Source organism: Gottfriedia luciferensis (assembly GCF_002156865.1).
In the GTDB taxonomy this organism is placed as follows: Bacteria; Bacillota; Bacilli; order Bacillales; family Bacillaceae_G; genus Gottfriedia; species Gottfriedia luciferensis.
Map to the genome: position 1 here is coordinate 1 of NZ_NCTA01000007.1, position 57671 is coordinate 57671.

Genomic DNA, 57671 nt, shown 5'->3' on the forward strand with positions numbered 1-57671 from the left:
AGGCAGGAAAAGCAGATAGGAATTTAGGAATTCAATAAAATTCTCTAATGTCTTTTAATATCTTTTCCTTTCACTTTCCCCTGGATCCTGCATTTCCTTGTTCCTGCTCTTAAGCATGCATACTGTAGTGGAAATGAACATCACTCAAAAGATGTACTTCATGATTTGAGTTTGATGTTCACTTATTTACCTTTTTTATATTGACCGATATCTATTTCAACACTCTAAAAAGAGCTTACATTATTGTAAGCTCTTAGTGCTCTTTATTTATTAATTAATTCAAACTCTTTTTTATATAAACTTAGCATTTGATCTTTATGAACTTCTAACTGATTTGAGACTTGTGAAATTGAATATCCGATAAACAAAGGTGAAACAACAAATCTTGGAATAACTTTACAAATAATTTTACCAGCCCATTTGTAAAAGAATAAATTATAGCTATCCATGCCTTTATAAAAATGATTAAGTAAATAATGAGTAACGATATGTAGATAAATTGCCATTTGCGGAATATATTCTGTATCATCAATGATAATATTAAATTCCCTAAATCCCATAATTGGATGGGTAGAGATATTTAGTTGAGATCCAAAATGCGATGAAATCGTAATCCCTTTAAAATATTCCTCACTAATTTTTTTATTATAATCAATATTTTTTAACCCTACAATTTGCATATGTGGATGACTGATTGTTCCCCCTGAAAGCGGCCCATGATTTTTATAAAAGATAACAGATTTATACTCTCCAGTAGAGTCAAGTTCATCCCATTTTTTTATGGCAAATGTTAAAAGATTTGTTAAATGTTCGATCGTATATTTTGATGGGTCACCATCGCAATCGTCACTTTCGATTATGACAGTCTGAAAAGTATCTTCTAATGTAGGGAATTTATTTTTTAAATAAATGATCGAGTCAAGTGTATCTATAATATCTGTTAAATTTTCGCGATCACAAAAAGGACATTTTACTTCTTTATTTTTTATACTATCAGGTTTTTTTACGCCTATATTCATTTTAAATTGTAATACATCATTTTGAATATCCATATCTGTTTCCCCTTTTGAACAAAATATATTCGCCATTACTTTACGTAATTAATGATTTTAAGCATTTTCCTCTCATTAAATAAAAATCTAAATGATTTTTTAATCTAGCATCATTTAAATTTAATAATTTTGATGTGGTATTTAAAAATTTCCAATTTATACACCCCGATAACCATACTAAAGATGCGAGTCTTCCCAATTGCTGATTATCAATTTGAAAAACATTGTTGTATTTTGTTAAGAATTTATCTGCTAAAGACTTAGATACTTCCATTGCATTTAGATCATTCGTTCTAGCATACCATTTAATTAACCAGGCCAAACCCTCAATTCGATCGCCATATGTTATGGACTCAAAATCAATAATACCTTTTAAAGTTAAATCCTCGTTCCATAAGATATTTAGAGGATTTAAATCTGACTGTATTATAAATTCGAATTGCTCAGTCCGGGCATTACAAATATGCATTTTTGTTAACTCCAAATACTCCTTTAAAAAAGATTTATTTTCTAAGGAAACTTTTCCGTCGTTTAATTTATCCAAGAGTATGTTTACAAATCCATCATAAGCAATTAAGTGAGATTTTTTCGGAAAAAGATCACTTTCAAATTTCGATGCGATTAAATGAAATGTAGCAGATTTACTTCCCATTTCCTCTACTATTAAATCATTGAATTTTGTAAAATGAACTCCATTTATCCATTTAAATAATATAAAACGATAGATCTTGTTATCAATTAATACGCTCAAAAATCGTTCATTCTTTCTAGATTTTACAATTTCCATGAACGGAATACTATTTTTAATTAAATATTCAGTGAAGATAATCTGTTCTTCGATTATCTCGTCTGTAAGCTCACCAAAAAAATCATTCATTGATCGTTTTTGACCAATTAATCTTGCTGAATAAGCATTATGATTTACTAAAATTTTAAAGTGTTTATCATTATGCCAACTTTGCGTATTTAATTCTTTTTCTATTTCAAAAGATTTAATTGTCATTGGATATTGATTTAATATATCTCTTATTAACTTTTCCATTTATTGAATCCCTTCAATTTAAATTCATTCCGAACCTTAAAGAATTCAATATAATTTAAAAATTTCCTTTTTTTATTCGATTGACCTCATGCGAAAGCCTTTAAAATTTTCACCTAAATAATAACTGTAATTTAAGTTTTTCATAAGTATCATTTTTAAGTAAAAATCAAATACTAACTACGATATTCAATTGAATATCATTGATATCCTAAAAATCTAGAGGTGAATCAAATATGACGATTAAAAATCATTTAGATCCACATTCTCAGAAGTTTTACCACAATTGGACTAGACCAAAACATGCTAAATCGCAGGTTAATGGTCATACAATGATTTCTCAAAATACAATCATTTTAAAAAGTAACGCAAAGGCTCATAGGTGGTAAAAAGGATAATCAAAAGAAAGAAGGCAATTTAATTGCCTTCTTTCAATTATATGGACTCCTTTTCTAAGCATTTCATATCAATCACATAGATTACATATGAAAAGCCATGACAATTGCCATGGCTTCATTACATTTTATTTATTTGTTCCATGTTGTTTAGTTGGTAATTTTTCATTTGGTGTTCCATTACCTTGATGTTCTCTATTTTTTTGGTCTTTCTTTTGTCTTTCATGTAATTTTTCAACAAATTGATGAGTATCTTCCACTTTTACTCCTCCTTAGAAATGAATCTAAGTGTTACTTTAACCAAACAAGCCAAAAAAAATGCATTTATAATGAAAAGGATTAGACTAGTAAATTTGTCAAATAAACTACAGAGCGTACAATCAAGATCGATTGTGCAATTCCAAATAATAACCCTGTAATGAAGCGGTAAACATTATTACTTTCTCTCCATTTCCATTTCTGAGTATAGCCGTCAATGAGTAGTGGAAGCATTAAAATAGGAATATACCACCAAGAAAGATACGACGATATTATAAAAATAATTGGAAGTGAGAAATAACCAATTAAAATGGCAGAACATCTTGCACATAATGGAAATGTATAGGAACCAATTTGAATCGTCCGTTCCAGTTTTCTATGGCATGGAATCCATTTAAAAATCAACATTAATCCCTCCATCAACTTGGACAATCAGGACTGCAATCACAATCTGGAGTGCACTCAGGTGTATGATTATGACAATTTATAAAATCACAATCTGGTATGCTAAAAAAACCAAAATCAGGACAGTCACACCATTCAAATTTCAATTTTCTTTTTCTCCTGCGTTCGTAAAAAATAATCATAACGATTAGAAAAATTAAACTACAACTAACGATTAGAAATCCTTTCAATAAGAGCCCTTTTATTAAGAAAGAAATTCCTAGAATAAATAGAATAAAGAAACCGCTAATTAAGAAAAAAACCAACTTGATCCCTCTTTTTTTAAAAAATACAGTGTGTAGACAAAGTCCTATTTACCTGATTTCCAGACTGATTGAAAACGTTTGTCTTTCGAGGAGCGGAGTTACCATTAAACGGTAATGAGCACCGCAGACAGGCGAAGTAACGAAGAAAGCGAGCGTTTGTCAACAGTCTGGAAGGTACATTTAGTACCTTCTTTTTATGTTAATGGTTTGCCAATACTTTTAATTTTTTCTCCTACAGTACATTTATTAATACAAAAGGATTGAGCGAATTTTTGACTATGTTCCTTTCTAAAATGTTTATATACAAAGCAACCTTCACAATAGTTTTTTAATAAATAATCAATTTCTTCTAAGATCGCTTTTCGTTCCATGTATTTTTTCACCTCTTTACGTTACTTCTATTGTACTGATTATCTTATTCCCTTTAAGTGCTTGGGTTGCAAGATTATGAGCTTCTTTATTATCATTGCGTCTAATTAGCTCAAATTGTAAGGTTAATTTTAACTCTTTACATTTTTTTTCAATTCGATTAATGAATCTTTCATGTTGTTCCTCAAAACATGGCCAACTTCCATTTAATTGATTAATGACTACTTGTGAATCACCATTTATTACAACTGTCTGACCAGTAATATTCATTTCTTCTATTAATAAAATAGCATTTTCTAATGCCGCAAATTCAGCTTCGTTATTTGTCATTAATCCTTCTAATTTCTCATTATACCGTTTTCGATATTCTTTACCGTTTTGACTAAAATATATGCAAACACCTACTCCTGAAATAGATGTTGCTAAATCATATCCTCCATCAAAGAATACTGTAATATTATGTGGTTCTTCTTCTAATTCTTTTAAATATTTTATAACTTGTTTTTTAGTCCATTGAGAATCAAATTGATCCAAAAAAATAATTTCTTTTGTTCTTCCAGTGCTCTCAAAGTCTTCAGCTAATAAAAGAGCTTCTTTTGTTTCCAACCAGTCTGTTTCTAATGTAATTTGATACTTCTTTTTAGTTTGATATTTCCAAACAATCTTCAATTTCATCCTATACACCTTTTCTTTTTTTGTATTTTACTTAGAAAGGATTGTTCTTCAATTAAATCGCAAAATCAAGCTTTATCATATTTTTTAAGTTTTCATTTTTTTGAATATATACTAAAATGGTACATATATAACACTTGGAGGTTAACTATGATTGAAGTATATATTGATGGAGCTTCCAAAGGGAATCCTGGTCCATCTGGTGCTGGCATTTTTATAAAAGGAATTAAAGAGCCTGTTTTTTTAAGTATTCCATTAGATTCAATGTCTAATCATGAGGCAGAATTTCACGCGTTACTAATTGCACTTGAATACTGTGTAAAAAATGATTTAACTATTGTTTCTTTTAGAACAGATTCTAAAATAGTTGAAGAAAGTATTGATAAGAAATATTCTAAAAATGATTTGTTTATTCCTTTATTAGAGAAATCACTTTATTTAATTAATCAACTTGATCTTTTTTTTATAAAGTGGATTCCATCTAACTTGAATAAAGTTGCAGATGAACTCGCTCGTAAAGCTATTAAATAAAAAGGAATGAGCGTTATGAAAAATAAATTAATTGCTTTTTCTTCTCTACTTATTATATCCGCTGTTTGGGGATCATCACTTTTCACTGTTAAAGAAACTCTTCAATTAGTCCAGCCGTTTACATTCAACGCAATAAGATTTGTTGTTGCAGCAATTGTGTTATTTTTCGTGCAAACATTATTAAATCGAAAAAGTGATAAGAAATACTATGGAAAAGCTGGATATATTTATCCTGGAATAATGATTGGATTATTTTTATTTTTAGGTTTCATCTTTCAAACTTTTGGACTACGTTATACATCCATTTCTAAGTCCGGTTTTATCATTGGCATAAGTGTGGCAATTGTTCCAATTCTGTTATTTTTCAAATATAAGAAAAAACCTTCTGTTAGAGAAAATATTTGCGCAATTATTGCATTTATTGGATTACTTTTATTATCTTTTTCAACAAATTCAAAATTCAATTCTGGTGACATTTTATCCTTCTTTAGCGCAATCGCATTTGCTCTTCATATCATTTATTCAACAATTTATTCACCTAGTTATAATTCATTAAAACTTGCAACAGTCCAAATCATTTTAGTTGCACTGGCATCTTGGACATTTGCGTTAATTTTTGAAGACTGGCAGATCATCTTCCATCAAGAACTATGGACAAATAAGTTTTTTATATTTTCTATTTTATATACTGCAATTATTTGTACTGCTGCAGCTTACTTTATCCAAATGTTTGCACAATGTACAATAAGTGCAACGGAAGTAGGGATTATCCTTGCTACAGAACCAATATTTGCAGCTATAACAGGTTATTATTATGCAGGTGAAAGACTGCAAGAAATTGGTTTGATTGGATGCTGTTTCATTCTTGTTTCTACGATTGTAACTCAAATTAGAAAGAGTAAAAGCAAAAATAATATGATAAGCGAAGAAAAAACCATTCACAAAATGTGAATGGTTTTTTTTCCCGCAAATGCCGTTATTCCTTTTATGTCTAAGTAAACCGAAACTCCAAGGTGGATGTCCTCACAAGTAACGTTCATCCTCCTATAAATAGGCACGACGTTGTTACTTAAATATCGGTCTTCCTGCATACAATCATTGGTTTAAGACATAAACTGACAACGCACACAGCAGGTTTTATTTAATTTGTATTCTCATTCTATACTAAGAGATACGATTTTGCAACTTATAATTCGATCTTTTTTACTTCATTTTCTTCATAAGAAATCCAATCACTAAAACTTCCAGGATATAACTTAATATTTGAATATCCAGCTTCAATTAATCCTAGAAAATTAACACATCCAGTTACTCCAGAACCGCAATAAACAATTGTTTCATTGTCTAAATTAAATTGGCTGAAGTTTTTCAATAATTCTTCCTTGGTTTTAAATTCTCCATTTTCATTTAGAACATTTTTCCAAAAAGAATTTTTTGCCCCTGGTATATGACCTGCAATTCTGTCGATCGGCTCGAAATCACCTTTATATCGTGAGTATTCTCTAGAGTCAATTAGATTGATCCTTTCATGTTGACCTCTATTTCGGACATCTAACATAGAACTTATCAAATTTTCTTCAATTTTTAGTTCAAATTTCTTTGGTATGATTTTTACAGTTTCATTGGTCACTTCAAACCCATTATTTAACCAATTTTTATAACCGCCATTTAATACAAATGTAAATTTGTGCCCAACTAAATGACATAAAAACCAGCATCTCGCTGCATATTCATTTGTTCCATCATCATAACAAATGACAATTGTGTCATGATCTATTCCAAGTTCACCTAATAATTTCCCAAATTCATCTAAATCTGGTAATGGATGTCTGCCACCATGTTCCATTACTGAACTTGATAGATCCTTATTTAAATCAACAAATCTTGAAAATGGGATATGATTTTTTTGATATTCTTTATATCCATAAGCTGGATCAGATAATTGAAAACGACAATCTAAGAAAACAATATTTTTATTTAATCGCAATTTATTCGCTATGTTTACATCAATTATATTTTTCAAATTAAATTGTCCACCTTTATTTTAAATTAGTTTTTTGAATAGATTTAACACGTTTTCATCGACAACTGCTTCATTCATGTTTTCAGTTGCTTCAATTGTTTGACGAACGTCATTTTCAAATTGTTGCATACATTTATTTAATACAGAGTTAAGTGTATTAAAATATTGTTGCTCATAGTGTTCAGCAAATAATTTATCCATTTGCGCTAAATATTCTTTTAAAGGCGTTCTCATTTGTTGAATACATTCATCAATCATGTTTTCTTTCATGTTTTCAACAAAAAAGCTTTTTGGATTCTTAAAATATGACTTTAAATTTTCGAAATGATCTACATTTACAAATTGATCTGGTTTACTAATTGTAATCGTTTCAACCTCATTGATCTCACTTTTTTGAACAATAAATTCAGATTGAATTGTATGGATTTCATCGATTACTCGACTTTGCGCCGATTGAATTTCATTAATTAAAAATTTCTCTAATCTGAATCCCGTTACTCTTAATTCTTTTACGACTTCTTCTAAAACTTCATAAATAAATTCTCGAATTTTTGTAACGAATAATTGTTTGCTATTTTTTGTATTCGTATTGAAAATACTTGGATTAAAGAAGTATGGGAATAAGTCTCTCATTCTTAATTCAATTCGTTTTTCAATAAAGAATATTAATTGTTCATTCTCTTTCATGAATGCTCTTGGTAAACTAGTTGGTTTTGCATTTTTAATACTTTCTTTAACTTTATCTTGAATTAGCTTAAGCTCGGCAAAGAATTGATCTTTTTCATTTTTAATTCTTTCAAAACGTTTTATCGTATCAATTAAAATCTTTTCAATTGTAAACAGATCATTCATAAACGTTTTAAATACTTCATTCGCAATTTCATATTGGAAGAAATTCTGTATTTTAGTATTTAATTGTTTATAATTGTTTTGAATTGCAAGATTAAGCTCAGATGTCCCATAGCCCTTCATTTGTAACATACTAGAAATAGCAAATACGGACGGAAAGCGCACACCAAGCTTTGTTAATTGATTGACAAAGAAATTCTGTACAATTTCAATTTCGCTTTGATCTTTCGCTAAATCAGATGCATTTAAGACAAAGTAAACTTTATCGCTATCAAAACTTTCTCTCATACGTCCAATCTGCATTAAGAATGATTCATCTTGACGTGTAAATGCATGTTGGTAATGTGCAACGTATAAAATTAAATCTGCTTTTTTTAAGTAATCGAAAGCTAATTCAGTATGTCTTGAATGAATACTGTTTCCACCAGGAGTATCGACTAGTACAACACCACTTAACGTAATCTCACAATCATAGTAAACCGTACTTTCTTTTACAAAACATGCTCTATTTTCTTCACTGATAACACGAACATAATCACTTAGATCATATCGCTTCGTTGTTCCGAGTAAACTACTCATTTCCTCATAATTTAGACAAACACTTTCTGCATATACAAAAGCATCAGTTGGAATTTTATCTTTTTGCTTCTTTATTAAGTGTTGTAATGTACTAAACCACTCTTTTTCATTTACTTCGACGCCCCATTTTTTAAAGAAATCTAAAAACTCTTCTTTTAATGACGCTTCAGATTTGTAACTTACATCCGCTTTTTTATTTCCAGAGTCAATCGTAGAACGCTTTATTTTACAGATTGCCGCTGTTGTTGGATGTGGAGATACTGGTAAAACGCGTTCACCTAATAGAGTGTTAATATAAGATGTTTTACCAGAACTAAATGCACCAAATAAAGCAATTGTATATTCATTTGATTTAATTTGATCACGTTTTTCTAAAAGAAGTCCAATTTTGCTGTTTATAAATTTGTTGGACTTTAATTCATTTAATATTGAGTCTGCAATTTCATATTTTGCTTGAATTTCTTCATTTGAATGCTTTTTACTATTTTGATCAATTTCAGGTACAAAATCTTCTACGATCTCAGGAGCTTGAATGGATAATATATTTTTATTTATTAACTCGCTTACTGTTATCGCAATTGGTTTAATTTCAGGTAGTTCAGAAATAGTTTCTTGAATTGTATTTAGAATTGTATTAATTTCTGAAACCATTTGTGCGATTTTTTGATTATTAAATTCAATTTTATTTAACTCTCCAATTTCCTTTTGTAATTCAGTTTTTCTACTATTTAATTTTTGAATTACTTTCTCATTTTGAAGTTTTAATTCTTTTGAAATTGTATAAATAAATTCTGAAATGCTTTTACGATAAACAGCTTTAATTCCTTCACTTACTTCTTTTGTATATTGTAATAAATAATTTCCACCTGTATCGATTAGATGAGATGGTTTAGGACATACAATTTCTACATTCAGTTTCGGTTCAAGGATTTGATCAAATTCACTGCTATCTATTTGGTTATTTTCAATTTGTTTAACAGCGCGAATTGCAGCTTCTTTAACGAAATACTCAATTTGTTTATTAGTTAATTCTAATACCTTGTTAACAAATTGTTGCTTAGCTTCGGTTAAAGCATTTTCTAATTTCTTCCTTGATTGGAACAAACCTTTATTTTGCAATGCCTTTTCAGCTTCTAAATATTTTGAAGCTAATTCCCTCATTTCAAAAGGCGTTATGTTTGAATTGTTCAGTACGTGTTGAGTTGTTTGTAAACAATTTTCCTCGAATGACGAAACAGAATTTTTAAGTGTATCGATTTCATTGGAAAGTTCATTAAATTCTAACCTAATTTCTGTCGCGTTTTCATCAACTTCAATGTAATCGTTCTCAAGTTGTTGTACTTGTTCATTCATTATTGTTAAAAAGCTTGTATAATCATTTTCAAGTTGAACAACCTCTTGATTTCGATATAAATCATTTAAAAAATTGATAAATGAATTGTATTCGTTGTTTTTTAATGATTTATCTCTAGCAGAAATATAAAAAATTTGTAAGTTATTTAACCCTTGTTTTTTTAAATTTCCAACCACTCCATTTTTGAATTCTTCAAATGTTAATTCAGATTCATCATGCTTATCAATACATGTAATGACTAAACAAACTTTATTGTTCTTTTCAACTAGACTATTGATAAAATCAATATTTGTCTTTGAATGTACATGCTGATAGTCCATTAAATAAAATATACTATCTGCAAGATGGATGACTGAGTTCGTTGCTTCTAAATGATCCATATCCGTTGAATCAATCCCAGGAGTATCAATTAATACAGTACCTGTTGGAATTTTAAATACTTCTTGAGACCATTCTAATTCAATTATTGAAGCACTATCAGATGCAAGTCGTTTTAATTCATCCACCTGAATATCATCTTGGATTTGGTACATTTCTCCGTCTTTCAGCGTAATTAACATATTACTTGCGCCGCTTTTTAATTTAACGACATTTGCACTTGTAGGAATTGGACTTGTCGGTAGCTTTTCAACTTGTAATAAATCATTTAATAGTGATGATTTACCAGCTGAAAAATGACCACAAAATACATAATAGCTTTCTTTGTTTTGAATTTTATAAGCTAATTTTTTTAATTGAAATAATTCCTTCGAATTTTGTTGTTCAGAAAGTAATTCGATTCCTGAAGAAACCTTATTTAATAATTCCCCTCTGTTTATCTTTGTGTTTTGCAACGTGATTTCCCCATTTCATTTCAAACTCATATCATTTCCCTAAAATTATTTTATCCCCATATATATTAATTTGGAAGAAGAATGTATAGGCATTTGCATATAAAATAAAAAAAACTAGGTTACATCACCTAGTTTTGAACTTGTTTAAGTACATATTTCGTTAATAAAAAGTATAAAAGAATTGTAGCAGACACAAATCCAAGAACCATTGACGCACAACCTTTCGAAGTTGATAATGATTTTCATTCTTCATTAATCATAATCAGTAATGGATCTTTTGTCAATCATTAATCGATTGATTGTAAAAGCGCTTTATTTTCTTCTCGGATTCTTACTTTTAATAACATCAAATTGCAAAATGAAAAGATAACGGAAGTAATATATGCATGAAACATAATCGGTATGATGAATAATTCAATCATAACAATTATGTAATTTGGGTGTTTTATATATTTGTAAAGACCTTTCTTTACTAATCTTTCATTAGGTAAAATAATAATTTTCGTATTCCATCTTTCTCCTAAAGTTGAAATGACCCATACTCTTGCTAATTGTAATATGATAAAAATGATAAATAGAGTTGTAAAAAATCCTAATTCGACGTAATGAACAAAGTAACGTTCTATAAAGATTGATAAGAAAAACATGCTATGTAAAATAATGAAATATTTATAATGATCTTGTCCATATTCAACAGCTCCACGTTTTTTTAATTTCTTCTCATTTCTTTTTGCAATTCCAAGTTCGATAACTCTTTGAAGAATAATAAACAAAAATAGTATTTTGATCATTCACATTCAACCCACTTTAACAAAGATAACTCCGAACTAAACCCAGGTCCTAAGGCACAAAGTAATCCATATTCATTTGTTTTACCTATTTTCATAAATTCACTTAACACAAATAAAACTGTGCAAGATGACATATTCCCGAATGATTTTAAAACATTTAAAGAAATGGATATTTTTTCCACAGACAAATCTAATGACTCTACATATGCATCTAATACTTTTTTACCGCCAGGATGTGCTATAAAATGTTGTAAATCATTTATTGTAAGTTTATTCTCCAATAAGAATTCCGAAACAACCGGTTGCAACCATGTCTTAACAATCGATGGTATATCTCTTGAAAAAATAACAAACAGACCGTCATTTCGAACATCCCAACCCATCACTTCTAATGAATTAGGCATTAAAGTCGAATGAGTCTGTTCTATTGATGGTAAGGATTGATGAATCGTACGCTCTTTTAACTGACTTTCATCACCAATAACCAAAACGGCAGCTGCCCCATCAGCAAATAATGAAGTTCCAATAATATTGCTTTTTGATAGATCTTCTTTTTGAAATGTTAAACTACATAATTCAACTGCTACCAATAATATATTTGAACTTGGGTGTGCTTTACAAAAGTCGTATGCCCTAGAAAGACCACTAGCACCACCTGCACAACCTAAGCCCCAAATTGGTATTCTTTTGATTGTAGGATTAAATGGTAGAATATTTGCTATATGAGCATCGATCGTTGGAGTTGATATACCTGTTGAAGATACAAATATGATACCGTCAATTTCATCATATGGAATTTCTGAAGATAAAAACTCATCATTATTTAAACAATTCTTTATTGCTTCGATTGATAACTCAATTGAAATTTCAGTATAAGTTTGATTTTTTTGTTCAAAGGTGTGATCCTCACTGTACCAAGAAAGTTCCTTAGATAAATATCGACTTTGAATTTCTCCATTTTGAAATACAGATAATAATCGATCAATCGATGGATACTTTTTTAAGAATAGTTCTCTGACAAACGGAATTACATTCTCTTGATTGATTTTATGTTTTGGTACAGCTTTTCCTACAGATAAGATTAAAGGCATAATTTCCCACTCCTTATAAAGATTACCATTTGTATTAATCTGGAAAATTATTCTTTAATCTTTTATAAAATACAATTTGAAAGAAAAAATACTCGCCGATTGGCGAACTTTAGGCGAAAGACAGAGGCTAAGATGCATTTTCTAACCGCTGCTAATTTATACTTTCCTTTTGCATAAAAAAAGACAATTCAATAATTGTTCATTATGACATGAACAAATAAATGAATTGTCTAAGCGTTTCAAAGGAGTATTTTGAGTTTTTTCTGTTGTGCAGTTTTAGTATATCTCATTTTATCTAAACGTACATTCGCAATTATTTCCATTAAGATATTGTTTAAACTCTGCAAACTTTAATGATTTATTTCTTCTAATTCATACAGCTTTGTATATTTACTTTCTAAATAATGAATGTAGTGCATTACATTTAACTCTTCACCCGTAACATCTTTTAATATTTGTTGTGGATCCTTTGCCGCGCCAAATTGATGAATATTGATTTTTAACCAATCGAGAATTGTTTGAAGATCATTTGTTTCAATTAGTTCATTCATATTCGGTAAATCTTTTTCCATTGTCGCTTTTATCTGTGCTGCATACATTGCACCAAGTGCATATGTTGGAAAGTAGCCAAAATGCCCCATTGACCAATGAACATCTTGTAATACGCCTTCACGATCTGTTGGTGGAATAATACCGAGGTAATCTTCCATTTTTTTATTCCAAATAGTTGGCAATTCTTTAACTTGAATATTGCCATCTAATAGTTCTTTTTCAATCTCATAACGAATCATCACATGTAGTGGATATGTCAATTCATCTGCTTCAATTCGGATAAAAGATGGCTTACTACTATTCACTACTTTATAAAACTCATCTAACGAAATTGTATCTAAAAGCCCATTTAATTGTGATTTTAATTTTGGGTAATAATTTTTCCAGAATTCATAACTTTGACCAATCATTTTTTCATATAAAAGTGACTGAGATTCATGAATTCCTAATGATGCACCTTGTGCAATCGGTAATCCCTCAAAGTCTTTCGAAATATTTTGCTCATATAATGCGTGACCACATTCATGGATTGTACTAAATAATGCCTTTTCAAAGTTATTTTCATGGTATTTAGTTGTTACCCGCACATCACCTAAATTTAATGTTGTCGCAAATGGATGTGGAGTTGCATCTAATCTACCCGAATCAAAGTTATATCCGAGAGTAGTTAATAATTGCTCACATATTTCTTTTTGTTTATGCTTTGGTACGAATGCTTTCATTTCTTCTCTTTCAAAGTTTTTTCCGCTCATCGATATAGCCTTTACAATTGGGACTATTTTTTCACGCACTTCTGAAAACACTTCATCAAGCTTTTCAACCGTCATGCCAGGCTCATATTGGTCTAAATATGTATCATATTTACAATTTTCATAGCCTAAATATTCAACAAATTTGCGTTTGTATTCAATTATTTCCGTTAAATATGGTTCAAATTTCGCAAAATTATTTTCTTCTTTTGCTTCCGCCCAAATACTTTCTGAAATAGCTTGGCATTTTATATAGGCCTCGTATTCATTAAGAGGAATTTTTGTATTTCGATCAAACTGTTTTCTTAAAACTTCTACGGTTTTCTCAATTTCTATTGAACACATCCCCGCACTAATTGCTTCTTCTAATGTGATTAAATAATGTTCCATTTCCTTCGAAGTGCTCATTTTATAGACATCTGATGCTAGTTGACTAATTACAATCGATCGTTGACTAATTGCATTTTTAGGTGCACCTGTTCGAAGATCCCAATACAAAACACTAATTGCTTCTTGAATGTTTAACATTTTTCTAACATACTCCAAAAACGAAGCCTCGTATTCTTTAAAGCTCATCAAAACACCCACCTTTTAAATTAAATTTTACAATCATCTAAATAGTAGCACAAAATTTTTTCGTATTTAGGAGAATCATCATATGTAATAATCAATATTTCTCGACATTTATGAATAGTCCTTTTTATAAATGTTTATACTACTCTAGTCTTTTACATACCCTCCTACTTACATCACCCTTAGAAAATTAAATCTAGAATATTCCTTGACAGGAATATTCCTTTTGAGGTATATTCAATTTATGAATACGACTTTAATTGCTCTTGCAGAGCCCAACCGGTTACAGATTGTCGAACTCTTACGTGACGGTCCTCTATCAGTTGGTGAAATTGCTGAAAGTCTTGGACTTAAACAACCACAAGTTTCAAAACATTTACGCGTTCTAAGTGAAGCTGGGCTTGTCGAAGTTCAACCAATCGCCAATAAAAGAATTTACAAACTCAGACCTCAGCCGCTTAAAGAAATGGATTCGTGGATAAAGTCTTTCCGCCACGTCTGGGAACAGAGATTCGATCAATTGGACGATTATTTAAAAAAATTACAAGGTAAATAATCGTAGTTTATACAATGCAACTATCATAGCTGTTTCTAATTTTCTTATTTAGATAGGAGAGTTTAGGAGGCACTAAATATGGGTTAATAGAAAAAAGTGCCCTAGAACAATTCGATCCTGTTGCTTTCGGAAGAACAAGACGGTAAAACATCACTTACGATGTTCGAATATGCTTCAGCAAAAATACGCAATAATGTAGTTGAAGAATACGGCACAATCGAAAGTGGTAAATAACCATTAACCGTTTAGAAAATCAGTAAAAGAAAACTTGCCGATTGGCGAGCTTTTACACCGCTGCCAATTTAGACAAAAAAACAAAACGGAGGAAATAATAATGAGTGAAAATACATTTAAAGTTGATGAACAAGGTTTAGTTTTAACGAGAGTTTTAGATGCACCACGTGAGTTAGTATTTAAAGTATGGTCAGAAGCTGAACATTTAAAAAACTGGTGGGGTCCAAAAGGCTTTACGATGGAAGTCATGAATTTAGATTTCAGCCCAGGCGGTAAATTCCATTATAAAATGCAATCTCCTGATGGATTCGAAATGTGGGGATTATTTATTTTCGGTGAAATCGTTGAGCCTGAAAAAATTGAATTTGTTAATGCTTTCTCTGATAAAGACGGAAACATGGTCCGTGCCCCATTCTTTGAAGTATGGCCATTAGAAATTCAAAATGTATTAACTTTCGAAGAACATGATGGTAAAACGACTCTTACAATGAAAGGTTACCCTATTAACGCTACTGAAGAAGAAGTCGCAGCTTTTAATGCAAATAAAGACTCTATGAGACAAGGATTTGCAGGTACGTTTGAACAATTAGATGAGTATTTAGCTAAATCTTCATTATAAGATATCCAATAAAAAATCCCTCTAAAGCTAGCAAATAGCCTTTGAGGGATTTTTTATTGGAAATATTCCTTTAAAAATGGCTCCGTTAAAAAAGAATGTTGGTTTTGTGTAATATCAAATTAACACTTACAGAGCCTTAATAATAAACAACTTTAGTTTTTGCAATACGATCATGTAATGTTTTACGATCTTTACGAAAGATAAAAAATAGATCTACTAGAATTAAAATACCCATTGCATCAATAAATATTGGAAGATTTACTTGACTACCTAAATCAAAAACTGACCGTAACGTCATCGTTTTTAAATCCACTAAGTCTTCTGAGTCTTTAACAACCATAATGCTGAGTAATCTTTTTCCAATAGTTTGACCGCTCCATATATAAGTAGGTACGATGACATAAAGTAAGAAAATAAAAACAATTGACCAAATTGAATAAAGAAACAATTGCTTACTACTATACATATACAAATTTAAAAATTCCTTGTTTTCTAAGCCTAGAATTAATAAACCTAGTTTAGAAAATAAAAGACTTAATATACCATCAATCCATGCAGCAAAAAACCTTCTTGTACGACTTGCCAATTCGTAATCCATTTAAAAAAACCTCATTCCACAAATTTATTAACTAATGGATTTAATTAGATAGTATCTATTATACTTAAGAAGTTTTATTTTTGATTAGTCATTTTTAATGAAAATTTGTATTTTTTTGGCAAAGGTTTATTTTTTGTTTAAAAAAGTCTGTTTAAAAAGAATATTGATGATTTCCGTTACAGGATGCACGCTTTCCATGGGGCGTGAGCTGAGCCTCCTCGGCAAGCCTGCGGGGTCTCACCCTTCCCGCTACTCCCATAGGAATCTCCCACCTTCCACTCCAATCAATGTCTTTAAAGCTATAAAACTTTTTTCGATAATCTCTTTTGGAAAATATCAACAATTAACATTAATAGTGCCTTCTTAAAAAATATTTCGTGCTATTGTCAGTAAAAAAGCAACAGCATGCAGAAATAGCCTTAAAGGAACTATTTCTGCATGCTGTTGCAAAACTTTTATTTTCTCATTGTAATGAATATGTCATTAAGTATAGGACTTAATTGAATTCCACTCCAGGGTGCTCATTTTTCCGTGCCACTTTGCCGATCGATTTGTATTTTAAGTACAACGTCTATTTTAATTATTTATATCAAACAGGCTTTATATTATATTTAGATTGTTTTCCAACAATTACTTTTAATAAATTCTGTAGTTCTTTTAAATCCGTGTCCAACTGACGACGAATCTTAACGATTTCAATATTGTTATCATTATTTTGTTTCTGGGCTTCTTGTAACTTAATTCGTTTTTCTTCGATATTCTTTTGTAAAGATCTTGCCGTCCTAAAAAACACTTAAATTACCTCCTTTTTTCAGTTTTTTTGAATACGCTTTCATACTTCTACTATACTATGTAAACGCTTAAATTCGAATCTTTAAAAGTGTCTATTTTTTGAACAAATTTGAGGTTACATTCTTTTTATTTGATTTGAAGCCTAAAAAAGGATTGTGGGGAGGTTTTTTATCCACTCCCCACAATCCTTTTTATTTAAGCTAAATTATATAATTTTGAGTATTTCTCTTCCAAGTACTCAATAAAATATTTCACATTTAAATCTTCGCCTGTAACATCAACTAAGATTTCTTTTGGTTCTTTTAATTTACCATATTGATGTATATTTAAAGTTAACCAATTTACAATTTGATGTATTTCTCCACTTTTTAAAATACTTTCATAATTAGGTATATCTTGTTTCATTTTTTGTTTGAACTGTGCTGCGTACATTGCACCTAATGCATAAGAAGGGAAATACCCAAAATCTCCTCCAGCCCAATGGACATCTTGTAGCACACCTTCTCGGTCATTTGTAGGGATAACCCCTAAATATTTTTCCATTTTTTCATTCCATACTTTTGGTAAATCCTTTACTTGTAAATCTCCGTCAAACAACTCTTTTTCTATTTCATAACGAACCATAATATGTAAAGGGTATGTACATTCGTCAGCTTCAATGCGAATAAGTGAAGGCTCACTATGGTTTATTGCTTTATAAAATTCGTCAATTGATAAGTTTTTAAAGAATTCACCTGTTTTAGCGATTAAATTGTCATACTGAGTTTCCCAAAATTCTTTACTTCTCCCAATCATATTTTCAAAGAAAAGTGATTGGGATTCATGAATACCCATAGATGCACCTTCGCATAGTGGTGTACCGATTAAATTTGAAGATAAGTTTTGTTCATAAAGTGCATGACCACATTCGTGAATCGTACCAAATAATGCACTCATAAAATTATCTTCAATATACTTAGTTGTAACGCGAACATCACCAGGATTTAAAGTAATCTGAAATGGATGTACCGTTTCATCTAATCTACCAGAATTAAAGTTGTAACCTAATCTGACTAGTACATCTTTACTTATTTCTTTTTGAAGATCAATTGAGATTGGTTGTTTTAATTCTTCTCTTTGTAAATTAATACGAGATTTCGAAATGTTAGCTACTAATGGTACTAAACTCTCTCTTACTTCACCAAAAACTTCATCCAATTTTTTTGTCGTCATTCCCGGCTCATAAAAATTTAATAACGTATCATACTTCTTATCCTTATAGCCCCAATATTCAATAAATTGTTTTTTCATTGCTACAATTTTCTCTAAATAAGGTTGGAATTTACTGAAGTCACCTTCGTTTTTTGCTTCCTCCCATGCATTTTCACTTAATGAACATAATTTTACATACTCTGCATATTCCTTTTTAGGAATTTTACAGTTTAAATCATAATTTTTACGACACTCTTTTACTGCTTTTTCAATGATCTCATCTAAATTCCCAGTACCGATTTCTTTTTCCAGTAAGTTTAAATAATTGTCCATTTTATCCGAGGTTGTCATTTCGAATACTTCTGATGAAAGTTGGCTGATAACATTTGACCTTTGCTCTGCTCCGTTTTTAGGAGCACCAGTACGTAAATCCCAATACATTACATTAATTGCTTCATTATAATTTTCTATCTTCTTTAAATAGTCAATAAATTCTTCTTGTACGTTATTAATTTCCATTTTTCTCCCTCATTTCCATTTAGTTGGATAACATTACCATTCTATCATACTATTATCAATCTTTACGAAAAGACATTTTCATCGATTTTATTGTACAATGCAGTAAGGTGATAAAATGAAAATATTATTATTAGGTGCAACTGGAAGAGTAGGTAGTTTTTTAGTTAATTTACTATTAGAAGCTAAAATTGAGTTAGTGTTATTAGTTAGAGATGAGTCTAAAATAACAATACAACATGATTTACTAACTGTTTTAAGCGGAAATACATTAAATGTACAAGATTTACAAAAAGCTACTGAAAATGTCAATGGTGTCATATCTGCTTTAAATACTGATGGAGTAAATACTTTGTCTAGAACGATGGAATTACTTATTCCACTCCTTGAAAAGAAAAATATAAATCGAATTGTTACAATAGGAACAGCTGGAATTTTGCAGTCAAGATTGGTTCCTTCAGCGCTTCGTTATTTAAGTCCTGAATCAAAAAGGAAATCAACTACTGCAGCAATAGACCATGAAAGAGCATACCAGTCTTTAAAAGCCAGTCAATTAAACTGGACTGTAGTATGCCCTACTTATTTACCTGATGGGCCAATCCGTAAAAAATACCGTTTAGAAAAAAAATTTTTACCGCTTGATGGAAAAAGTATTTCAACAGGCGATACAGCTTACTTTGCATTTAAAGAATTTTTCGAATGTAAATATAATCGCACTCGCGTTGGAATTAGTTATTAATAAAAGCTAGCTCAGAGAGTAGAGAAACCCTTAAAAATCTCTCCTCTCTTTTTAGATGCTCTATTTTTCTTTTCTCCTTAATCTTGCCTTTCCTTTTTCCTGCTCCTTACCATTTACATAAAAAAACGAAAATAAAAGGCTGTCGAATGATTCGACAGCCTTAACTAGCTTTTTATTTTGGTTCAACAGGTAAGTTGTTTAATATTTTTTCCTTCGTATCACTAGGTAAGTCATTCTCTAAGAATAAGATAATTTTACCTTTATCTTCATGACTTCGAATTAATCGACCAATCCCTTGACGTAATCTTAATAACATGTATGGTTCATCAATCTCTTTATATGGATCAGATGAATTTTGTCGTTTCGATTGGAATACAGGGTCATTTGGTGGGAACGGTAATGAAGGAATGATTACTTGACTTAATGACTCTCCTTGTATATCTAACCCTTCCCAAAGATGCACAGCACAAAGTGATGCATTTGTGTCTTCTTGGAATTTTTGAACGATTGAACTAATCTCTTCTTCACCTTCAAAATAAAGATCAAAGTTTAATTTTTCTTTTTCAACCTGTATTTTAAATTTTTTCATCTCTTGTAATGAATTAAACAATATTAATGTACTTCCATTATTATTTTTTAACTCATTGATGATCTGCTCGTTTTTTGACTTCATTTCACTTGAATCAATTTGATTTATAAAGATTTGCATTTGCTCTTCATAATCAAAAGGAGAATTTACTGAGAATGATAAATAATCTTTTATTCCTAAACTATTTGCAATATAATCAAAAGAGCTATTTTGTGATAATGTTGCTGACGAGAAAATGATTGGTATCTTTTGATCAAATACTTTTTCTTGTAATAGTTCATTTACTGCTTTCGGCATAATAACAAGCGTTAATTCATTTTGATTGTATTCAATCCACTGAATGGCAGTTGCTTCATTAATAAATAAATTTAAACAACGTTCAACATCATCTAAATGTTCATCCACGATATTTAATTGATATTCATCAATCGTATACATTTCACTTTCGAATACTAGCTCATCACCAATTTGACTAATTTGATTTTTTAATCTTTTTGCTAGTTTTACAAGTTGTTCGTTACGATTTAGTTGAAAACGATTTGATCCTTCAACTTCTACGCTACGATTATCTAACTCATAAAAAAATTGATCATAAGTCTCTAAAGTATCTTCTAGTAATTGTTGAAAACTTTCACGAGTACCTGATTGCATTAAAAAGGATAAGAAAGTATTTAATGTTTCCTGTTGTAATCTGTATGTTAGCGATTTTTGACTTGCGAATTCAAGTAAGTGTCCTTCGTCAAAAACTACACAACTCGGATTTGGTAGTAATGGTAATTGACCTTCACGTTTTCTTGATTCTACTGTCCAAATATGCTCCATATAAAACTCTTGTGAACAAACAATTAAATCAGTTGATTTACGATAGTGTTCTCTTGAAAGAGTTTGTCCACATCGATGTCTTTGTTCACATGTAGAACAGTCTTGGAAATAGTCATATGAGATTGTATCCCACTCTGCGTCTGTTAGATTTTTATATTCAGTACGATCACCATAAGGAGTAAATTTTTGTAAAGTTCCATAGTCATGTACAAAGCTTGGTAAATTTTCATAAACCTCTAAAACTGCATCAGATACGTCATCATTTGCTCTTTGTTGGTCTAATTTATTTAAGCACAAGTAATTTGTAGTTGATTTAGCTAATCGTACATCTATCGATAAATTTAATGCATTTGATAATTTTTCAATATCCCCATTTTTCTTCACTAACTGTTCAATCAATGATTCATCTGCACATGCAATGATCGCAGGTTTACCAGTATATCTTGCATAGCATAGACAATAAAGTAAATAAACAAAGGTTTTACCTGTACCAACACCTGCTTCTGCAAAAATAACTTTCTTTTCTTTAAATGCCCTTTCTACTTGATAGGCCATAAAAATTTGTTCATCACGTAATTCATACCCAGCATCTGGTAGTAGATCGTAAAACACATCACCGATCCACTCGCCTAACTTGTCTATGAATTGATCTTGTTTTCCTACCTCAAAAGGTAATTTTGATGATTGACTCATTGCTACCCCCATAATGTAAATTAAAAAGAAAAAGTCCTCAAAATGAGAACCTTAAATTTATAAATTAATTCGATCCGTTATCATGATAAAAAAATAGTCTCTACCCGCTATCATACATAAAATAAATGTGAAAGGCAAGGATTAAAATCTTGCTATTCTCTTCCCTTTTTTATAATCTCTTCAAGCATTATTTGTGTTTTCAATGCCTCTAATCCATCAATTATCGGTTTTTCATTTGAGTGAATACAATCGATAAAATGATGAATGCAATCCTCAAAACCTCTTTGTTTTAATGTTGAGTCCCATGAAGGTGAATATGCATTGGATGTTTTATTCATTTCTTCTACTTCATAATTGTTCATATTTTTAACTCGAATGATCGCTCCCTCGGAAATTAACTCTAATTTTTCAAGATTTGTTCCTGATTTACGATGCATTTCTGTATTTAATAGTATACCATCGGAAGATTCATACAGATGTGTTGCGTATACTAAACTATTTTCATCATTTATGATTGACTTGCCAATTAATAAATCAATTTTTCCATTTGCCATCCATCTTACTGTATCTACTAAATGCAAATAATCATCTAACATTGTAAATTCAAATGAATTTTGTCCAATATGATTTTCACGATGTTTTTCAAATTTAATTGAAGCAATGTTTTTTGCTTGTTCTTTCGCTTGTATATACATTGGACAAAAACGGCGATTAAAACCAACCATAAGCTTTCGATTTAATTTGTAACTTAATTCCACTAATTTTTCAGCATCAACTAAATTGGCTGCAAGTGGTTTATCAACATAAACATCTATTCCATTTTTTAATAAATAAGAAACGATTTCATAATGCGAGCTAGTCGAACTATGTACAAATACAGCATCACAATTTTGTGCAAGTGATTGTAAGTTATTAAAATCTTGGATTCTGTATTGTTTACAGATCCTTTCCCTTTTTTCTTGATTTGGTGAAAATGCTCCAACTAGTTTCCATTTCGCTTCCTTTGTAAGAATAGGTAAATATGCTTTTTGAGCTATCTCACCTAAACCTACCATACCGATACGAAGTTCATTCAAATTAATCAATCCCTTAAATTGTTATACTCAATTTTAACAAATTTTAACAGGCTATAAAATCAATAAAATTAGTTTTCATTTAATTACCATCTATAACAACTTTCTAAAAGGGAATTCTATATAGTGTTTTATTTAACTATATTTTAACGAATCGATTTGGAGGTAAATTAATTGTATTTATATTCTTTAATTCAAACAAATTTCGATACAAATGATGATATAAGTATCGTTAGAGATCTTTATTTACTTCAACATGAAAAATGTTTTACTAATCATGAATTTCATGACATGGTTACCAAATATAAAAGTACTGCTGAAACAAATTGGCATGTTGCACATTCCCTTGAAATAAATCATGGTTTTCGAATCGTTCCTTCAATCAATTTATAAAGTACTTCCCTTCTTCATCCTTCTGGAGTAAAAACCTGTAAACAAAAAAGTACTAATTAGAAATTCTAATTAGTACTTTTAGTTTACTCTTCTATTTGTCTAGGTGGACGTTTCCCAAAGTATTGATAGTAGTCAGTTTTAATAAAGCCATTAAACAATTTACGTTTTTTCGTTGCTGGTTTTCCGTAAAATTGTTCAAATCCTTCATGACTAGTCAAAACATAGATTGACCACGTATCTAAATTTGTAAAAACATTCCCCATATCTGAATATAGTTTTTCAACATAAGGTCGATCATTTAATCTTTCACCATATGGAGGATTTGTTACAACATATCCATACTCTGATCTAGTAGTAAAGTCCTTTACCTGCATTTGTTTAAATGAAATCGAATCTGATAATCCAATTTCATCAGCATTTGCTTTTGAAACATTAATCATTCGATGGTCAATATCCGAACCAATTATTTCAAGCCTTTGATCATAGTTTGCTAAATCTTCAGCTTCTTGTCTTGCTTCATTCCAACGCTTCTTACCTATCCAATGCCAATCTTCTGATGCAAAGCTTCTAAATGATCCTGGAGCGATGTTTTGTCCAATTAATGCAGCTTCAATTGGAATTGTCCCTGATCCACAAAATGGATCAACGAATGGTAAATCAGCATTCCAATTTGTTAGTAAGATTAACGAAGCAGCAAGAGTTTCTTTTAATGGTGCTTCACCTTGTTCTACACGATAGCCTCTTTTATGTAATCCTTCACGACCAGTTGTATCGATTGTTAATGTTACAATGTCTTTTAAGATAGAAACCTCTACACGGAATAATGGGCCATCTTCTATTAACATACCTTGTACATTTTGTATTGTTTTTAACTTATCTACAATTGCTTTCTTTACAATCGCTTGGCAATCTGATACTGAAAATAATTTTGATTTTTGAGATTTTCCTGTTACTGGGAATTGACCGTTTCTCGGTATAAATTTATGCCACGGTAAGGCTTTCGTTTTTTCGAATAACTCATCAAAACTAGTTGCTTTAAATTCACCAACACGAAGTTTAACTCGGTCTGCTGTTCTTAGCCATAGATTTGCTTTTACAATTCCATCTTCATCAGATTTAAATACTACACGACCATTTTCAACCTTAACATCTTCAAAACCTAAGCTTTTAACTTCTCTTGCGACTAATGCTTCGATCCCCATAGCAGCAGTTGCAATTAATGTATATTTCGACAATTTTACCACCTATCTCATTCAATTATGAATGAACTTTTCTATAGTATTTTCATTTTTAGTACTTATTTTCATTATTAACAAATTACTTCAAAATTACAAAAAACTCTCCATTGAATAGAGAGTTTTTAAACAGTTTCATCATTTCATATGTTCTGTAAGCCATGTTCTGTACCTTCGTACTTCAATCGGCTTTCGCCTCGTACTTTAAGGTGGTAATCATCTATCTACAGAATAATCTGTCCCTTTCTAAGTTCAATTCCTTCGAAAGGATTCCCCTACCATAATTTGGGTTTCTCGCTCGTGGGGTTTACCGCGTTCCACTCCTCTCATTTCTTCGAGGACTACGTCACTGTGGCACTTTAAAGGTAGTAGAACCATATCCAAAAAGGACTTAGGTCCGTTCCCTGCCGTTAGCTTCACCAGCTACCCTATCTTATGACTTCGATAGGCACGAACACTACAGCCATCTCAGGACTGTGCGAGCATGGACTTTCCTCAACAACGTCAGGCGTTGCAGCGATTACCCGAACATAATGAAACGAACATTAATAAGTATAGTAAATTCCACTTTAGATTGCAATGCTTTCTTTAATTATAAATTTAGTTTAAATTATTCGAATAGTTTACTACCAAATACGTGCTTTTCTAAATTAGATAATCTTTTTAATACATCAGTATTCGTATTATTAAAAGGTGATGGCGGTGGTGTCATCGTGTTCTTTTGATCTTCTAATAATTTCTTATACTTCGCGTTTTCTTGTTGTAGGGCTACGATTTGATTTTGAAACGATTCATAATCTTTGATGATTGTATCTAAGTATTGATCTACTTCCTCTTGATTATATCCACGCATTGAAACTTTGAATTCTTTATTTAGGATATCTTTTATACTTAGTTTAATTTTTGTTGATTCCATGTGTGTCACCCCAAAACATTTAGAAATATTTACCTACTATTTTTTCAAAGACTTCATAAATTGTCAATTGTCTATTCTATATTTCCCTATAATTATTATCATCATTCTCGTATGATTCTTCCGCTATTACTTGTAAATCATCAAAAGAAATCATCTCAACTGGATAGTGAAATAGTTCATTTTTCTTATTCGCTAAATCATATAAAAATTTTGGACTACCTTCTTTTTCAGTATCGTAAAATAATATACACCCATGACTTTTACTAACCAAAAATTCATTTCGAGCTTTTAATTGGAGTGGCGACTCGTATGGTTTTCTTGAAATTGAGTCAACATGATCAGCTCCTATTAAGATTTCTTCATAATACGATTTATTTGCTTCATTCCAGTTTTTTTCTTGGTCTTCATATGGCGTAAAAATGCCTAACTGTAAATGTGGGTATTCCAGTTGAAGATCAAAAACAACTTCCGCTGCCCACAATTCAGTTCCCATTTGACCTGAAATGATCACCCATTCTAATTCATCAATAAATAAAAGTATCTTATTTTTTATTGCTTTCTTTATGTACTTAATTGCATCATGCTTATTCGAAAAAATACCTAATTCGAACGATTTATAACCAGATATCAATAGTATCTTCATATAACCTCACATTAAATTAGGAAGAACAAAAAACGTCCTTCCGAAGATAATTTTTATATTATATTAGCATTACCTTTAAGATCAGAATTCATTTAGGAAACTAACTTAAAAAACGAGCCTTCAAAAGTCCTCAAATTAGGAGCGAGGGCTCGATGTTAACTGAAAATCATTCATTTAAAATAATAACATTTTATTCAAATATTTATTAAAATGCAGATTTTTTAATGAGGGAATCTAAAATTTTAATTTGTATATTAAAGTAGCCATCAATTTGTGGATATCAATTATTAAGACATTTAGGATTTATATTTCAATATTTGATTGATGCTTATAGAGGATTTTTATTCCCTTATCTTTGAATAAAATATTTTCGAATATTCCCGGGATAAAAATAAGCACATTTTATTATTTAACAAATGTTCTACTTTTCACTAAAAGTAATAAATTGTTGTCGACTCCATTGATGTTAAAATTATTTTTTCTTATGAAAGTATTACGTATAGAGCTTGTTTAAAACTTGTAAAAATAATAAGTGTAAGTGTTATTGTGAAAAAAAATAAAAAAAGAATTTTGTTCAATCCTACCCTCTCCAATATCTTAAATTTTCTTTAATGTCAACTTTTTAATTTTATTAGGTTTGAACATATTTCACAACAAATAAATGAAAACGAATAAAAAGTTTAAATTTTCAGACTTTTGAACTTTTATTCAATCATTGCCGAATGACATTTATTCCTTTAAAATGGTTATGAAATCGGTTTATTTACCAATTAGAATATAGATAAATGCTATACGAGGAGTAAAAAATGATTAACAAAAATTCACCAATACCAATCTATCATCAATTATTAGAATACATAAAATGTAAAATAACTTCAGGAGAGTACCCTGCGGATGAGTTAATACCGTCTGAAAGAGAATTCTCGGAAAAATTCCAAATATCACGTATGACTGTTCGACAAGCATTAAATAATTTAGTTCAAGAAGGATTTGTTTATAGACAAAAAGGTAAAGGTACATTTGTTAGTCGCCAAAAAGTTGAAAAAAAAATCAGCAGATTAAATAGTTATACAGAAGAAATGATTGAAAGAGGATTAAAACCAAGTAGTAGATTAGTCCAATTTGAAATCATAAAATCTGATAAACCTTTATCAAATATCCTAAAAACACATGAAAACGATCCAATATATTTTATTAAACGTGTTCGTTTAGCAGATTCTATACCGATGTCAATCGAAAGTATTTACGTCTCATGTGAAATCGCTCCAAACTTAAATAAAGATGTTTTAGAAAAATCTTTTTTTGATTATGTAAATGCAAATATTCCCGATCCAATTCAATATGCCGATCAATCGATTCAGGCCAGAATGCCTTCTAATGAAGAAGCTAAATTATTAGAAATACCACTAAATTGTCCCGTTCTAGCTATTAATCGTACGACTTATTTAAGAAGTGGAAAAGTTTTAGAATATGAATTAACTGTATATAGAGCAGATCGATATAAGCTTGTACACTCATTATCTAGAAATGACTAATACTTAATTGTGATAGTAGTCAAATTTTATTTGTTCCATTGACTGTTTGAAAAATGCTCTTCTTTCGAGGCAAAGCGTTTTTAACATTCAGAACAAAAATCGTTGAACAATAGTAAAGCCAGGAAAATCAAATCCTGGCTTTTTTTATTTAAATAAAAATCCAATCTGTTTAAACAACCCCCCCACCTGGTTCATTGTATTCATCATTTGCCCCGCTGTGTTCATCATTTTTGGTACATCATATGATCCTGAACTATTCTTGAATTGATTTAAAATGGATGAAAACTGAAAGGATTGACCATTATTTTGTTGATTGCTGTTTTTAGGCTGAGTTGGATATGGTGTACTTGGCGCAAACATTGCAGGCGATGCAAAAGGACCTTGCTGCATCATTTGACCATTCTGAGGCTGCATTAAGTAATTCATTTGATTTCCAAATTGATTTTGATGTATTGGCATGTATGGATTTTGATGCTGTATTAAACCATAGTATCCAGAAGATTGTTGATACCCATGGTTTAATGGCATTGATGAATATTGTCCTGTATTATATTGTGGCATAAATTGGCCAGGACTAGTTTGACCATAATTCCCTTGTTGAATGGTTGGTCCGCCAAATGGAGAAGGTTCAATCATCTGAGAAGTTTGTTGGACTTGTGGTGTAGTCTGAGCTGTAGGCAGTTCTGTATTTTGCATTGAATTTTGGGAATAAGGTTGAATTGTATTACCGTAATATCGAATATTATCATCCTGAAATTGATTAAATTCTGGATAATTAAACTTTTCATCAATCATTTGATTTTGGTTTCTAAACCACTCGAAACTATTGTCTGAGTGATTTGGAGGAAACATTTGATGTCTCATATTCTCACACCCATTATTATTATTCTCATTTATAAATATGATATAAATGCCTAATCTGTTACTTATTCTATTTATATGCACTATTTGTCAGTATATGTCGGAAGTTTAAATTTTTAAAAAAATTTAAATTTTAAATATTTATGATACATTTTATTTAGTTATACAAGTTGTTAATTAAAATTTAATGTTGGAGGGGTAATAATGACTTTACAAGAATTAAAGAACAAGTTTATCTCATCAAAAAGTTTCGAACCAACTGACCTTAATCAATTAATGGACTTTTTACAACAAAATTACCTTAATGGCGAAGTAACTATTCAACATTACCGTCAATTAATTAAAGAACTTGAGCTTTTCGGTGCATGTAAGCCAATGTAGTAATTTCAATTAAATAAATAAAGCGATACAATCTACTAAATAGTAAGATCGTATCGCTTTATTTTATGTGGTAATTTATTTTATTTTTCCAAACCATTTTCTAGCCTCGGAAACGGTTTGTATTACAAGAATTTTGTATTAAAAAATGATATCTATTAAATGTTAAATGCTAAATTTCTTCCTAATAAAGGTGTTGAAATCCAGCTTCCACCTTCTTTCGCTTGACTTACTTTCTTTTCAAAATGGTGAAGATGCACTGTTGTTGACTGTACCTTACTTAGTAGTGAGTCTTTTTCTTCATTACATTTTTGATTCATTCTTAAAGCTAAAGAGTGTTCAATAAATTCAACCTCATTTAAAAATTCATCAATTGCTCGAAAAAAGTCATCTCTTTGAATAAATTCCATACAGTTCAACTCCTCTTCTAAATTTTCAAAATTTTCTATACAAACTAATTCAACGCTATCCCTTCTACCTCCTTCTTCACTGACAAAACTAGAACTTTTTCGCTAAACAAAGTGGCCAAAGCGTTTTACTACCTGTATTTCGACAAAAAAATTTGGTAACAACCTTGAGATTTGGGAAAGGTATATAACATGGAGGTGTTTTTTAGTGGCAAAAAATAAAAATGAAAAAAAGAAAAAACAAGAAAAAAGTAAAAACCAACAAACAGGTAATCCAAAATTAGATGGGCCTAACTTCCCTGCGACATAAGAGTTGGCTCTAAGTAATTAGCGTATGCGAATTTTCAGCCTTAAAAGGCATATGTTTAAGTCCTTTTTTCTTTTGAACATACTTACATATTGATAGGCTGTAAAAAAGCTAGCTTAAAACTAACTCAGAGTGTAGAGAAACCCTTCTCTACACTCATTTTTATTTTATACTGTACACTCCTTGCGGTTTCACTTATTTCTTGTCATAGTAGTACTGTACTAAATTTCACGTTCTAGGTGACGTTTAGAACGAATTTCGTAAAGATAGCCAACTAATATCATCTTAAAAAGAACTATTGGAAGGCTGAGACCCCGTATGCAAGTCGAGATAGCTCGGGTCTCGCGACACAATAGCGAGCATCCTGAATTGGAAATCGACAAGTGCTTATTTAATAGAACAAAGATGTTCACGTAAATAGACAAAATAAAAGGCTGTCGACTTTTTCGACAGCCTGAGCCCAGTGTTTTTATTGAAATAAAGATTTCATTTTTAACAAAGAGTTTAACAGTTCTTGTTTTAGTAAAAAGGCTTGTTTAAAACTTTCTTCACTATTAGTTTCTTCTATTACATACCATTCATTAAGAATTTTACTATTAGCGTACCAATCATCTTCGACAGATCGTGTATGTGGAATAATTGGATAGATATCTCTTAATTTTGGATTATTTGATTTTGTAATCCCAACTACTTCTTCATAATCATCCCTACTGCCAGAATGAGTAACATGTTTTGCATATTGAATAAACTCCTCTAATAAATTTTTATGAAATAAAATCAAATACAACTGTTTACCTATTTGAATTCTTTGCGTTAAATCTTGAAATTGATAAACTGTAAGTCCATATAGCTCTCCTTTAAGAGTCGGAAAAACGACAGAACTTAATTTCATTAATTCCTGAAGTTTAAATGCAAATGAATTAAATACCTCATTTTTAAAAAATTTATTTTGAATAACTGGTCTCTCAATCATATTTTGCTCATTAATAATTAAAGAAAAAACTAATCTTTGTTTATTTCGATCGGTCCAATATTTCTCCCATTCAATTTCCATAAAACTTGAAACCGAAAAATACTTTAATAAGTAGAAAAATGGTTTGTTTCTCTGATTCGAATATTCAAATAGAAGTAATTGTGGATATGCATCTAAAAAAATGATCCAATTTGCACGTTCATATGTCATAAATAATTGTTTGCGCTGTTTTACACTTAGTCCATTTACGAAAATTTGGTTCTCCAAATCAGTCATGTTATAGCCTGCATTTCGCGAAACCATACTTGCAAGGAATGACCACTCAATTTCTTTTAATCTCAAAAAATATTTCTGGTATGCAATTGTTCTCGATATATTATCAGCGTTATGCTTAACTGTTTCTTTTTTTATAAGCTCGATAATTTTAGTTTCTTCACTTGTTATAATGTGACTTTCTCTTCTTTGTTTGATAAATTCCTTCCAGCTTTCATGGTTTACGTTCATTGACTCACCTCAATCATTCTGGTAGTTTTTTACACGAACGTCTGTTTTAGTGCTATAATACTTGATGTATGTAATTTAAGGTGGAGTTGGTTTTATGACAATAATGTACCCAAATCGAAGAAATAATGTAGTGCAAAAAAGCCAAAAAGTTAATGAAACATTTGCAAAATCAGGTAATACCTATAGTAACCGCGGTATGTCTCTTGAAGATGATTTAAATGCTACTAATACGTATTATTTAGCAAATAACATTGCAAACATACATAAAAAACCAACACCTGTTCAAATTGTAAAAGTGGATTACCCGAAAAGAAGTGCAGCAGTTATTAGAGAAGCATATTTTAAACAACCTTCTACTACTGACTACAATGGGATCTATAAGGGTAAATATATTGACTTTGAGGCAAAGGAAACGAATAATAAGACAAGTTTTCCTTTACAAAATTTTCATTTACACCAAATAGAACATATGGAAAATGTAATGAAACATGGTGGAATATCGTTTGTCATATTAAAATTTTCATTATATAATGAAATTTATTTTATGAAAGCTTCTGATATTCTTACCTTTTGGCAAAGGCAAAAAGATGGTGGAAGAAAATCAATAGCTAGAGAAGAATGCAGAGAGTATGGGACATTACTTACACCAAGTTATCCAATTATTGTTCCTTACTTAAAATGTATCGATGAACTTTATATAAATTAATCTTTTATAAAAGTTCGTTTGAAAGGCAGGAGAAAAAATGGCAAAAGAATATCATTCACGACAAGAACGTAAACAGATGGAAAAGCCTTCAAAAGGTCCAACTAAAAAGCGAAAGCGCGAAGGTTTATTGAAAAAAATCACATTAACAATATTGACACTTGCAGTGCTTTGTATACTAGGTGGAGTTGGCGGTTTTTATTATTTAGTTAGTGGTGCTCCAAAACTGGATGAATCAAAGTTAAAAGTACCCTTATCATCAACAATATTGGATCGAAATGGAAATGTCATTGCTGAATTAGGGACAGAACAAAGAACAAAAGTTTCATATAACGAGATTCCTAAAGTAGTAGAAGACGCATTTATTGCAACTGAGGACGTACGTTTTTATAAACATAAAGGTGTAGATATTCGTCGTGTTTTTGGTGCTGTACTGGCTAATATTACAGGCGGATTTGGATCACAAGGTGGTAGTACGATTACTCAACAAGTAGTTAAAAACTCATTTTTATCACCGAAAAAAACAGTTAAGCGTAAAGTTCAAGAATGGTACTTAGCTTTCCAACTTGAACAAAAATATTCTAAACAACAAATTTTAGAAATGTATTTAAATAAAGTTTACTTTTCAAACGGTCTAAAAGGTCGAGGAGTATACGGTATTGCAAAAGCAAGTGAAACATATTTTAGTAAAGATTTATCAAAAATAACTTTACCTGAGGCAGCTACACTTGCAGGGATGGTACAAAGCCCAAATAATTACAACCCAGCAAAACACCCTGAAGCTTCTCAAGCTAGAAGAAATGTTGTATTAAGTCAAATGAAGAAATATGGCTATATAACGAAAGAACAGTATGATGAAGCAAAAGCAATACCAGAGAAAAAACTAGTAAAGGTTCACGAATCTGGTCAATCTAAATATTCAGCTTTCATTGATGAAGTAATCAGTGAAGTAGACAAATATGGTGATGCAAACGTTAATACTGATGGTTTAACGATTGAAACAACTCTTGATCCTAAAGCACAAGATAAAGCTGATGAAATCATTAACCGTGGTTCTGGATTTTATCCTAGTGATGATTTCCAAACTGGATTTGTATTAACTGATACGAAAACAGGTGAAATCAGAGCTATAGGAGCAGGTAGAAATACAACAACGGGCGGACTTAATTTCGCAACAGATATTAAAAGACAACCAGGATCTACGATTAAACCAATTTTAGACTATGGTCCTGCGATTCAATATTTAAAATGGTCTACTAATCATCAACTTGTAGATGAACCTTATCAATATTCAGATGGTACACCTATTCGAAATGCTGATAAATCTTATAAAGGTAAATTATCAATTCGCAAAGCTCTAATTGGCTCAAGAAATATTCCAGCATTAAAAACGATGCAAGCAGTAGGATTAGACAAATCACGTGAGTTTGGTAATGGTCTAGGTTTCGATTTCCAAAAAAATAGTTTTTATGAATCACATGCAATTGGTGGATTTACAGGCGTTTCTGCTATGGATATGGCAGGAGCATACGCGGCATTCGGAAATGGCGGAGTTTATATTAAACCTCATGCTGTTACGAAAATAATTTATCAAGATAAAACTGAAAAAGTATTAGCTCCAACGCCTAAACAAGCAATGAGCGATTATACAGCATATATGATTACTGATATGTTACGTGATGTTGTAAAAGCTCAAGGCGGTACTGGTGGTAGAGCAAATGTACCTGGATTAGACATGGCAGGTAAAACTGGTACTACTAACTACCCAGCAGAAGTAAAAAATAAATACGGCTTCCCTTCCAATGCTACACGTGACAGCTGGTTTGTTGGTTATACGCCAGATGTAACAGTATCAGTTTGGACTGGATATGAAAAAAATAAACAAGGTCATTATTTAAGTAAGACTTCTACAAATATTGCAAAATATATTGCTAGAGACATGTTGGCAGCTACTGCAGATCGATCTTCTACTTTCCATAAACCAAGTTCAGTTGTTGAAGTTCAAAACGAATTATTCATCAAAGGTGAAAAAATGGATGATGTTCCTTCAGAAGATAATTTAGAACCAGCAAAAAATGTAACAGCTAAATATGATCAAAACACTAGTAGTATTACACTAAATTGGGAATATCCGGCTGAATTACTTGCTTCAACAACTTTTGATGTGAGCTATGATGGTCAAACTCAAAAAATTAACGGAACAACTGCTAATATTAGTGGTATTACACCTGGCAAAGTCATAAATATTTCAATTGTGGCAGTAAATGGCGATACTAAGAGTAAGCCTGTAACGGTAACCGTTGATTTAACGACAACTGAACAGCCTACTACCCCTCCTGTTGATAATAACGGCAACGGTAACGGCAACGGTAACGGCAACGGTAACGGCAATGGCAACGGCAATGGTAGCGGTAATGGTAGCGGTAATGGCAATGGTAACGGTAATGGCAATGGTAATGGTGATGGTAACGGAGATGGTACTGGTGGTACTGGCGGTACTGGCGGTACTGGTGGTACTGGTGGTACTGGTGGTACTGGTGGTACTGGTGGTACTGGTACTGATCCAACAAATCCAACAACACCACCGACAGATCCTAATAAACCTAACAAGCCGTCAAAACCTTCCGATAACGGAGGTGCGACGAGACCAACTTCGTATAACTTTGATTCATATACTAATAGTCGAAGTAATAAATTGGATCGTAAAACAATCGCATAAAGAAAACCTCCTCATTACGAGGAGGTTTTTTTGCTGTTAAATAGAAATCTTTCAATATTTGATTCATATGTTGTATTTAATTATATATACAATTTGTAGAATTCCTTTTTATAGATGCTCGCTTTCCATTGGAGTTTACGCTTTAGCTTTCTCAACGCTCCTGTGAAGCCCTTCTTTCAAGTCGCATTTAAATACTGAGCCCCTTATATTTCAATAAATAAAAAATAACCTCCTTATTTCGAGGAAGTTATTTTTTGTTTATAATAAAGCTTTTCTAACTCTGTATACAAACCTGAAAGTTGAATAAATGAATGATAGTGATCTGGTTGCTTTAATAAAAAGCCTATGCGTTCATCTAAATTGATTGGTTTAATTAGTAATTTTTCTAATTCAATTTGCAAATTATTTAGGTTAGACAACATGCGATTATTTGTCCAAGTAAGAATTGAAATAAAATTTGCTAATCCTCTAACCATCGGCTCATATGCTAATTTCCGATTTCGTTGCTTAAAATAGGTAGTAAGATATCCTTCTTCCTCTTTCCATTCTTTAAACATTTGAATGATGATTTCATCACTTTCACTTGGAACATTGACACTTTTATGATCTTTTATTTGCTTGCTTTCATAATAAAACGGTTTATTTGTAATTTTAATTTCATCATTCTGCTGTTCATCAGTATTATTCAGATAAAATGGTGAAACGATAAAATCTTCATGGATCATATTAGGCATTTACTTTCTTCACTTTCATTCGTTTTTTTCCTTCTCGACACATATCTAATAAAGGACATGTTTCACAACCAGGTCTCTGAGCCTTGCAATGGTATCTTCCAAAAAATATTAAACGATGATGCGTTACTCCCCATTCATCTATCGGAACTTTCCTCATTAACGTCTCTTCTACTTCTAACACCGAATCTTTCCATCGGCAGATTGCTAATCTTTTTGAAACTCGTTCAACGTGAGTATCTACAGCAATTGCAGGAATGTTAAATGCAACTGACATGACAACATTTGCGGTCTTTCTACCCACTCCAGGTAATTTTACAAGTTCTTCTCTCGTTCTTGGTACCTCTCCATTAAATTCATTAATGATCATTTCACTTAATTTTTGGATGTTTTTGGCTTTATTTCGAAATAGACCAATTGATCGAATATCGTTTTGTAGTTCTTCTAAAGATACCTCCAAATAGTCTTGAGGTTTTTTATATTTTTCAAAAAGCGTTTTCGTTACTTTATTTACTAATACATCTGTACATTGCGCAGATAAAGCAACTGCTACTACTAATTCAAATGGATTTTTATGATTTAGTTCGCAATGTGCATCAGGGAACATAGCTCCTATTGTACCAAGAGCTTCATTTATTTGCTGCTTATTTAACATTTCTTACCACTCCTTACTAAACAAAAGCGAGGAGATGCTCCTCGCTTCAGACTGTTAATAAACGCTCGTTTTCTTCGTTGCTTCGCCTGATTGCGGTACTCATTACCGTCTAAAGGTAACTCTTTCAATCAGTCTGAAAATCAGATAAATAGGACTTGCTTTACACACTAAAGCGAGGAGATACTCCTCGCTTTACTTTTCTAACCAATTATAAAAAGGAATAGTTCCCGTATATTTTGTTTCATTTTGTGGTTCTCTGGTTTCTTTTTTTCTAAAATGCTTACTATAGTTAATTGCTTGTTCTACTTGCTTAATACCATTTTTCTTCCACTCAAATAGAATACGATCAATATATCGAAAATTCAATTTCCCACTAATAACAGCTTCTTTTAATGCCGTTTTTATGAGTTTTTCATGATGATCGTCTTGATCCATCCACATCGTTAACGTTTCAATTTCGAAAGGAGACAATAATCTACCAAATTCTTTTTCAAATACGGAATAGATTGAATCCTCTTCCTGTTCAATTATTGAAGGATTAGTATGTGTTTCAGTTTCATTTTGACCATTCTCAATGAAATGAATTAATTTTAGCCATAATGGAGAAAGCGAATAGGCTTCAGAGCGTAAATTTTGTTGATCTACCTCTTCTGTAATTTCTAGTAACCCTTTTTTAAGAAGTTCTCGAATCACTTCCATACATCTTTGTTCATTTATTGACATTTTATTTGCTAATTGAGTAGGTGTTGGAAACGTATGACCTTGTTGTTGAAAAGTGTAAAGCTGTAGAATCATGACTAGTTCTTCTTCATTAATGTTTAAAGAAGAATAATGACTGAGAAGTATGTTTGGAATACTTACATTTCCAAATTGAATCCAGTTTATAATGCTATTATTATTCACTTCGAACACCTCTAGCATAGTATAGCATGATTATATAAAATAAGCAGTATAGAAACTCCTGAAATAAAAATAAATAGAGGCATGAAGAATCACACCTCTAATTTAGTTTATCTATTTATCATTTAAAAAAACAACAAATAAATTAATTTATTATGGATATAGTTCAATTAATAAAAGAGAATGGGATTGGTTAAGAGAGCAGGTTCTTTTCCAGATATCTTAAAAAAGAAGGTTGATTTCCGTTTCAGGATGCTCGCTTTCCATGGGGCGTGAGGCTTTAGCCTCCTCGGCAAGCCTGCGGGGTCTCACCCTTCCCGTTACTCCCATAGGAGTCTCCCACCTTCCACTCCAATCAATATCTTTAATATCCCTATTCTATAATAGCTTTTATGAAATTGTCATTTGGAAAAAGATCAACAGATGCTAATTAAATGATGCAAAATAAAGAAAAAGCTAAGCAAATGCTTAGCTTGGTATACTTGCTTTCATAAATTGTTCGATACGGTCTAAAGCTTTATCTAACTGTTCTTGTGAAGTTGCATATGATAAGCGGATGTTATCTGGTGAACCGAAGCCTGAACCTGGAATTACTGCAACATTTGCTTTCTCAAGTAATTCTGTCGCGAATTCATCAACGTTTTGATATCCAGCCATTTTAGCAGCTTCAGTTACATTTGGGAATAAATAAAATGCACCATTTGGTTTAACACAGCTAAATCCCGGTATTGTGATTAAACGTTCATACGTTTTATTTAATCGATCTTCAAACGCAACTTTCATCTTATTAACAGGCTCATCACCTAATTCATAGGCTTTGATCGTAGCAATTTGTGCCATTGTCGTTGGATTTGAAGTTGAATGGCTAGCTAGATTTGTCATCGCATCAATGATCTCTTTATTACCAACAGCATAACCAATTCTCCATCCTGTCATTGAGTGAGATTTCGATACACCATTAATAATAATTGTTTGATCTTTCAGTTCTGGACTTAAAGAAGCAATAGATACATGTTTTGCGCCATCATACACTAATTTTTCGTATATTTCATCAGATATGATTAATAAATCGTGTTTTAAACAGATTTCGCCGATTTCTTTTAATTCTTGCTCTGTATAAATCATACCTGTTGGATTACTTGGTGAATTAATGATAATTGCTTTTGTATTTTCAGTAATTGCAGCTTCAATTTGTGCAGGAGTCACTTTAAACTGCTGATGCTCATAACCTTCAATAAATACAGGAACACCTTCTGCTAAAATTACTTGTTCCGGATAACTTACCCAGTAAGGAGTTGGAATAATTACTTCGTTACCTGGATCTAAAATCGCTTGAAAAAGTGTATATAGAGCATGTTTTGCACCATTTGTTACAACAACTTCACCTGGCGAATAAGTTAAACCTTGATCTTTCAATAATTTATCACAAATTGCTTTTCTTAAAGCTGGTAAACCATTTGAAGGAGTATATTTTGTTTGTCCTTTAAGCATTGCAGAATAAGCTTCTTCAATAATCTCAATTGGCGTATTAAAGTCAGGCTCACCTGCACCTAATCCAATTACATCAATACCTTTATCCTTCATTTCTTTTGCCTTTGCTGTAATAGCTAGTGTTGTAGATGGTGTTAATGCGCTTACTCTTTTCGCTAATTTCATCATTTGTTCCCCCTAGATACTATAACGTTTTAAAAGCTCTCCATTTTCGAAAGCAGCGTAGTAAAAATTATATCGTCCGTTTTGATCTATATATACTACTTCCCATAATGGAATTTTGTTCTCTATTCCTAACTTAACTTTATGTATTTTTTTAGGATTTCTCTCTTTTGTTACTTTGTCAATAATATCTTTTTCGGTCAATCCTTCACTTTTCTTCCTTGTAATAACATTTCCATCCTGTACCCACGCGATCATTTCATTGTTTGATTCATCTTTACCGCTAAGAACAATTGCTTGCTCTTTTCCATGATAGTAATCTGAATGATCGACAGATTTTAAATATCCATCATTTAGAACTAGCTCTTCAGCACTTTTTTTATCATCCGTTAATTTTGAAACAGATGATTGATAGGTAGCGATTAAGAATAATAACAGAAAAATGATGCTTAATCCAAGAATGACTAACCATTTTTTCATATATACCTCATTTATGTTCGATAAATTGTAAATACTGCATATTCTTGATCTTCTTTATCAAGAGCAAGTCCAAACATTAAATCTTTTTCTTTAAGTGTACGATTTAAACTATCAACAATTTTGTATAAGTCTCTATTATATTCAATCTTAGTTGTTGATAATACTTCAATCTTTGAATTCATGTTGCCCCTCCTAAAAAAATGTATGTTTAAATACATTACAATATATGTCATTATACCATACGTCTTGCCCAAATCCCCTATTATTCTCATGCTAATTATTGAAATTTTGTTGAAAAAAGACTAAAAATCTTTTAATAATTCATCAAGTGAATTGATTCTTATTTTATTATTTGGAATCAGTTTTAAGAATTCTACTCCATACTTAGTATTTATGATTCGATTATCTAATACAAAAAGTGAGCCTTGGTCTTTTTCATTTCTTATTAAACGACCATAACCTTGTCTAAATTTGAATACCGCTAAAGGTAAAGCTAGGCTTGTAAATGAATTTTCTCCAGCTTTTTTCAATAAATTTGATTTCGCAATAAACATAGGTTTTTCAGGGTTTGTAAACGGTAAGCGTACAATGATTAAACAATCTAATTCTTCATTAGGCAGGTCAATTCCTTCCCAAAAAGTATTCGTACCTAATAAAATTGTTTGTTTAGATTGTAAAAATTGTTTTATTAACTTTTGTTTACCACCGGGAGAAACCCCTTGGGCTAAAACAGATGAATTTAAGGAATCTGAATTCTGTACTAAATGATCATATGTTTGTTTTAATAAATCAAAAGCTGTAAATAAAACTAATGTTCTCCCCTTAACTTCATTTACGATTTTACGAATTGTATTTGAAGTCTGGAATGCATATTCTTCTTGCGAAATCTCTTTTATCCCCATTAGATCTGAAGGTATATAAACTTCCATACCTTTAGCGAAATCACTTGGAATTGGATATATTTTTTCAGTTAGATTACCTATTGAAGAGATTCCTAGCGATGTTTTAATAAATGAAAATGATTCGTCAATCGACATCGTTGCAGAAGTAAGTACAATTGATTCACGTTCTTCAATTAAATATTTTTGAATTAAATCGGCATTATCCACTTTTTCACAATAAAGCATTGTAGTATGAAAAGAGCCTTTCGCTTCTGTATCCATCCAGCAAATATACTGTTCATTTTTATCAAATAATATTTCATACAAACCATTTTTCATACTATTCAACTGTTCAATAATCATCTTAAATTCTGAAACCATTGCCCGATGGTATGCAGACATTTTTCTACTTTCAATTATTTCCAAATATCGCTCGCACTCCGAGAACAAAGTATTATTTACATGGATCAATCGATTTGCACTTTCTTGAATAACCTTCCAATTTTGACTAGAAGTATTTTTATCAGAAAGTGTTACTGATTGTCTAATGTTTTCTTTATCAAATTCATTTTGCTTAGATAAAATAAAATCACGTAACAACCTAAAAAGCTCATCTGATTCAAATTTAATTTCTTTCACAAGATGATCAATTTTTTTCCACATTATTTCACGATTTGAACTAGGTTCATCAAGTTTACTTAATCGATGTATTAATTCATTGCTATCAGTCGTATTTAATCGACTTAAGTATTGATAGTATTTTAAACATGAAAAAGTAGTACCAAACGTTTTTGAGGCTGTTTCTTCTAGCGAATGTGCTTCATCAATTATGACTGATTTCACTGTATTAATTAAATGTTCTTTGTTTTTTAATGTTGATAGTAAATAAGCATGGTTTGTAATAATGAGATCTGCCAGCATTAACTGATTTTTTGCTCTTTGATAAAAACATTTATGAAACCAAGGATTCGTTCTTTTGTTTTCACTTTCTTCATTACAACAAACTCGTTCCCATAAATGTATGCCACCTGAAGGCAGTGAAAGCTCGTCTAGTTCACCAGTCTCAGTCTCAATCAGCCAAACTGTTATCATTGCTTTAGATAGTATGCTATCGTAATTATCATCAAATTCGCTTTTTACATACTCAAACTTTTGAAGACAAAGGTAATTTTTTTTACTCTGAATAGATGCAATTTTCAATTGAAATGGAATTAGTTTTTCAACCGTCTTTACATGTTTTTTCATTAGTTGTTTTTGTAATGAAATTGTACTAGTACTAATAAGAACTTGTTTGCCAAATTGTTTTGAGAAAAATGCAGAAGGAATTAAATATCCAAATGTCTTCCCTACTCCTGTTCCTGCCTCAGCAAGGAGTATATTTTTTTGTTCAAAAGTATTGAATACATCTTGCATATATGCAAATTGCTCATCTCTTTTCACAAAGTTTGGAATAATAACTGACATTTGATCTTCAAGTTCCCGTTTTTGATATTCATGAAAATCCACAAAGTCCTCTTCCTCTTGTGGCAAACTAAAGCTACTTCGTTTCAGAGCAATTCTTCTAAATTCTTCAATTTCAAGTGCTTCTTTTGGAATCGTTTCAGATTTTCTTTGTAGAATATCTGAAATATAGTATGTAATATCACTTTTAAACCCTTTACTAAGGTTTTCTAAAATTTTTAGAGAGGCGTATGGTAAACTTTCTAGTTTTTCTAATAAGATTGTTAATAGTTCAGCTGTTACTTCGGCATCACTATCTGCTTGATGAGGATTTTCATGTTGAATATTAAATACTTTCGCCAAATCAGATAATTTATAGCTTGTTAATGTTGGGAAAAGGATTCTTGTAAGCTCTACCGTATCAATCGCTAATGGAGAGATTCTTGGTAAACCAATTCGCTCAAATTCTTTTTGTAAAAATGTCAAATCAAAATGAACATTGTGCGCCACGAAATATGCATTTTCAAATAATGGACATAATTCCTCAGCAATCTGTTCAAATTGAGGAGCATGTTGAACCATTTCATCTGTTATTCCAGTTAATTCAGATATAAACGTAGGAATATTCATCATCGGATTAATAAAGCTTGAAAATTGTTCAATTACTTCCCCGTTTTCCAGTACAAAGGCTGCAATTTGAATAATACGATCTTGACCTCTATTATTGTTTCCAGTAGTTTCAAGATCAACGACCACAAACTTATTCATATTTTGCCACCTCCAATTTCTATATATAGATATTTTGCATAAAACGAATTAAACAATACAAAAAAATCCCCTAGAAGGGGATTTTAGTGTTTAGAAAAAGTCCCAGCAATTAAAAGGGATTTTTGTTACTTTATTGTCCCAGCAATTTCTTTACCAATCATTTCAACAATTTCATTTGCATCATTTAAGATTGCAATGTTTGGCACGTGTTGATCAAGTTTTTCTTCTTCAACTTGACCGTAAGCAATAATGATTACTTTGTCACCTTCTTGAACCAACCTTGCTGCTGCTCCATTTAAACAAATGACACCACTTCCACGTTTTCCAGGAATGACATACGTCTCAAGTCGGGCACCATTATTATTATTTACAATTTGAACTTTTTCGTTTTCACGAACATCTACAGCATCCATTAAATTTTCATCTATTGTAATGCTACCAACATAATTTAAATTAGCTTCTGTTACAGTTGCTCTATGAAGTTTTGCTCTCATCATTGTGCGAATCATTGTTATTTTTTCCCCCTAGTTGTTACTTAAATAGAAATAATCATATTATCGATTAGTCGTGAATTAGAAAATTTCACGGCCAATGCAATAATTATTTTTCCATTCGTTCTATTTATAGGTTCTAAATCTGGATATGAATAGATACTTACATAATCTACTGTGCCAGATGTTTCATTTTCAATTGTATTAATAATATTTTGTTTTAACTGTTCAGCGTTATGATTACCATTTTGAATATCTTCTGCAGCTTTTTGTAGACTTTTATAAAGAACAGGTGCCTCTTTACGTTCCTTTTCAGTTAGATAAATGTTTCTTGAACTTTTTGCTAAACCATCTTCTTCCCTTACTGTAGGAACTGGATTAATTTTAACTGGAATATTATAGTCTTCAACTAATCCCTCTATAACAGCCACTTGCTGAGCATCCTTTAATCCAAAATATGCTTGATCTGGTTGAACAATATTAAACAATTTTGTTAATACTAATGCAACTCCATCAAAATGTCCTGGTCTCTTCTCTCCACAAAGTACGTCTACTCGTTTCGTAACTTTCATAGTTGATTTTAATTCATTTGGATACATTTCTTCAACTGTTGGATAAAACAGGCAATCTACACCAGCATTTAGTGCAATTTTTTCATCTCTTTCAAAATCTCTTGGATATTGATCAAAATCTTCATTTGGACCGAATTGTGTTGGATTTACAAAAATACTCAGAACGACGATCTCATTATTTTCTCTAGCTTCTTTTAATAATGAAACGTGTCCTTCGTGTAAATATCCCATTGTAGGTACAAATCCGATTGATTTACCGCTTTTTCGCTCATTCTTTAATTCATTTCTTAATTCATTTATTGTGTGAAACACTTTCATTGAGAACTTCCCCCGTATAATGCCTTTAACTGTTCTTCTTTCATCGTAAACGAATGTTTCGCATCTGGAAATTGTCTTGTTTTAACTTCCTGTACATATGAAGCAATTGCGTTTTCGATTGTAGTTGATACATTAGCATATTGTTTAACAAATTTAGCTACTCTACCAACTCCATACGTTATTAAATCATGATAAACAAGTACTTGACCGTCTGTATCAACACCTGCTCCAATACCGATCGTTGGAATTGTTAGCTCTTCACTAATATCTTTTGCAATTTGCTTTGGTACACATTCAAGTACGATTGCAAAAGCACCAGCTTCTTCACATTTTTTTGCATCATTAAACAATTTCATTGCACTCTCGGAATCTCTTGCTTGAACTTTATAACCACCTAAAACACCAACTGATTGTGGCGTTAAACCTAGGTGAGCTACAACCGGAACTCCAGCTATCGTTAATGCTTTAATAACATCTAAAACATTCTCTTCCGCGCCTTCTACTTTAACTGCGTTCGCATCACCTTCTTGCATAATGCGACAAGCACTTTTTAAAGCTTCTTCTTTTGAAAAATGATAAGACATAAACGGCATATCAGTAACAATAAAAGTATTTTTTGCGCCTCTTTTTACAGCTTTAGAATGATGAATCATATCATCCACAGTAACTTTAATTGTTGAATCGTAACCTAAGACGACGTTTCCTAGTGAATCACCAACCAAAATCATATCTACTTCACTTGCCTCAGCAAGTAATGCTGAAGGATAATCGTAAGCTGTAATCATTACAATTGGATCTTTATTTTCCTTCATGTTCAAAAAATCTTTTGTCGTTTTCACTTCGTTTCCTCCTTTGAAATGAAGAGGAAATGGGGGTTACAATAAAAAACCTTTGCTCAAAAGAACAAAGGAAAATTGTAAACCAGCTCATTCCTCTGTCCCAGTCCATTTAGGATCAAGGCAGATCATATTTTTAGAATTAATTTTTGAAAATTGGTGTAGTTCCTACTAGGATACTTAAGAATCATCTACCCTATTCAGATACCACCCGTGATGAATCAACGATAATCGCGACCCTCCACTACAGTTTATAGTAAAGATACTAATTAAGTAAAGAAAAAACTTGGTATAATTTACAAATATAAAAAGAGAAAGAAAACTTACCAATTGGAGGGCACTTAGCTGACTTCCTTTATGAATAAAAAAACCCCCTTTCCAAATTTGGAAAGAGAGCCGCTTTTATTTTTTGAGGTTATTATTTTCTAAAGGTAATATCCGCAGAATAGATTGTATGAACATTCCCTAAATGATCTTCTATTAATAGTTGACCTTCATCCGTAATCCCGATTGCATTACCAACGATTTCCTCCGTTAAGGTTGTCGCTTTTATTTGTTTACCTAACGAGATTGCATAGCTTTCCCATAAAATTTTAATTGGCATAAAACCTTTTTCTAAAAATATTTCATAATACTTTTCAAATTCGGCTAGGATGACTTGAATCAAATTAGCTCGCATAAATTTTTGTCCTTTTTCAATGCGTAATGAAGTAGCGATATCAGCTAGCTCTAAAGGATAATCTTCTTCAACTTGATTTACATTTATACCTATTCCGATTACTACACTCTTAATGCAATCAGCATCACCTTGCATTTCAGTTAAAATACCGCAAACTTTTTTGTTATTAATCAAGATATCATTTGGCCATTTAATATTAGGTTGTAAGCCGGTAACTTTCTCAATTGCTGAGGCAATAGCGACAGCTGTTAATAAGGTTAACTGAGGAGCAACTCTCGGTGAAATCGCAGGCCTTAGAATGACGCTCATTGCTATAGCTTTACCATCAGAAGTTAGCCAGCTTCTTTGTAATCTTCCTCGTCCTAACAATTGTCGTTCAGCCAAAACAATTGTACCTTCAGGCGCCCCATTTAGAACTAATTCATTCGCAATTGTTTGAGTTGAATTTGTTTCCTCTTGGTAAACGACATTTCTGCCAAATTTTTTTGTTTCTAGTCCTAGTTGAATATCAGTGGGTGTCATTCGGTCTGATTTACCAATTATTTTATAACCGACTTTCCGAACTGCTTCAACTTCAATGCCTTCTTCTTGAAGCTCTTTCATATATTTCCATATTGCAGTACGTGAAATCCCTAATTCATCACTTAAGAATTGTCCTGATAAATATTCATTACCATTTTCTGTAAATAACTGAAGTATTTTTTCTTTTACTTTTGAAGCCAATTTAAGAACCACTCCTTAACTGCAAGCCGGTTATTTTCAAGTCGTTCTTCCACTACTTGAAATTCAATTTGATTAATTACTTCCTTTAACCAAGGTCCGCCTTTTAATTGAGACCAATTTAATAAATCATTACCTGTAATACATAACTCTGATTTAACATAGATTGGTAATTTTGCATATAAATCACTTAAATATTCTTCATTATAGTCTTTTCTATTCGTATGACCTAAAACAGATTGTAAACGTTCATACTTAATTGCATCTTCGAGTCCAATTGTGTATAACTTAGCATTATTCCAAATAATTTTGTTTTCATACAGCAAATTTAGTAATTTTAAAATTTGTTTTATTCGATCATTCGACATCTTCCAGTTTCGTAAAATCGTTTCAGGCTCTTCAAAATTACATTTAAATAAAATAAGCGCCCAATATTCTTCTACTGTTTTCATTGTATTAATTGGCATCTCTAGTAACTCATTAAATCGGGCTGAATGTTTTTGTAAATCTGGAAGATGATTTATTAGCTCCGTTTGAATTAATAACTCAATTGCTTTTATAGGTGATTGACCTAAGAACATTTTTTCAATTTCGATATTAATTCTCTCAATCGCTATTTTTTCAATTAACTGCTTATTTGATTTAATTGCTTGAAACGTTTCTTTACTCATTTGAAAATCTAATTGACTAACAAACCTGATCCCACGTAACATTCTAAGGGCATCTTCTTGAAATCTTTCTTTTGCTTCTCCGACACATTGAATCAGGCCATCAGAAATATCTTTAACTCCATTAAATGGATCAAGCATTTCGTTTTTCCAGGTCATGGCAATCGCATTCATTGTAAAATCTCTTCGTTTTAAATCTTCTTCTATTGATTTTACAAACAATACTTCTGATGGTCTACGATAATCGTGATAGGTTGATTCTGTACGAAATGTTGTAATTTCATATGATTCCCCATTTTCAATTACTAAAACCGTACCATGTTGTAATCCTGTCGGAACTGTTTTCGGAAATATTGACATGACCTCATTAGGTAATGCTGAGGTTGCTATATCAATATCACCTATTGACCTATTTAATAATTTATCTCTTACACATCCACCTACAAAGTAAGCTTCAAAACCGTTTTTGATTAATTTTTCTAAAATCGGTTTAGCTTTTTCGAAAATATCCATCATCATTTCATTCCTAATAACTCATTATAAATTGATAAATATTGAGAAAGAATTTTATTTGAGTGGAATCTTTCCTTAACGATTTCCATCGCACGATTTGAAATTTGATTATAAAGTTTTTCATCTTTTAATAAGTTAAGTGAATAGTAAGCAATTTGGTCAATATCTCCTAGCTCACATATATAGCCATTTTCCCCATGTTCGATTACTTCTGGAATCCCACCAACTCTAGTACCAATACAAGGAACTCCACATGCCATCGCCTCGAGTAACACTAATCCAAAGCTTTCCTTTGATGAAAGGAGAAGTTTAAGATCACTCATAGCAAGTAATTCTTCTACATTTTCTTGTTTCCCTAAGAATAAAACATCATCTTCAATTCCAAGCTCTCTTACTAATTTACATAAGCTTGATATTTCCGGTCCATCACCAACTAAAAGTAATTTAGAAGGAATTTCTTTTCTTACTATATTAAAAACATCCACAACATCTTTTGTTCGTTTAACTTGACGGAAATTCGAAATATGAATAATAACTTTTTCATGTTCTTTAATACCATACTCTGTTTTTAAAGTACGACAATTTCTTTTGTAGTAAACTCGTTCGTCGATAAAATTGTATACAGTTTGAATTTCTTTATCTGGGTTAACTAATTCTTTCGTTTGACGGATTAAGTCATTTGAAACAGCTGTAACGACATCAGATTTTTCAATTCCAAATTTAATTAATTCTGTTAAAGAAGGGTCATAACCAAGAACAGTTATATCTGTACCGTGTAATGTTGTCACAATTTTTATATCATGATTTATCATTTGTTTTGCTAAAACAGCACAGACTGCATGTGGAATTGCATAATGCACATGTAAAATATCTAGCTTTTCACGATTTGCTATTTCGGCCATTTTGCTAGCTAGAGCTAAATCGTATGGAGGGTGCTGAAATACAGAATACTGGTTTACTTCAACCGCGTGATAATATATATTCGGATATACTTTATTTAATCGAAAAGGCATACTTGATGAAATAAAATGAATTTCATGTCCTAGTTCAGCTAATAGCTTACCTAACTCGGTTGCAATAACACCAGAACCCCCTACAGTAGGATAACAAGTAATCCCTATTTTTAATTTCATTTTATCTCTCCTAAACATCTCATTCTTCTTATACTAACCAATCTGCATTTAAAAGAAGTGGTTTTTTACTCATAAATCCTTCGCCATAAGAGACCCCTACTTCTTTACCAAAAATCTTTTCCCTTGCGATTACACTATTTACGTAATCATTTGTTAATGGTGTTATTACACCATCTGGACCAGGTGTAAATTGACTTTCATACGCTTCTAGCGCTTTCTTTTTAATTTCAATTGTTTCAGATATATCAACAATAAAGTTTGGACGATGAAACCCATTGATCATGTATTGGTAAATTTGATTCACTTTGTGTGCTTCGTGATTTGTATTGACATTAAATTTTCGAATACCAGATGAAAAAACGGCTTCTTCAATTATTTTAGTACAATTACCATGATCAGGATGACGATCAACCTCATATGGAGAAAAAACAATACTAGGCTTTGTCATTCTAATTAATGCCACAACTTGTTGAATTGCTTCACTTGATAAATAAAGACCTCTATCAGGTAATGATAAATTAAATCTTTTTGAAACACCTAATATTTTATCTGCTGCTTCAGCTTCTTTTCGTCTACTAAAAGTATCTCCATTTGAAGATAGTTCTGCTTCAGTTAAATCACAAATAGCAACTTTATAGCCTAATTTAGTTAATTTAGCAATCGTACCACCCATCCCGATTTCAACATCGTCAGGATGTGCACCAAATGCTAATACATCAAAATAGTCCACCTTTATCCCCCACTTTCAATTTAACTATAAAATTTCACAACTGCCTTAGCAGTTTGAATATTTGTTGCTACAGCGACATGAAAAACATCGCAAAGTCTTAATAAAGCATTCACATCTGGCTCATGTGGTTGAGCAGTTAATGGATCTCTAAAAAAGAAAATTGCATCCATTTCACCCTTCGCAACGAGCGCTCCAATTTCTTGATCCCCACCAAGTGGACCAGATTGAAATCGGTGCACTTTTAAAGAGGTATTCTCCATTAAACGGAGTCCAGTAGTGCCTGTTGAAAATAGTTCGTGCTTTTGAAAAAAAGATTCATATTCTTTAACAAAAGTAATTAAAGCTTTTTTTCTTTCATCGTGAGCAATTAGAGCTATTTTCATCTAAAGCACCTCAATCCATAATATTTTCTAAACCATAAACAAGCTCTGAAAGATTCATTACCTCTTCAACAGCTACTTTTACCCCTGACATAAATGAAGCACGATTCATAGAGTCATGACGGATTGTTAAAAGTTGTCCATCGCCACCAAACATTACTTGTTGATGAGCAACAAGACCTGGCAATCTTACACTATGTACTCTCATTCCATTCATATCGGCACCTCTAGCACCTGTTTCCGTCTCTACTTCATTCGGATGACCTTGACGTTTATATTCACGAGATTCTTCAATCATTTGAACAGTTTTAAGTGCTGTTCCAGATGGAGCATCTAATTTTTGATCATGATGAAGTTCAATAATCTCAATATCTTTGAAATATTTCGCAGCCATTGCTGAAAATTTCATCATTAGAATCGCTCCAATTGCAAAATTAGGCGCAATAATACATCCTAGCTCCTTACTTGAAGCTAAATCTTTTAATTCATTTAATTCCTCTTTCGTAAATCCGGTTGTACCAATTACAGGGCGAATACCATTTTTCAAAGCTAAAAATGCATGTTTCTTCCCTATTTCAGGTGTTGTTAAGTCAACTAGAACATCGAAGCTTTCATGATTGATACATTCCTCTAACGTTTCATATATTTTCGCTTTATCTTTAATCTGAGGATTAATTTTCTGAATTGATTCTCCACCTAATTTATAGTCTACTGCAGCTACAAATTGAAAATGCTCTGTTCTTTCAATTAATTGTAATGCTTCTGTTCCCATTTTCCCTCTAGGTCCTGCTAAAACTACTCTTATTAAGTTATTCATATTAAACTTCCTTCCTCGTCCATCGATCTTTGTCCCTTGTATTAAATTTATTCATCACCATATCATGGGCTTCTGTTAAATCAATGTTTAAGCTGTTCGCTAAGCAAATCATCACAAATAAAACATCACCAAGTTCTTCTTCAATCAGTTTCTCTTTTTCAGTATGTTTCTTTGGTTTTTCACCGTATGTATGATTTATTTCCCTTGCGAGTTCACCCATTTCTTCCGTTAATCTTGCCATCATTGCTAACGGGCTAAAATACCCCTCTTTAAATTGACCTATATATTTATCTACTTCATTTTGCATTTCTTTCATCGTTTTTTCGTGCATACTAAAATCAACTCCTCAATTAAATCTTATCGAAATGACTACTTTTTGACAAATTATATATTATTTTACTTGAAAAAAATACAAGATAAGATAAAAATAAGAGTTTAGGGTAATTTTATAAGTATGGAGGAAGTATATGATTTTCAATTTAAAGTTACGTAATATCTTATTTATTATTTTAGGCTCTGCAATTTTTTCTTTTGGGATTATGAACATTAATATTCCAAACAATCTAGCTGAAGGGGGATTTACTGGAATCAATTTAATTCTTTTAGCTGAATTTAATCTACCCGTTTGGATTTCCAATTTAGCTTTAAATGTCCCTTTATTCTTTATTGGTTGGAGACTACTAGGAACAGTTACGATGCTATATACAATCATTGGTACTGTAGCAGTTTCTTTCTTTTTAAAACTATTTGAGAAATTTACATTCAATATAGATGTACATGGTGATTTAATGTTAGCTTCATTATTTGCAGGTGTATTTATTGGAGTAGGATTAGGAATTATTTTTAGATTTGGTGGCACTACTGGTGGCGTTGATATCATTGCTCGTTTAGCATACAAGTACAAAGGTATTAACATGGGTAAAACAATGTTTATTTTTGACTTTGTCGTTATTTCGGTTTCATTATTAACTTACTTAAAAGCATATGAAGCAATGTACACATTAGTAGCAGTATTTGTTGGTGCAAGAATAATTGATTTTATGCAAGAAGGTGCATATGCTGCTCGTGGAGCAAATATCATTTCTGAGAAGAATGATTTGATTGCAGCTCGTATTATGAAAGAAATGGAACGTGGGGCTACGTATCTAAAAGCAACAGGAACATTTACTGGAGAAAGTAAAGATGTGTTGTTTTGTGTAGTTCCCAAAAATGAACTTGTTCATTTAAAAAACATTATTCAAGATATCGATCCTCATGCTTTTGTAGCTGTAACGGAGGTACATGACGTACTTGGTGAAGGTTTTACATTAGATGAAAATAAAGTTCCACTTCACCCTTAAAATGATAAAAAAAGAGGTTCTCGGCTTAAAAAAGCTAGAACCTCTTTTTTTATTTAGTCATCACTACGTTGCATTCCAGTGTAAATTAACACTAATCGTAATAATTCAGCAACAGCTACTGCCGCCGCTGCAACATACGTTAACGCAGCTGCATCTAATACACGTTTTGCATAAACATGCTCATTTGAGTTTATAATCCCTAAAGTTGTAATCTGTTTTAATGCTCTACTTGAAGCGTTAAATTCAACAGGAAGTGTAATAACTTGAAATAATACACCTGCCGCTAATAGTAGAATACCCAATAATAAAGCACCAGATATGCCAGAAATCATTCCGATAAAAATGAAAATCCAAGAAAAATTGGAACTGAAATTTGCAACAGGAACTAAAGAATGGCGAAATCTTAAGAAGCTATAATCATTTGCATCTTGAATCGCATGCCCTACTTCATGTGCTGCAACCGCTGTTCCCGCAACAGAATATCCATGATAATTTTCAGAAGATAATCGTACAACTTTTGTTCTTGGATCGTAGTGATCCGATAAGTAACCGCGAGTTTCTTCAACTGCAACATTGAACAACCCATTATCATTTAAAATCTTTCTTGCTACTTCTGCACCTGTTAAACCAGATGTAGAACCAACTTGAGAATACTTTTTAAATGTCGATTTTACCTTCAGTTGAGCTAGTAAAGGTACAATCATCAAAATTAAAAAGTAAAGTAAATAACCCATGATATTCCTCCAAAGAGTGATATTTTACAATATTGTATAGACTACTAGAGAAATTTGTCAATCATTATGCTCTCTTCGCTTTTTTTTCTTTTTTTGATCACCCTTATATTTTCTCCAACCTACATAACTTAATGTACCTACAATAATACCTATAGTTGTAAAAATTGTCCAAAAGGAAGCAGGTGGGATAATAGAGCTCCCCTGTCCAAAAATAAATAACAACTCACTTTGCGTCTCATCTATTTTTTGTTGAAAGGCAGGTATTGATTCCTTATTTATTCGATAATCATCTAAAAATGAAACGAGCGAATTAATTTTTTTTACTTCATCGTAAGGTAGATCAACCAAAAGACTAGGATAGATGATTTCGAACTGCTGTAAAAATTGATTCAATTGAATTTCATATGCTTCCGAATTCCCCTTTTTATATGCTGAGTCCATATTTTTTAAAGGTGTCATAACCGACTTTTTCATTTGTTTCCACATCGGTTGCATTGTTGTTTGATCAGCATCTATTAATAATCTAAGACCTAACACATCAGCAACTTTTTCTTGTGGATCAATCGCATCATTCTTCAAAGAAACTAGTGCATTTTGAAATGTAACCGAAATGGTTTCTAATTCTTTCGGAGTTAGCTTTTTATTCTTTTTTGCCGACGCCATGTAATTTGATTCTAACTGCTCTAATAAATTTGCACCGTGTACATAGTCACCGTCCTGTACTAAAGAGAGCGATTTTTCAATTAAAGTCGTTTCTTGATCTATTTTTGCGTAACCTTTTACGCTATTAAATGAAAAGAAAATAAAAAAAATACTTATTCCCGCAATTAATTTTTTCATCAAATCCCTCCCTCATAACTACTAATAATTATGAGAGTAAGGACAAGATTAGAACCGTTCACATTTTAGTTCGATTCCTTAAAATTAATTGGTAATAAGCAATGAAAATAACAAATATAGTTAACCAAAAAGTAAGTAAAGCTATCCAAATTTTGTAATCTGATAGCATATAATATTCAGGCATTGTTCCGAAAACATAATCGAAAATAAGATCTTGTAAAATCCATACACTTGCTACAGCTAAGTGCCATTTTTTCACTTCAAATGTCGGTGCATAAAGCATTGCTTGTAATGCCATTCCTCCGTGCGAGAAGATTAATAAATAAGCAACAAGATCAAGTCCACCAGTTAAATAAAGAACAATTCCATTCATAACAACTGCCCAAATACCATATTTAAGCAAGCTTACGTAAGCAAGTGCCTCTAGTAATCCGTTCTTTTTATTTAGAATGAAAAGTAGCAATACAAAACAAAAAAATAATGATGCGGTTGGACTATCTGGAACAAAAATTCTCAACCACTTCGGAGTATCATATATTTGAAATCTGTACCAATAATATCCCCATATTGTACCTAATACATTGATTATGAATAATACAATTAAATTTGATTTTAGACGTAGCATACTATAGAGTATGTTCACAAAAACACTTCACTTTCAATTTTCACTTAATAAATTTATAACACAAAGTTCACAATTTAGATGTTTTATCACATTTTTAACATGTTATTATTTCAATATACAATACAATAAAAAAAGAGTCGATAAATCGACTCTCTTTTAATTACTCAGTTTTACCTGCTTTTGATACGAACTCAGCAAGTACTTTTAGCTCTGCATCAGTACCTTTAAATACGCCAGCTGGCATATTTTTACCACCGTTTTTAGCAATATGAGCAATTTGATCTGGTGTTAAACCAGTGTTTTGAAGACTTGGAGCCGCTGCGCCACCTTGAAGATTATCACCGTGACAAGACACACAAGTATTTTTTTGCAATAATTTATATCCTGGATCTTCTTTATTTAATTCAACAAAAGTACGAATTTTACCTTGTTCTTTTTGTTTCTTCCAGTCATGGTGTGATGCTGCTTCCCATGTTAAATAAATTACTCCAGATAAACCTAATAACATAAAGCCAGTAGCTAAAGGACGTTTAATTGGTTTTCTATGAGGACTACGGTCTAAAAATGGTGCTAATAATAACCCACCAAATGCTAAACCTGGAATTACGAATGCACCAATTACGTTATAATCACCAGAAGCATAGCTATATTTTAAGAATTGATATAAGAATAAGAAATACCAGTCTGGTAGTGGTGTATAACCAGTATCAGTTGGATCTGCAACCCTCTCTAATGGAGATGGATGTGCAATTGTTAATGTTAAATACCCAATTAAGAAAACTGCTCCTACCATCCACTCTTTTAATAAGAAGTTTGGCCAGAATGCTTCTGTTTTCCCAGGATACTCAGAATAATCTTTTGGAACATTAGGTTTACGACCTTCCATTGCAGGTACACGTGAGTCACCTACAAACTTCATTCCTTTACCGCGATGCATGTTCTCCCTCCTTTATTTCGACACACTTTAGTAATTTACTAAAGCCACATGCTTAATCTTATAGTGGACCTGAAATACCTTGCTTACGAATGATTAAGAAATGGGCACCCATAAGAGCAAGTAAAGCACCAGGTAAGAAGAATACATGAATTGCGAAGAAACGAGTTAATGTTTGTGCACCAATAATTTCCGGATTACCTGCAATTAACGTTTTCACTTGCTTACCAATAAATGGTGTTTGTTCGGCAATTTGCAGACCTACTTTAGTCGCAAATAACGCTTTCATATCCCAAGGTAATAAATATCCTGTAAAACCTAAACCAAGCATTACAAAGAAGATTAATACCCCAACAATCCAGTTAAGCTCACGAGGCTTTTTATATGCGCCTTGGAAGAATACACGTAAAGTATGTAAAAACATCATAACGATTACTAAACTTGCACCCCAGTGATGCATACCACGAACAATTTGTCCGTATGCTACGTTGTTTTGTAAGTAATAAACTGATTCCCAAGCATTTTTTATATCTGGAACATAGTACATTGTTAAAAACATTCCAGATAAGATTTGAATAACAGTAACGAAAAATGTTAATCCACCAAAGCAATATACGAATGCAGAAAAATGGTGTGCTGGATTAACGTGTTCTGGTACTTCATGATCAGCGATATCTCTCCAAAGAGGTGTAATTTCTAATCGCTCATCTACCCAGTCGTAAATTTTGTTTAGCACGATTATTTACCTCCTGTGTTTGGTAATAATTTACCAAGATAGAAAGAATCACCTTTCACTTTTACTTGATAATTATCAAGTGGACCAAGTGGTGGTGTACCTTTAATATTTTGGCCGTCTAACTTATAACGACCGCCATGACATGGGCAAAAAAACTGATTAGGAAAATCCTTGTTATCATTCCATCCAACTGTACAACCTAAATGTTTACATGTTGGTGATAATGCAACAATATCCCCGTTTGAATTTTTGTAAACCCATGCAATGTGTGCCGCATCAGACTTTACCCATCCATCAACTTGTTTCGTTTTAAAATCAAAACGTTTTGGGTCAGTTGTTAAGTCTTTAACTAAACCAACCTCCACTAAAGATCCAGCTTCTTCTTTTTGTAGAACTGGGTCGATAGCAAAACGAGCCAATGGCATAAGCATTCCTGCAGCCATGAAACCGCCTACACCCGTTAAAGTGTAGTTTAAAAACTGGCGTCTTGAAACCTTTTCACTCATGAAAATTCCCCCCTCTATCACAAGTACTCCTGTACGGACAACAGCTATAATAAAAAAACTAGGACACTTTCATAATATAATAACAATTTTAGAAGGTCAATAATATCCTAATAATAATCATAGTAATAATGTTGTTTTTATTTTTATCCCCATCTTTTAGAAAATAATGCATTTACATGGGATAATTGTTTCTCTACAATTACTCGTTGAGAAGATTCATCTAAGCTATTAATATTTAGTGTAGGTAACCAAATTAATGATTCTTCCATTTCATTTTCATATTGCTTCCATTCAAAATCACATGTTAAATAGAAAATATGTTTTAATCCACTACCCTTAAACTCGTTATACCAAGTTTTTAATCGCTCTATTTTATTGATTTCTTCAGGTAAATAAGTATATTCCGGAGCAATTACTACTCTTCCTTTATATGTACGTTCAATTTCAGATGTAAGTATAATCAAGTCTTCTCTTTGCTCAGCTAAGTCGATTTTTTCTTTTTTGAAAGAAACAGGACATAGTGGAACAATAATCGTATCGATATACTCCAGATTCTCAATAACTTGGTTTAACTCATTAGTTGTCCATTTCATCAAGATTTCCTCCTTTTATTAAAATAATTTAATTTTAATTGTGAAATTTTTGTGAACAAATATCTATTCTCCATTTAACCATATATTACTATTTTAAGAAAGAAAAAAAGTCTTTAGATAACAGGACTTTTTTCAAAGTGTAATATAAAATGCAAGCTTAAGGAAAGAAAGGAAGAGCAGGGTTAAGGAAAAGATAATAAATAATCATAAAGGCTTGCTCTCAATCATACCTTTCCTGCCTTTCCTCTTTTCCCTGCTCTTAACTCAACATAAAAAAGTCCTCAGGTTATGAGGACTTTTTAAGTATTAATTAGCTTAATGCATTGAGTTGTTTGGTTAATTCATGGAAAAGTTTCTTGTCTTGCTGATCTAATGCTTCATCAATCATTTTCATTAATCTATCTTTCTGGAAATTAATGATAGAATCTGATAACAGTTTTTCAGCAATTACTCGGTCCTTTTCATTACTGTTTAAATTTTTAGGTATATGTGGGTTCTCTTCTAAAACTGAAACAAACATCGGATATTGAAAAGAAGATTTAAAATTCAGTTGGATATAAATATCCTCATCCCTATTAAGTCGAATATCGTGAAAGGACTTTTCTGCATCCGTTGTCATAACATTTTGTTTATAGAAATGAAATGGAACTTCTTTTACACAGTTCGTCGACATCACTAATCCCCGTGGACAATATTTAGACTGTTCTACGAAATGAACCTTTTTCATTAAATAATCATGGCTCATTAAGTAATTTAATATCCACACACATTCTCTTTGCTTTAACTGAAAATTACTTAGAAACCATTTTACAAAGTCTTTCTTCTCATTCACAGATACAGGGGTTGCCATTTTTAAATCCCTCCTCTGTCCTTTAAATTTGTCCCCTTTTCTGAATAAAGAAAACTACAAAATTTCATTTATTCTGTCAAGACGTTCTTGAACTTCTTCTTGTAGATATTCATCATCTACAAGCTTGCTGTAAATTTCTTTTGCCTCTTGAATTAAACCTTCTTCAAACAATAGGTCTCCGTATTCCTTTAAGAAGGAAATTTCCTGGTTAAAGTCATTATATGCTAGACGATATTGTTTTAATGCCAATTCATAATTTTCGATTCCATAATAAGCTTTACCTAAGTCCCAATTAAAATGTGGATCTGAAGCTCCATGCTCAATAGCTAAATCAATTGTTCCAATAATTTCATCAAAATCTTCTTCTTCAAATAAAATTCCCACTAATAATTGTACTGCTTCAATCAATGAAGGGTCGTAAATTAATGCCTCTTGGAGATGCTTTTTACTTGTATCTAGATTTTTTAATTTACGTGCTAATTTCGCTGCAGATAAAAGGCATTCCACATTTGTTTCATCAACAAGCAAGGCCTTTTGTAATATTTCATAACCTTCTTGATATTGACCTTCTAGATCAAATGCTTTGCTTAGCCAAAGATGTGCCACCAAATATTCTGGGTCAAAGAAAATCGCCTCTTCAAATACTGGAATACAAGCTAAATATCGTTCTGCTTGGAATAACGTAATCCCATAACCCAATAAGGTGTGGAAGTCCTTTGTATGCTGTATACC

Annotated in this window: 60 protein-coding genes and 2 other RNA genes (1 of these 62 running past the window's edge); 12 read left to right on the forward strand and 50 right to left on the reverse strand. The window is 31.5% G+C overall.

The window, feature by feature from the left end:
• Nucleotides 1–263: 263 nt before the first annotated feature.
• On the reverse strand, nucleotides 264–1052 hold the full coding sequence (locus tag B7R67_RS07545; protein ID WP_088069079.1) for a DUF4931 domain-containing protein: 789 nt from the start codon (nucleotides 1050–1052) through the stop codon (nucleotides 264–266).
• A 40-nt stretch (nucleotides 1053–1092) separates the two neighbouring features.
• A complete protein-coding gene (locus B7R67_RS07550; RefSeq protein WP_088069081.1) occupies nucleotides 1093–2094 on the reverse strand; it encodes a phosphotransferase in 1002 nt (333 codons plus the stop codon).
• A 233-nt stretch (nucleotides 2095–2327) separates the two neighbouring features.
• Here B7R67_RS07550 and B7R67_RS07555 point away from each other — a divergent pair, with 233 nt between their 5' ends.
• Nucleotides 2328–2480 carry a YpzG family protein gene (locus B7R67_RS07555; RefSeq protein ID WP_088069083.1) on the forward strand — a complete coding sequence of 51 codons (153 nt, stop codon included), beginning with the start codon at nucleotides 2328–2330 and terminating at the stop codon, nucleotides 2478–2480.
• 134 nt (nucleotides 2481–2614) lie between these two features.
• Here the strand turns inward: B7R67_RS07555 and B7R67_RS07560 are convergent, their stop codons facing one another.
• From B7R67_RS07560 to B7R67_RS07575, 4 genes are all read right to left on the reverse strand, one after another.
• A complete protein-coding gene (locus B7R67_RS07560; protein ID WP_088069084.1) occupies nucleotides 2615–2746 on the reverse strand; it encodes a DUF4023 domain-containing protein in 132 nt (43 codons plus the stop codon).
• A gap of 79 nt (nucleotides 2747–2825) precedes the next feature.
• Nucleotides 2826–3152, reverse strand: a complete 327-nt coding sequence (locus tag B7R67_RS07565; RefSeq protein ID WP_088069086.1) for a DUF2085 domain-containing protein — start codon at nucleotides 3150–3152, stop codon at nucleotides 2826–2828.
• Nucleotides 3153–3648: 496 nt separating this feature from the next.
• A complete protein-coding gene (locus B7R67_RS07570) occupies nucleotides 3649–3825 on the reverse strand; it encodes a zinc-finger domain-containing protein (RefSeq protein ID WP_088069088.1) in 177 nt (58 codons plus the stop codon).
• Nucleotides 3826–3841: 16 nt separating this feature from the next.
• Entirely contained in the window at nucleotides 3842–4498 is a 657-nt protein-coding gene (locus B7R67_RS07575) for a reverse transcriptase-like protein (RefSeq protein ID WP_088069090.1), read from the reverse strand.
• A gap of 147 nt (nucleotides 4499–4645) precedes the next feature.
• Between B7R67_RS07575 and B7R67_RS07580 the strand changes: the two genes are divergently transcribed.
• Nucleotides 4646–5026 carry a reverse transcriptase-like protein gene (locus B7R67_RS07580; protein WP_088069092.1) on the forward strand — a complete coding sequence of 127 codons (381 nt, stop codon included), beginning with the start codon at nucleotides 4646–4648 and terminating at the stop codon, nucleotides 5024–5026.
• A gap of 15 nt (nucleotides 5027–5041) precedes the next feature.
• Nucleotides 5042–5977, forward strand: a complete 936-nt coding sequence (locus tag B7R67_RS07585; protein WP_158095053.1) for a DMT family transporter — start codon at nucleotides 5042–5044, stop codon at nucleotides 5975–5977.
• A 6-nt stretch (nucleotides 5978–5983) separates the two neighbouring features.
• On the opposite strand, the gene ssrS is transcribed toward B7R67_RS07585, so the two are convergent.
• From ssrS to B7R67_RS07615, 6 genes are all read right to left on the reverse strand, one after another.
• Nucleotides 5984–6166, reverse strand: a non-coding RNA gene (ssrS, locus tag B7R67_RS07590) — 6S RNA.
• Nucleotides 6167–6212: 46 nt separating this feature from the next.
• Nucleotides 6213–7049 (reverse strand): sulfurtransferase, encoded by an 837-nt coding sequence (locus B7R67_RS07595; RefSeq protein ID WP_088069096.1) that lies wholly within the window; start codon nucleotides 7047–7049, stop codon nucleotides 6213–6215.
• Nucleotides 7050–7070: 21 nt separating this feature from the next.
• Nucleotides 7071–10664, reverse strand: coding sequence for a dynamin family protein (locus B7R67_RS07600; RefSeq protein WP_088069098.1), 3594 nt, complete (start codon nucleotides 10662–10664; stop codon nucleotides 7071–7073).
• 287 nt (nucleotides 10665–10951) lie between these two features.
• Entirely contained in the window at nucleotides 10952–11455 is a 504-nt protein-coding gene (locus tag B7R67_RS07605; RefSeq protein ID WP_088069106.1) for an isoprenylcysteine carboxyl methyltransferase family protein, read from the reverse strand.
• Nucleotides 11452–12546, reverse strand: coding sequence for a type III polyketide synthase (locus tag B7R67_RS07610; protein ID WP_088069108.1), 1095 nt, complete (start codon nucleotides 12544–12546; stop codon nucleotides 11452–11454). The genes B7R67_RS07605 and B7R67_RS07610 overlap by 4 nt, the downstream gene beginning before the upstream one ends.
• A 350-nt stretch (nucleotides 12547–12896) precedes the next feature.
• Nucleotides 12897–14423, reverse strand: coding sequence for a carboxypeptidase M32 (locus tag B7R67_RS07615; protein ID WP_088069110.1), 1527 nt, complete (start codon nucleotides 14421–14423; stop codon nucleotides 12897–12899).
• Nucleotides 14424–14664: 241 nt separating this feature from the next.
• Here B7R67_RS07615 and B7R67_RS07620 point away from each other — a divergent pair, with 241 nt between their 5' ends.
• Nucleotides 14665–14976, forward strand: coding sequence for an ArsR/SmtB family transcription factor (locus B7R67_RS07620; RefSeq protein ID WP_088069344.1), 312 nt, complete (start codon nucleotides 14665–14667; stop codon nucleotides 14974–14976).
• Between the two features lie 334 nt (nucleotides 14977–15310).
• A complete protein-coding gene (locus B7R67_RS07625; RefSeq protein WP_088069112.1) occupies nucleotides 15311–15829 on the forward strand; it encodes an SRPBCC family protein in 519 nt (172 codons plus the stop codon).
• A gap of 136 nt (nucleotides 15830–15965) precedes the next feature.
• On the opposite strand, the gene B7R67_RS07630 is transcribed toward B7R67_RS07625, so the two are convergent.
• From B7R67_RS07630 to B7R67_RS07640, 3 genes are all read right to left on the reverse strand, one after another.
• Nucleotides 15966–16427, reverse strand: a complete 462-nt coding sequence (locus B7R67_RS07630) for an RDD family protein (protein ID WP_088069114.1) — start codon at nucleotides 16425–16427, stop codon at nucleotides 15966–15968.
• A 589-nt stretch (nucleotides 16428–17016) separates the two neighbouring features.
• Nucleotides 17017–17220, reverse strand: coding sequence for a hypothetical protein (locus B7R67_RS07635; RefSeq protein ID WP_088069116.1), 204 nt, complete (start codon nucleotides 17218–17220; stop codon nucleotides 17017–17019).
• 194 nt (nucleotides 17221–17414) lie between these two features.
• Nucleotides 17415–18929 (reverse strand): carboxypeptidase M32, encoded by a 1515-nt coding sequence (locus B7R67_RS07640; protein WP_088069117.1) that lies wholly within the window; start codon nucleotides 18927–18929, stop codon nucleotides 17415–17417.
• A 115-nt stretch (nucleotides 18930–19044) separates the two neighbouring features.
• Between B7R67_RS07640 and B7R67_RS07645 the strand changes: the two genes are divergently transcribed.
• Nucleotides 19045–19665 (forward strand): NAD(P)-dependent oxidoreductase, encoded by a 621-nt coding sequence (locus B7R67_RS07645; RefSeq protein WP_088069119.1) that lies wholly within the window; start codon nucleotides 19045–19047, stop codon nucleotides 19663–19665.
• 172 nt (nucleotides 19666–19837) lie between these two features.
• Here B7R67_RS07645 and B7R67_RS07650 read toward each other — a convergent pair whose 3' ends face one another.
• Both B7R67_RS07650 and B7R67_RS07655 read right to left on the reverse strand, forming a co-directional pair.
• Nucleotides 19838–21769: an ATP-dependent DNA helicase gene (locus B7R67_RS07650; RefSeq protein ID WP_088069121.1), complete on the reverse strand. Its 1932-nt coding sequence runs from the start codon at nucleotides 21767–21769 to the stop codon at nucleotides 19838–19840.
• 152 nt (nucleotides 21770–21921) lie between these two features.
• Nucleotides 21922–22845 carry a Gfo/Idh/MocA family protein gene (locus B7R67_RS07655; RefSeq protein ID WP_088069123.1) on the reverse strand — a complete coding sequence of 308 codons (924 nt, stop codon included), beginning with the start codon at nucleotides 22843–22845 and terminating at the stop codon, nucleotides 21922–21924.
• A 171-nt stretch (nucleotides 22846–23016) separates the two neighbouring features.
• On the opposite strand from B7R67_RS07655, the gene B7R67_RS07660 reads away from it, so the two are divergent.
• Nucleotides 23017–23235, forward strand: a complete 219-nt coding sequence (locus tag B7R67_RS07660) for a hypothetical protein (RefSeq protein ID WP_088069125.1) — start codon at nucleotides 23017–23019, stop codon at nucleotides 23233–23235.
• Between the two features lie 83 nt (nucleotides 23236–23318).
• On the opposite strand, the gene B7R67_RS07665 is transcribed toward B7R67_RS07660, so the two are convergent.
• The 4 genes from B7R67_RS07665 to B7R67_RS07680 all read right to left on the reverse strand — a co-directional run bounded on the left by B7R67_RS07665 (nucleotide 23319) and on the right by B7R67_RS07680 (nucleotide 26029).
• Nucleotides 23319–24470: a THUMP domain-containing class I SAM-dependent RNA methyltransferase gene (locus B7R67_RS07665; protein ID WP_088069126.1), complete on the reverse strand. Its 1152-nt coding sequence runs from the start codon at nucleotides 24468–24470 to the stop codon at nucleotides 23319–23321.
• A gap of 150 nt (nucleotides 24471–24620) precedes the next feature.
• An RNA gene (gene rnpB, locus B7R67_RS07670) (RNase P RNA component class B) lies at nucleotides 24621–25002 on the reverse strand.
• A 78-nt stretch (nucleotides 25003–25080) separates the two neighbouring features.
• On the reverse strand, nucleotides 25081–25386 hold the full coding sequence (gene gpsB / locus B7R67_RS07675) for a cell division regulator GpsB (RefSeq protein ID WP_088069129.1): 306 nt from the start codon (nucleotides 25384–25386) through the stop codon (nucleotides 25081–25083).
• Nucleotides 25387–25462: 76 nt separating this feature from the next.
• A complete protein-coding gene (locus tag B7R67_RS07680; RefSeq protein WP_088069131.1) occupies nucleotides 25463–26029 on the reverse strand; it encodes a DUF1273 domain-containing protein in 567 nt (188 codons plus the stop codon).
• A gap of 806 nt (nucleotides 26030–26835) precedes the next feature.
• Between B7R67_RS07680 and B7R67_RS07685 the strand changes: the two genes are divergently transcribed.
• Entirely contained in the window at nucleotides 26836–27564 is a 729-nt protein-coding gene (locus tag B7R67_RS07685) for a GntR family transcriptional regulator (RefSeq protein ID WP_088069133.1), read from the forward strand.
• A 144-nt stretch (nucleotides 27565–27708) separates the two neighbouring features.
• On the opposite strand, the gene B7R67_RS07690 is transcribed toward B7R67_RS07685, so the two are convergent.
• Nucleotides 27709–28428: a YppG family protein gene (locus tag B7R67_RS07690; protein ID WP_235822114.1), complete on the reverse strand. Its 720-nt coding sequence runs from the start codon at nucleotides 28426–28428 to the stop codon at nucleotides 27709–27711.
• A gap of 201 nt (nucleotides 28429–28629) precedes the next feature.
• On the opposite strand from B7R67_RS07690, the gene yppF reads away from it, so the two are divergent.
• Nucleotides 28630–28806, forward strand: a complete 177-nt coding sequence (yppF, locus tag B7R67_RS07695; RefSeq protein WP_088069135.1) for a YppF family protein — start codon at nucleotides 28630–28632, stop codon at nucleotides 28804–28806.
• A gap of 155 nt (nucleotides 28807–28961) precedes the next feature.
• On the opposite strand, the gene B7R67_RS07700 is transcribed toward yppF, so the two are convergent.
• Together B7R67_RS07700 and B7R67_RS07705 are read right to left on the reverse strand one after the other, a co-directional pair.
• Nucleotides 28962–29213 carry a hypothetical protein gene (locus tag B7R67_RS07700; protein ID WP_088069137.1) on the reverse strand — a complete coding sequence of 84 codons (252 nt, stop codon included), beginning with the start codon at nucleotides 29211–29213 and terminating at the stop codon, nucleotides 28962–28964.
• A gap of 773 nt (nucleotides 29214–29986) precedes the next feature.
• Nucleotides 29987–30994 carry a DUF2515 family protein gene (locus B7R67_RS07705; protein WP_088069139.1) on the reverse strand — a complete coding sequence of 336 codons (1008 nt, stop codon included), beginning with the start codon at nucleotides 30992–30994 and terminating at the stop codon, nucleotides 29987–29989.
• 94 nt (nucleotides 30995–31088) lie between these two features.
• Between B7R67_RS07705 and recU the strand changes: the two genes are divergently transcribed.
• Together recU and B7R67_RS07715 are read left to right on the forward strand one after the other, a co-directional pair.
• Nucleotides 31089–31700, forward strand: coding sequence for a Holliday junction resolvase RecU (gene recU / locus B7R67_RS07710; RefSeq protein WP_088069140.1), 612 nt, complete (start codon nucleotides 31089–31091; stop codon nucleotides 31698–31700).
• Between the two features lie 37 nt (nucleotides 31701–31737).
• Nucleotides 31738–34416, forward strand: coding sequence for a PBP1A family penicillin-binding protein (locus tag B7R67_RS07715; RefSeq protein ID WP_088069142.1), 2679 nt, complete (start codon nucleotides 31738–31740; stop codon nucleotides 34414–34416).
• A 233-nt stretch (nucleotides 34417–34649) separates the two neighbouring features.
• On the opposite strand, the gene B7R67_RS07720 is transcribed toward B7R67_RS07715, so the two are convergent.
• The 17 genes from B7R67_RS07720 to B7R67_RS07800 all read right to left on the reverse strand — a co-directional run bounded on the left by B7R67_RS07720 (nucleotide 34650) and on the right by B7R67_RS07800 (nucleotide 50112).
• Nucleotides 34650–35150, reverse strand: coding sequence for a YpoC family protein (locus B7R67_RS07720; RefSeq protein WP_088069145.1), 501 nt, complete (start codon nucleotides 35148–35150; stop codon nucleotides 34650–34652).
• Nucleotides 35143–35802: an endonuclease III gene (gene nth / locus B7R67_RS07725; protein WP_088069147.1), complete on the reverse strand. Its 660-nt coding sequence runs from the start codon at nucleotides 35800–35802 to the stop codon at nucleotides 35143–35145. The genes B7R67_RS07720 and nth overlap by 8 nt, the downstream gene beginning before the upstream one ends.
• A 192-nt stretch (nucleotides 35803–35994) precedes the next feature.
• Nucleotides 35995–36705, reverse strand: a complete 711-nt coding sequence (locus B7R67_RS07730; RefSeq protein ID WP_235822115.1) for a DnaD domain-containing protein — start codon at nucleotides 36703–36705, stop codon at nucleotides 35995–35997.
• A 465-nt stretch (nucleotides 36706–37170) separates the two neighbouring features.
• Complete coding sequence (locus tag B7R67_RS07735) at nucleotides 37171–38358, reverse strand: pyridoxal phosphate-dependent aminotransferase (RefSeq protein WP_088069151.1); 1188 nt, start codon at nucleotides 38356–38358, stop codon at nucleotides 37171–37173.
• 12 nt (nucleotides 38359–38370) lie between these two features.
• A complete protein-coding gene (locus tag B7R67_RS07740) occupies nucleotides 38371–38835 on the reverse strand; it encodes a cell wall elongation regulator TseB-like domain-containing protein (RefSeq protein WP_088069153.1) in 465 nt (154 codons plus the stop codon).
• Nucleotides 38836–38846: 11 nt separating this feature from the next.
• Nucleotides 38847–39017, reverse strand: a complete 171-nt coding sequence (locus B7R67_RS07745; RefSeq protein ID WP_088069155.1) for a YpmA family protein — start codon at nucleotides 39015–39017, stop codon at nucleotides 38847–38849.
• Nucleotides 39018–39137: 120 nt separating this feature from the next.
• Nucleotides 39138–41924, reverse strand: a complete 2787-nt coding sequence (gene dinG, locus B7R67_RS07750; RefSeq protein WP_088069157.1) for an ATP-dependent DNA helicase DinG — start codon at nucleotides 41922–41924, stop codon at nucleotides 39138–39140.
• A gap of 125 nt (nucleotides 41925–42049) precedes the next feature.
• Complete coding sequence (gene panD, locus B7R67_RS07755) at nucleotides 42050–42433, reverse strand: aspartate 1-decarboxylase (RefSeq protein WP_088069159.1); 384 nt, start codon at nucleotides 42431–42433, stop codon at nucleotides 42050–42052.
• Nucleotides 42434–42459: 26 nt separating this feature from the next.
• Nucleotides 42460–43305, reverse strand: a complete 846-nt coding sequence (gene panC / locus B7R67_RS07760) for a pantoate--beta-alanine ligase (RefSeq protein WP_088069161.1) — start codon at nucleotides 43303–43305, stop codon at nucleotides 42460–42462.
• On the reverse strand, nucleotides 43302–44144 hold the full coding sequence (gene panB, locus B7R67_RS07765; protein ID WP_088069163.1) for a 3-methyl-2-oxobutanoate hydroxymethyltransferase: 843 nt from the start codon (nucleotides 44142–44144) through the stop codon (nucleotides 43302–43304). Before panB ends, panC begins: the two co-directional genes overlap by 4 nt.
• A 415-nt stretch (nucleotides 44145–44559) precedes the next feature.
• Nucleotides 44560–45543, reverse strand: a complete 984-nt coding sequence (locus tag B7R67_RS07770; protein ID WP_088069165.1) for a biotin--[acetyl-CoA-carboxylase] ligase — start codon at nucleotides 45541–45543, stop codon at nucleotides 44560–44562.
• Nucleotides 45528–46724, reverse strand: coding sequence for a CCA tRNA nucleotidyltransferase (locus B7R67_RS07775; RefSeq protein ID WP_235822116.1), 1197 nt, complete (start codon nucleotides 46722–46724; stop codon nucleotides 45528–45530). Before B7R67_RS07775 ends, B7R67_RS07770 begins: the two co-directional genes overlap by 16 nt.
• Entirely contained in the window at nucleotides 46724–47854 is a 1131-nt protein-coding gene (gene bshA, locus B7R67_RS07780) for an N-acetyl-alpha-D-glucosaminyl L-malate synthase BshA (RefSeq protein WP_088069167.1), read from the reverse strand. The genes B7R67_RS07775 and bshA overlap by 1 nt, the downstream gene beginning before the upstream one ends.
• Before the next feature lie 28 nt (nucleotides 47855–47882).
• Nucleotides 47883–48584, reverse strand: coding sequence for a bacillithiol biosynthesis deacetylase BshB1 (gene bshB1 / locus B7R67_RS07785; RefSeq protein WP_088069169.1), 702 nt, complete (start codon nucleotides 48582–48584; stop codon nucleotides 47883–47885).
• Between the two features lie 20 nt (nucleotides 48585–48604).
• Entirely contained in the window at nucleotides 48605–48967 is a 363-nt protein-coding gene (gene mgsA, locus B7R67_RS07790; RefSeq protein WP_088069171.1) for a methylglyoxal synthase, read from the reverse strand.
• A 10-nt stretch (nucleotides 48968–48977) separates the two neighbouring features.
• Nucleotides 48978–49781, reverse strand: a complete 804-nt coding sequence (dapB, locus tag B7R67_RS07795) for a 4-hydroxy-tetrahydrodipicolinate reductase (protein WP_088069173.1) — start codon at nucleotides 49779–49781, stop codon at nucleotides 48978–48980.
• Nucleotide 49782: 1 nt separating this feature from the next.
• Nucleotides 49783–50112: a nucleotide pyrophosphohydrolase gene (locus tag B7R67_RS07800; protein WP_088069175.1), complete on the reverse strand. Its 330-nt coding sequence runs from the start codon at nucleotides 50110–50112 to the stop codon at nucleotides 49783–49785.
• 136 nt (nucleotides 50113–50248) lie between these two features.
• On the opposite strand from B7R67_RS07800, the gene B7R67_RS07805 reads away from it, so the two are divergent.
• A complete protein-coding gene (locus tag B7R67_RS07805; protein WP_088069177.1) occupies nucleotides 50249–51121 on the forward strand; it encodes a YitT family protein in 873 nt (290 codons plus the stop codon).
• A gap of 53 nt (nucleotides 51122–51174) precedes the next feature.
• Here the strand turns inward: B7R67_RS07805 and B7R67_RS07810 are convergent, their stop codons facing one another.
• The 9 genes from B7R67_RS07810 to B7R67_RS07850 form a co-directional block, all read right to left on the reverse strand.
• Nucleotides 51175–51855: a zinc metallopeptidase gene (locus B7R67_RS07810; RefSeq protein ID WP_088069179.1), complete on the reverse strand. Its 681-nt coding sequence runs from the start codon at nucleotides 51853–51855 to the stop codon at nucleotides 51175–51177.
• 57 nt (nucleotides 51856–51912) lie between these two features.
• Nucleotides 51913–52695 (reverse strand): sporulation protein YpjB, encoded by a 783-nt coding sequence (locus B7R67_RS07815; RefSeq protein WP_088069181.1) that lies wholly within the window; start codon nucleotides 52693–52695, stop codon nucleotides 51913–51915.
• Between the two features lie 58 nt (nucleotides 52696–52753).
• Entirely contained in the window at nucleotides 52754–53338 is a 585-nt protein-coding gene (locus tag B7R67_RS07820; RefSeq protein ID WP_088069183.1) for a DUF1405 domain-containing protein, read from the reverse strand.
• 142 nt (nucleotides 53339–53480) lie between these two features.
• The gene (locus tag B7R67_RS07825) at nucleotides 53481–54257 is read right to left on the reverse strand and encodes a menaquinol-cytochrome c reductase cytochrome b/c subunit (protein WP_088069185.1); all 777 of its coding nucleotides are present in this window, start codon (nucleotides 54255–54257) and stop codon (nucleotides 53481–53483) included.
• Nucleotides 54258–54315: 58 nt separating this feature from the next.
• Nucleotides 54316–54990 (reverse strand): menaquinol-cytochrome c reductase cytochrome b subunit, encoded by a 675-nt coding sequence (gene qcrB / locus B7R67_RS07830; protein WP_088069187.1) that lies wholly within the window; start codon nucleotides 54988–54990, stop codon nucleotides 54316–54318.
• A 2-nt stretch (nucleotides 54991–54992) separates the two neighbouring features.
• Entirely contained in the window at nucleotides 54993–55496 is a 504-nt protein-coding gene (locus tag B7R67_RS07835) for a QcrA and Rieske domain-containing protein (protein ID WP_088069189.1), read from the reverse strand.
• Nucleotides 55497–55639: 143 nt separating this feature from the next.
• Complete coding sequence (locus tag B7R67_RS07840) at nucleotides 55640–56089, reverse strand: DUF2487 family protein (protein ID WP_088069191.1); 450 nt, start codon at nucleotides 56087–56089, stop codon at nucleotides 55640–55642.
• Nucleotides 56090–56399: 310 nt separating this feature from the next.
• Nucleotides 56400–56939 (reverse strand): ReoY family proteolytic degradation factor, encoded by a 540-nt coding sequence (locus B7R67_RS07845; protein WP_088069193.1) that lies wholly within the window; start codon nucleotides 56937–56939, stop codon nucleotides 56400–56402.
• A gap of 54 nt (nucleotides 56940–56993) precedes the next feature.
• Nucleotides 56994–57671, reverse strand: partial view of a tetratricopeptide repeat protein gene (locus B7R67_RS07850; protein ID WP_088069195.1) — the 3' portion only. 582 nt of this gene lie beyond the right edge of the window; only the last 678 of its 1260 coding nucleotides appear in the window; the start codon falls outside the window, past its right edge; it ends in the stop codon at nucleotides 56994–56996.

Excerpts from the sequence above, each read along its gene's own strand:
- B7R67_RS07845 (WP_088069193.1), bottom strand. The coding sequence starts at position 56,939 with ATGGCAACCCCTGTATCTGTGAATGAGAAGAAAGACTTTGTAAAATGG.
- nth (WP_088069147.1), bottom strand. The coding sequence starts at position 35,802 with ATGTTAAATAAGCAGCAAATAAATGAAGCTCTTGGTACAATAGGAGCT.
- B7R67_RS07615 (WP_088069110.1), bottom strand. The coding sequence starts at position 14,423 with ATGAGCTTTAAAGAATACGAGGCTTCGTTTTTGGAGTATGTTAGAAAA.
- bshA (WP_088069167.1), bottom strand. The coding sequence starts at position 47,854 with ATGAAATTAAAAATAGGGATTACTTGTTATCCTACTGTAGGGGGTTCT.
- B7R67_RS07800 (WP_088069175.1), bottom strand. The coding sequence starts at position 50,112 with ATGCACGAAAAAACGATGAAAGAAATGCAAAATGAAGTAGATAAATAT.
- B7R67_RS07570 (WP_088069088.1), bottom strand. The coding sequence starts at position 3,825 with ATGGAACGAAAAGCGATCTTAGAAGAAATTGATTATTTATTAAAAAAC.
- B7R67_RS07840 (WP_088069191.1), bottom strand. The coding sequence starts at position 56,089 with ATGAAATGGACAACTAATGAGTTAAACCAAGTTATTGAGAATCTGGAG.
- B7R67_RS07805 (WP_088069177.1), top strand. The coding sequence starts at position 50,249 with ATGATTTTCAATTTAAAGTTACGTAATATCTTATTTATTATTTTAGGC.
- panD (WP_088069159.1), bottom strand. The coding sequence starts at position 42,433 with ATGATTCGCACAATGATGAGAGCAAAACTTCATAGAGCAACTGTAACA.
- B7R67_RS07815 (WP_088069181.1), bottom strand. The coding sequence starts at position 52,695 with ATGAAAAAATTAATTGCGGGAATAAGTATTTTTTTTATTTTCTTTTCA.
- B7R67_RS07585 (WP_158095053.1), top strand. The coding sequence starts at position 5,042 with ATGAAAAATAAATTAATTGCTTTTTCTTCTCTACTTATTATATCCGCT.
- recU (WP_088069140.1), top strand. The coding sequence starts at position 31,089 with ATGACAATAATGTACCCAAATCGAAGAAATAATGTAGTGCAAAAAAGC.
- panC (WP_088069161.1), bottom strand. The coding sequence starts at position 43,305 with ATGAAAGTGTTTCACACAATAAATGAATTAAGAAATGAATTAAAGAAT.
- B7R67_RS07610 (WP_088069108.1), bottom strand. The coding sequence starts at position 12,546 with ATGCCTTTAATCTTATCTGTAGGAAAAGCTGTACCAAAACATAAAATC.
- dapB (WP_088069173.1), bottom strand. The coding sequence starts at position 49,781 with ATGAATAACTTAATAAGAGTAGTTTTAGCAGGACCTAGAGGGAAAATG.
- mgsA (WP_088069171.1), bottom strand. The coding sequence starts at position 48,967 with ATGAAAATAGCTCTAATTGCTCACGATGAAAGAAAAAAAGCTTTAATT.
- B7R67_RS07700 (WP_088069137.1), bottom strand. The coding sequence starts at position 29,213 with ATGGAATTTATTCAAAGAGATGACTTTTTTCGAGCAATTGATGAATTT.
- yppF (WP_088069135.1), top strand. The coding sequence starts at position 28,630 with ATGACTTTACAAGAATTAAAGAACAAGTTTATCTCATCAAAAAGTTTC.
- B7R67_RS07835 (WP_088069189.1), bottom strand. The coding sequence starts at position 55,496 with ATGAGTGAAAAGGTTTCAAGACGCCAGTTTTTAAACTACACTTTAACG.
- B7R67_RS07630 (WP_088069114.1), bottom strand. The coding sequence starts at position 16,427 with ATGGATTACGAATTGGCAAGTCGTACAAGAAGGTTTTTTGCTGCATGG.
- B7R67_RS07690 (WP_235822114.1), bottom strand. The coding sequence starts at position 28,428 with ATGAGACATCAAATGTTTCCTCCAAATCACTCAGACAATAGTTTCGAG.
- B7R67_RS07580 (WP_088069092.1), top strand. The coding sequence starts at position 4,646 with ATGATTGAAGTATATATTGATGGAGCTTCCAAAGGGAATCCTGGTCCA.
- B7R67_RS07620 (WP_088069344.1), top strand. The coding sequence starts at position 14,665 with ATGAATACGACTTTAATTGCTCTTGCAGAGCCCAACCGGTTACAGATT.
- B7R67_RS07565 (WP_088069086.1), bottom strand. The coding sequence starts at position 3,152 with ATGTTGATTTTTAAATGGATTCCATGCCATAGAAAACTGGAACGGACG.
- B7R67_RS07575 (WP_088069090.1), bottom strand. The coding sequence starts at position 4,498 with ATGAAATTGAAGATTGTTTGGAAATATCAAACTAAAAAGAAGTATCAA.
- B7R67_RS07735 (WP_088069151.1), bottom strand. The coding sequence starts at position 38,358 with ATGAAATTAGCGAAAAGAGTAAGCGCATTAACACCATCTACAACACTA.
- gpsB (WP_088069129.1), bottom strand. The coding sequence starts at position 25,386 with ATGGAATCAACAAAAATTAAACTAAGTATAAAAGATATCCTAAATAAA.
- B7R67_RS07705 (WP_088069139.1), bottom strand. The coding sequence starts at position 30,994 with ATGAACGTAAACCATGAAAGCTGGAAGGAATTTATCAAACAAAGAAGA.
- B7R67_RS07625 (WP_088069112.1), top strand. The coding sequence starts at position 15,311 with ATGAGTGAAAATACATTTAAAGTTGATGAACAAGGTTTAGTTTTAACG.
- B7R67_RS07550 (WP_088069081.1), bottom strand. The coding sequence starts at position 2,094 with ATGGAAAAGTTAATAAGAGATATATTAAATCAATATCCAATGACAATT.
- B7R67_RS07640 (WP_088069117.1), bottom strand. The coding sequence starts at position 18,929 with ATGGAAATTAATAACGTACAAGAAGAATTTATTGACTATTTAAAGAAG.
- B7R67_RS07545 (WP_088069079.1), bottom strand. The coding sequence starts at position 1,052 with ATGGATATTCAAAATGATGTATTACAATTTAAAATGAATATAGGCGTA.
- dinG (WP_088069157.1), bottom strand. The coding sequence starts at position 41,924 with ATGAATAAGTTTGTGGTCGTTGATCTTGAAACTACTGGAAACAATAAT.
- B7R67_RS07715 (WP_088069142.1), top strand. The coding sequence starts at position 31,738 with ATGGCAAAAGAATATCATTCACGACAAGAACGTAAACAGATGGAAAAG.
- B7R67_RS07605 (WP_088069106.1), bottom strand. The coding sequence starts at position 11,455 with ATGATCAAAATACTATTTTTGTTTATTATTCTTCAAAGAGTTATCGAA.
- B7R67_RS07825 (WP_088069185.1), bottom strand. The coding sequence starts at position 54,257 with ATGCATCGCGGTAAAGGAATGAAGTTTGTAGGTGACTCACGTGTACCT.
- B7R67_RS07720 (WP_088069145.1), bottom strand. The coding sequence starts at position 35,150 with ATGCCTAATATGATCCATGAAGATTTTATCGTTTCACCATTTTATCTG.
- B7R67_RS07555 (WP_088069083.1), top strand. The coding sequence starts at position 2,328 with ATGACGATTAAAAATCATTTAGATCCACATTCTCAGAAGTTTTACCAC.
- B7R67_RS07685 (WP_088069133.1), top strand. The coding sequence starts at position 26,836 with ATGATTAACAAAAATTCACCAATACCAATCTATCATCAATTATTAGAA.
- B7R67_RS07775 (WP_235822116.1), bottom strand. The coding sequence starts at position 46,724 with ATGATGGATATTTTCGAAAAAGCTAAACCGATTTTAGAAAAATTAATC.
- B7R67_RS07810 (WP_088069179.1), bottom strand. The coding sequence starts at position 51,855 with ATGGGTTATTTACTTTACTTTTTAATTTTGATGATTGTACCTTTACTA.
- B7R67_RS07645 (WP_088069119.1), top strand. The coding sequence starts at position 19,045 with ATGAAAATATTATTATTAGGTGCAACTGGAAGAGTAGGTAGTTTTTTA.
- B7R67_RS07745 (WP_088069155.1), bottom strand. The coding sequence starts at position 39,017 with ATGAATTCAAAGATTGAAGTATTATCAACAACTAAGATTGAATATAAT.
- B7R67_RS07680 (WP_088069131.1), bottom strand. The coding sequence starts at position 26,029 with ATGAAGATACTATTGATATCTGGTTATAAATCGTTCGAATTAGGTATT.
- B7R67_RS07740 (WP_088069153.1), bottom strand. The coding sequence starts at position 38,835 with ATGAAAAAATGGTTAGTCATTCTTGGATTAAGCATCATTTTTCTGTTA.
- B7R67_RS07650 (WP_088069121.1), bottom strand. The coding sequence starts at position 21,769 with ATGAGTCAATCATCAAAATTACCTTTTGAGGTAGGAAAACAAGATCAA.